Origin of the sequence: Haloferula luteola (assembly GCF_014201715.1) — a bacterium.
GTDB classification, from domain to species: domain Bacteria; phylum Verrucomicrobiota; class Verrucomicrobiia; order Verrucomicrobiales; family Akkermansiaceae; genus Haloferula; species Haloferula luteola.
Genome location: NZ_JACHFD010000008.1, coordinates 57672 through 115342, shown reverse-complemented (window position 1 = coordinate 115342; position 57671 = coordinate 57672). Strand labels below are relative to the sequence as shown.

Annotated in this window: 47 protein-coding genes (2 of these 47 cut by a window edge); 28 read left to right on the top strand and 19 right to left on the bottom strand. The window is 59.6% G+C overall.

The features are described 5' to 3' along the window. The 3 genes from trpE to HNR46_RS09500 form a co-directional block, all read right to left on the bottom strand. On the bottom strand, positions 1-740 hold the 5' end (the start) of the coding sequence (trpE, locus tag HNR46_RS09510; RefSeq protein WP_184018146.1) for an anthranilate synthase component I. It extends 757 nt beyond the left edge of the window; the window shows 740 of its 1497 coding nt (coding positions 1-740); it begins with the start codon at positions 738-740; its stop codon lies beyond the left edge, outside the window. A 58-nt stretch (positions 741-798) separates the two neighbouring features. After that, positions 799-1959, bottom strand: coding sequence for an N-acetylglucosamine-6-phosphate deacetylase (gene nagA, locus HNR46_RS09505; RefSeq protein ID WP_184018144.1), 1161 nt, complete (start codon positions 1957-1959; stop codon positions 799-801). A 136-nt stretch (positions 1960-2095) separates the two neighbouring features. Then, a complete protein-coding gene (locus HNR46_RS09500; RefSeq protein WP_184018142.1) occupies positions 2096-2566 on the bottom strand; it encodes a PEP-CTERM sorting domain-containing protein in 471 nt (156 codons plus the stop codon). A 295-nt stretch (positions 2567-2861) separates the two neighbouring features. Between HNR46_RS09500 and HNR46_RS09495 the strand changes: the two genes are divergently transcribed. From HNR46_RS09495 to HNR46_RS09485, 3 genes are all read left to right on the top strand, one after another. Next, entirely contained in the window at positions 2862-3524 is a 663-nt protein-coding gene (locus HNR46_RS09495) for a TPM domain-containing protein (protein WP_221285099.1), read from the top strand. 68 nt (positions 3525-3592) lie between these two features. Next, positions 3593-4402, top strand: coding sequence for a TPM domain-containing protein (locus HNR46_RS09490; RefSeq protein WP_184018139.1), 810 nt, complete (start codon positions 3593-3595; stop codon positions 4400-4402). Further along, positions 4399-5184, top strand: coding sequence for a hypothetical protein (locus HNR46_RS09485; RefSeq protein WP_184018137.1), 786 nt, complete (start codon positions 4399-4401; stop codon positions 5182-5184). The genes HNR46_RS09490 and HNR46_RS09485 overlap by 4 nt, the downstream gene beginning before the upstream one ends. An 11-nt stretch (positions 5185-5195) precedes the next feature. Here the strand turns inward: HNR46_RS09485 and pgsA are convergent, their stop codons facing one another. Then, a complete protein-coding gene (gene pgsA / locus HNR46_RS09480) occupies positions 5196-5783 on the bottom strand; it encodes a CDP-diacylglycerol--glycerol-3-phosphate 3-phosphatidyltransferase (protein ID WP_184018135.1) in 588 nt (195 codons plus the stop codon). Between the two features lie 102 nt (positions 5784-5885). Here pgsA and gnd point away from each other — a divergent pair, with 102 nt between their 5' ends. Further along, positions 5886-7319 (top strand): decarboxylating NADP(+)-dependent phosphogluconate dehydrogenase, encoded by a 1434-nt coding sequence (gene gnd / locus HNR46_RS09475; protein WP_184018133.1) that lies wholly within the window; start codon positions 5886-5888, stop codon positions 7317-7319. Positions 7320-7387: 68 nt separating this feature from the next. Here gnd and HNR46_RS09470 read toward each other — a convergent pair whose 3' ends face one another. Further along, complete coding sequence (locus HNR46_RS09470; RefSeq protein WP_184018132.1) at positions 7388-7777, bottom strand: NINE protein; 390 nt, start codon at positions 7775-7777, stop codon at positions 7388-7390. Positions 7778-7877: 100 nt separating this feature from the next. Here HNR46_RS09470 and HNR46_RS09465 point away from each other — a divergent pair, with 100 nt between their 5' ends. Both HNR46_RS09465 and HNR46_RS09460 read left to right on the top strand, forming a co-directional pair. Continuing rightward, positions 7878-8234 (top strand): Dabb family protein, encoded by a 357-nt coding sequence (locus HNR46_RS09465; protein ID WP_184018130.1) that lies wholly within the window; start codon positions 7878-7880, stop codon positions 8232-8234. A 2-nt stretch (positions 8235-8236) separates the two neighbouring features. After that, complete coding sequence (locus HNR46_RS09460; RefSeq protein WP_184018128.1) at positions 8237-9226, top strand: MBL fold metallo-hydrolase; 990 nt, start codon at positions 8237-8239, stop codon at positions 9224-9226. Between the two features lie 57 nt (positions 9227-9283). Here HNR46_RS09460 and typA read toward each other — a convergent pair whose 3' ends face one another. Further along, positions 9284-11107: a translational GTPase TypA gene (gene typA / locus HNR46_RS09455; protein ID WP_184018126.1), complete on the bottom strand. Its 1824-nt coding sequence runs from the start codon at positions 11105-11107 to the stop codon at positions 9284-9286. Between the two features lie 97 nt (positions 11108-11204). Then, complete coding sequence (locus tag HNR46_RS09450) at positions 11205-12173, bottom strand: NAD(P)/FAD-dependent oxidoreductase (protein WP_184018124.1); 969 nt, start codon at positions 12171-12173, stop codon at positions 11205-11207. Between the two features lie 227 nt (positions 12174-12400). On the opposite strand from HNR46_RS09450, the gene HNR46_RS09445 reads away from it, so the two are divergent. From HNR46_RS09445 to HNR46_RS09420, 6 genes are all read left to right on the top strand, one after another. Then, the gene (locus HNR46_RS09445; RefSeq protein ID WP_184018122.1) at positions 12401-19120 is read left to right on the top strand and encodes a hypothetical protein; all 6720 of its coding nucleotides are present in this window, start codon (positions 12401-12403) and stop codon (positions 19118-19120) included. Positions 19121-19214: 94 nt separating this feature from the next. Then, the gene (locus HNR46_RS09440; RefSeq protein ID WP_184018121.1) at positions 19215-19760 is read left to right on the top strand and encodes a helix-turn-helix domain-containing protein; all 546 of its coding nucleotides are present in this window, start codon (positions 19215-19217) and stop codon (positions 19758-19760) included. Between the two features lie 36 nt (positions 19761-19796). Next, entirely contained in the window at positions 19797-21164 is a 1368-nt protein-coding gene (locus HNR46_RS09435; protein WP_184018119.1) for a glycoside hydrolase family 88 protein, read from the top strand. A 14-nt stretch (positions 21165-21178) separates the two neighbouring features. Beyond that, positions 21179-21985, top strand: coding sequence for a sugar phosphate isomerase/epimerase family protein (locus tag HNR46_RS09430; protein ID WP_184018117.1), 807 nt, complete (start codon positions 21179-21181; stop codon positions 21983-21985). Between the two features lie 35 nt (positions 21986-22020). Beyond that, complete coding sequence (locus HNR46_RS09425; protein ID WP_184018115.1) at positions 22021-23172, top strand: Gfo/Idh/MocA family protein; 1152 nt, start codon at positions 22021-22023, stop codon at positions 23170-23172. Positions 23173-23192: 20 nt separating this feature from the next. After that, positions 23193-23960 carry a 3-ketoacyl-ACP reductase gene (locus HNR46_RS09420; RefSeq protein WP_184018110.1) on the top strand — a complete coding sequence of 256 codons (768 nt, stop codon included), beginning with the start codon at positions 23193-23195 and terminating at the stop codon, positions 23958-23960. 6 nt (positions 23961-23966) lie between these two features. On the opposite strand, the gene HNR46_RS09415 is transcribed toward HNR46_RS09420, so the two are convergent. The 3 genes from HNR46_RS09415 to HNR46_RS09405 form a co-directional block, all read right to left on the bottom strand. After that, complete coding sequence (locus tag HNR46_RS09415) at positions 23967-25022, bottom strand: type IV pilus twitching motility protein PilT (RefSeq protein WP_184018108.1); 1056 nt, start codon at positions 25020-25022, stop codon at positions 23967-23969. 12 nt (positions 25023-25034) lie between these two features. Then, positions 25035-26096: a type IV pilus twitching motility protein PilT gene (locus HNR46_RS09410; protein WP_184018106.1), complete on the bottom strand. Its 1062-nt coding sequence runs from the start codon at positions 26094-26096 to the stop codon at positions 25035-25037. A 145-nt stretch (positions 26097-26241) separates the two neighbouring features. Continuing rightward, on the bottom strand, positions 26242-26952 hold the full coding sequence (locus HNR46_RS09405; RefSeq protein ID WP_184018104.1) for a superoxide dismutase family protein: 711 nt from the start codon (positions 26950-26952) through the stop codon (positions 26242-26244). 317 nt (positions 26953-27269) lie between these two features. Between HNR46_RS09405 and HNR46_RS09400 the strand changes: the two genes are divergently transcribed. The 5 genes from HNR46_RS09400 to HNR46_RS09380 all read left to right on the top strand — a co-directional run bounded on the left by HNR46_RS09400 (position 27270) and on the right by HNR46_RS09380 (position 33316). Beyond that, entirely contained in the window at positions 27270-27467 is a 198-nt protein-coding gene (locus HNR46_RS09400) for a glycine zipper domain-containing protein (protein ID WP_221285098.1), read from the top strand. 179 nt (positions 27468-27646) lie between these two features. Continuing rightward, a complete protein-coding gene (locus HNR46_RS09395; RefSeq protein WP_184018100.1) occupies positions 27647-30205 on the top strand; it encodes a glycoside hydrolase family 2 protein in 2559 nt (852 codons plus the stop codon). Between the two features lie 144 nt (positions 30206-30349). Continuing rightward, on the top strand, positions 30350-31282 hold the full coding sequence (locus tag HNR46_RS09390) for a PEP-CTERM sorting domain-containing protein (RefSeq protein WP_184018099.1): 933 nt from the start codon (positions 30350-30352) through the stop codon (positions 31280-31282). A 241-nt stretch (positions 31283-31523) separates the two neighbouring features. Next, positions 31524-32453 carry a PEP-CTERM sorting domain-containing protein gene (locus HNR46_RS09385; protein ID WP_184018097.1) on the top strand — a complete coding sequence of 310 codons (930 nt, stop codon included), beginning with the start codon at positions 31524-31526 and terminating at the stop codon, positions 32451-32453. A gap of 182 nt (positions 32454-32635) precedes the next feature. Beyond that, complete coding sequence (locus HNR46_RS09380) at positions 32636-33316, top strand: PEP-CTERM sorting domain-containing protein (protein WP_184018095.1); 681 nt, start codon at positions 32636-32638, stop codon at positions 33314-33316. 63 nt (positions 33317-33379) lie between these two features. Here HNR46_RS09380 and HNR46_RS09375 read toward each other — a convergent pair whose 3' ends face one another. After that, a complete protein-coding gene (locus tag HNR46_RS09375) occupies positions 33380-34762 on the bottom strand; it encodes a class II aldolase/adducin family protein (protein ID WP_221285097.1) in 1383 nt (460 codons plus the stop codon). Between the two features lie 40 nt (positions 34763-34802). On the opposite strand from HNR46_RS09375, the gene HNR46_RS09370 reads away from it, so the two are divergent. Then, positions 34803-36314 (top strand): tryptophan 7-halogenase, encoded by a 1512-nt coding sequence (locus HNR46_RS09370; RefSeq protein WP_184018093.1) that lies wholly within the window; start codon positions 34803-34805, stop codon positions 36312-36314. 7 nt (positions 36315-36321) lie between these two features. Here the strand turns inward: HNR46_RS09370 and HNR46_RS09365 are convergent, their stop codons facing one another. From HNR46_RS09365 to HNR46_RS09355, 3 genes are read right to left on the bottom strand one after another with little or no spacing between them, the layout of a single operon-like run. Further along, entirely contained in the window at positions 36322-37632 is a 1311-nt protein-coding gene (locus HNR46_RS09365) for a TRAP transporter large permease (protein ID WP_184018091.1), read from the bottom strand. Then, a complete protein-coding gene (locus HNR46_RS09360; protein WP_221285096.1) occupies positions 37629-38132 on the bottom strand; it encodes a TRAP transporter small permease in 504 nt (167 codons plus the stop codon). Before HNR46_RS09360 ends, HNR46_RS09365 begins: the two co-directional genes overlap by 4 nt. After that, entirely contained in the window at positions 38129-39157 is a 1029-nt protein-coding gene (locus HNR46_RS09355; protein ID WP_184018088.1) for a TRAP transporter substrate-binding protein, read from the bottom strand. Before HNR46_RS09355 ends, HNR46_RS09360 begins: the two co-directional genes overlap by 4 nt. Positions 39158-39329: 172 nt before the next feature. On the opposite strand from HNR46_RS09355, the gene HNR46_RS09350 reads away from it, so the two are divergent. Then, positions 39330-41303, top strand: coding sequence for a glycoside hydrolase family 88 protein (locus HNR46_RS09350; protein WP_184018086.1), 1974 nt, complete (start codon positions 39330-39332; stop codon positions 41301-41303). Positions 41304-41371: 68 nt separating this feature from the next. Here the strand turns inward: HNR46_RS09350 and HNR46_RS09345 are convergent, their stop codons facing one another. Then, positions 41372-42253: a rhamnogalacturonan acetylesterase gene (locus HNR46_RS09345; protein ID WP_221285095.1), complete on the bottom strand. Its 882-nt coding sequence runs from the start codon at positions 42251-42253 to the stop codon at positions 41372-41374. A 79-nt stretch (positions 42254-42332) separates the two neighbouring features. After that, the gene (locus HNR46_RS09340) at positions 42333-43091 is read right to left on the bottom strand and encodes a DeoR/GlpR family DNA-binding transcription regulator (RefSeq protein WP_184018084.1); all 759 of its coding nucleotides are present in this window, start codon (positions 43089-43091) and stop codon (positions 42333-42335) included. 58 nt (positions 43092-43149) lie between these two features. On the opposite strand from HNR46_RS09340, the gene HNR46_RS09335 reads away from it, so the two are divergent. Beyond that, the gene (locus HNR46_RS09335; RefSeq protein ID WP_184018082.1) at positions 43150-43965 is read left to right on the top strand and encodes a Cof-type HAD-IIB family hydrolase; all 816 of its coding nucleotides are present in this window, start codon (positions 43150-43152) and stop codon (positions 43963-43965) included. A gap of 16 nt (positions 43966-43981) precedes the next feature. On the opposite strand, the gene HNR46_RS09330 is transcribed toward HNR46_RS09335, so the two are convergent. Beyond that, entirely contained in the window at positions 43982-45271 is a 1290-nt protein-coding gene (locus tag HNR46_RS09330; RefSeq protein ID WP_184018079.1) for a DEAD/DEAH box helicase, read from the bottom strand. A gap of 279 nt (positions 45272-45550) precedes the next feature. Here HNR46_RS09330 and HNR46_RS09325 point away from each other — a divergent pair, with 279 nt between their 5' ends. From HNR46_RS09325 to HNR46_RS09310, 4 genes are all read left to right on the top strand, one after another. Continuing rightward, positions 45551-47095: a CotH kinase family protein gene (locus HNR46_RS09325; RefSeq protein WP_184018077.1), complete on the top strand. Its 1545-nt coding sequence runs from the start codon at positions 45551-45553 to the stop codon at positions 47093-47095. Between the two features lie 57 nt (positions 47096-47152). After that, entirely contained in the window at positions 47153-48085 is a 933-nt protein-coding gene (locus tag HNR46_RS09320; protein WP_184018075.1) for a diacylglycerol/lipid kinase family protein, read from the top strand. A 104-nt stretch (positions 48086-48189) separates the two neighbouring features. Then, positions 48190-50508, top strand: coding sequence for a beta-galactosidase (locus tag HNR46_RS09315; protein ID WP_184018073.1), 2319 nt, complete (start codon positions 48190-48192; stop codon positions 50506-50508). A gap of 142 nt (positions 50509-50650) precedes the next feature. Beyond that, positions 50651-51505 carry a DUF4394 domain-containing protein gene (locus tag HNR46_RS09310; protein WP_184018071.1) on the top strand — a complete coding sequence of 285 codons (855 nt, stop codon included), beginning with the start codon at positions 50651-50653 and terminating at the stop codon, positions 51503-51505. Between the two features lie 70 nt (positions 51506-51575). Here HNR46_RS09310 and HNR46_RS09305 read toward each other — a convergent pair whose 3' ends face one another. After that, positions 51576-52778, bottom strand: a complete 1203-nt coding sequence (locus tag HNR46_RS09305; protein ID WP_184018069.1) for an MFS transporter — start codon at positions 52776-52778, stop codon at positions 51576-51578. Positions 52779-52942: 164 nt separating this feature from the next. Between HNR46_RS09305 and HNR46_RS09300 the strand changes: the two genes are divergently transcribed. From HNR46_RS09300 to HNR46_RS09290, 3 genes are read left to right on the top strand one after another with little or no spacing between them, the layout of a single operon-like run. Further along, positions 52943-53875: a hypothetical protein gene (locus tag HNR46_RS09300; RefSeq protein ID WP_184018067.1), complete on the top strand. Its 933-nt coding sequence runs from the start codon at positions 52943-52945 to the stop codon at positions 53873-53875. A gap of 27 nt (positions 53876-53902) precedes the next feature. Further along, positions 53903-54337 carry a hypothetical protein gene (locus HNR46_RS09295; RefSeq protein WP_184018065.1) on the top strand — a complete coding sequence of 145 codons (435 nt, stop codon included), beginning with the start codon at positions 53903-53905 and terminating at the stop codon, positions 54335-54337. Between the two features lie 60 nt (positions 54338-54397). Next, positions 54398-57103 (top strand): glycoside hydrolase family 78 protein, encoded by a 2706-nt coding sequence (locus HNR46_RS09290; RefSeq protein WP_184018063.1) that lies wholly within the window; start codon positions 54398-54400, stop codon positions 57101-57103. Between the two features lie 125 nt (positions 57104-57228). On the opposite strand, the gene HNR46_RS09285 is transcribed toward HNR46_RS09290, so the two are convergent. Beyond that, complete coding sequence (locus HNR46_RS09285; protein ID WP_184018342.1) at positions 57229-57402, bottom strand: hypothetical protein; 174 nt, start codon at positions 57400-57402, stop codon at positions 57229-57231. Between the two features lie 230 nt (positions 57403-57632). On the opposite strand from HNR46_RS09285, the gene ald reads away from it, so the two are divergent. Then, a protein-coding gene (ald, locus tag HNR46_RS09280; protein WP_184018061.1) for an alanine dehydrogenase crosses the window boundary here: on the top strand, positions 57633-57671 show its 5' portion. 1086 nt of this gene lie beyond the right edge of the window; only the first 39 of its 1125 coding nucleotides appear in the window; its start codon is at positions 57633-57635; its stop codon lies beyond the right edge, outside the window.

Below are 57671 nucleotides of genomic sequence, written 5' to 3'. Positions count from 1 at the left end.
CCTGCCGCGACATACTCCTTCCCACGCCGCACCATGTCTTCATATTCCGCTTGGGTCGTGTTGCTTTCGGCATCGACCGGTGCCACTTGAGCGAGGCCATTCAAAGCGGGGACATGAAGCGGCCGGGCGAGCATCTCGACCATCGCAGCAATCTTCTCCCGTGCTGCCACATAGGCGGCTTCGGGGTCTTCGTGCTCATCCAAAAGGGCATTCGCGATCACCAAGATGCGATGCAGCTTTTGGTCAAAAACAATCAACGTGTCCGCGAGCACAAACACGGCATCGGGAATCCCGAGAGCATCAGGAGGCGTGTGGCACACCGTCGGCTCAAACTGGCGCACCGCATCGTAGGCGAGATACCCGACCAACCCTCCGCAGAACGGGGGCAGGCTTCCATGCAGAACGGGGCGATAGGGTTCCATATGCCGCTGCAAAGCGGCCAGAACATCGTCCTCCACAGTTTCCGTGGATTGCCGATCCCCTTCTCGAATCGTGATCTCCTTGCCCCGCGCCTCAATGACCCGACGGGGGCCGCTGCCCAAGATCGACCATCGCCCACTTTTATCCGTGCTTTCAGCACTTTCCAAAAGGAACGAATGCCGTCCATCGCGCACCTTGAGATACGCGGACAGCGGCGTTTCGAAATCCGCAGCCAACTGGGTAAAAACGGGGACAACATTGCCCCGGCCGGCCAGTTGGGCGAATTCCTCGAACGACGGCTCGATCGGAATACGATTCACTTCGCGGCGGAGTGTGGCCGGGAAGCGGCCGGGTGCAAGCCTCCGACGATAAAGAACTTCACCTCACTTCGCCGCCCACCAGCGACTTCCAGACAGAAAAATCGTCGTTGAGAATCGCCAAATCCGCATGGAATCCCGGCTCCAGCTTCCCCAAGCCCTCCCAACCCAGCGAACGGGCTTGGTTCCATGACGTCATCGCCACCCATGTGTGCCATGGCTTCTGCAGCAAAGCATGAAGGAACCGAACACCTTCGTGGTATTTCAAGATCGAGCCCGCCAAGGCGCCATTTTCTTTCAACCTCGCGACACGCCCGTCCAGCACGACCTCAAGCCCGCCGAGCATCGCCTCCCCCCGATCCAACCACGATCCCGCCATCGAATCGGTCACCAACATCAACCGCTCCACTCCCACCAAATGGATCACCAACTTGAGCATCTCCGGACTCAAGTGGATGCCGTCAGCAATCAATTCGAGGTTCAACTGATCATCCATCAGTCCCGCCCCCACGACTCCAATCTCTCGATGATGAAGAGGCGTCATGGCATTGCCAAAATGGGTGAGATGCCGAAGACCCACCTCTCGAGCCGCTGTCGTTTCCGCAAAACTCGCTGCCGTATGCGCTGCGGAGCAAACGATCCCCTGAGCAGACGCCCAACGAATCAATTCCAAAGCACCCGGCAGTTCCGGAGCGAGGGAAAGGATGCTCACTGGGCAAATTTTCCGCAGAGCTTCCAACTCGTCCCGGTCGGGGTCCCGAACCCATTGGGGATTCTGAGCCCCCACTTTCTCCCGTGATAGAAAGGGTCCTTCGACGTGAAGACCCGGACAGCGAGTGAAATCGGGTTGATCGCGGTAGGCCGCCACGGCCGCAGCGATACGACACAGTTGCTCCCGTGGCAGCGTCAGAGTGGTGGGCAACCAAGTGGTCACGCCCTCCTCCAGCTTGCGGCGGGCGATGTGGCGAATCGCCTCGACGTCCGCATCGGCCACATCCGATCCATCAGCACCGTGGGCATGAAGGTCGATGAACCCCGGCACCACGGTTCTCCCATCAAGGTCCCACTCACGGCCGGAAAAGCCCGTGGGTCGATTTTCTCCGCACGCGACGATCCGCCCGTCCTTGATCAGGAGGCCCCCCGCTTCGCATTCGAATCCCGGCGAAACCAATCGGGCATTGTGGATCCAAAGTTCGATGCCGGACGCTAAGCCTGTGAACATCCCCTTCGCAACCCCGGCCCGATCTCGATTTCCGAGAACCTTCAAACGGCGCCCCTTCTCAAAAAAACACCCGAAGCTTCGGCGATAACTCCAAAGCTCCGGGTGAGGACGCGTTCAACCAATGATGCGACGTGGATTAACGTCGACGACGGACCAAGAGACCCAATCCACCCAGCATCCCAAGCAAAGCGGAACTCGGCTCGGGAACGGTGGCGTTGAAAGTCATGGAAGCGATTCCCGCACCGTTTGTTCCCGTCTGAGAACTCACGAGATAGGTGTTCGCTCCGGTTTGCAGAATGGTCGGGTAGGCCTCACCTGGGCTCAAACCCGCGAGATTGAACGAGACATCGGTCGCGGTGGAGCCAAGAAAGCTCACCGTGACAAATTCGCCGGCGTCCAGCTGCAGCGCGGAAGTACCCAAGGTCGTGCCAACCTCCAGGACGGTGCCATAACCGGCAACGAACTGAACATCGCCATAACCCGGAACCGAGACGGTGAGGTCCGGCGGGAGGGTATCTCCAACGTTGCTGGCGAAATCCAGCGAGAACGCGCCGGCAGGAAGCACCAGCGCACCAACTAGGCCCAAGAGGGCTGCTTTCGTTTTCATGGGGGTGGGGGAGAATGCTTGGTGGAATCGATCCCGCGAATCCCAAGTGCTCGCGAAGACCTCACCAAACAGACGGACGCCATATGAATCCCCTGACTCTCAACGGTCAATGAAAATTCTTTAGAGAACTGAAACGCTTGCTATTCGGTAGCATTTGATAGAAGTCTTTTCCCACTCCCCCCTTTTTCTCCCCGATCGCCTCCATGAAGGCACCCACCCCAGGAGGTCGGTGGTGGCTATTTCCCCCCACGAAATGCTATGGAGGAGGGGTCTTCCGAACGATCCTTCCTTAGCCGTGGCCCTCCGACACCCCCATCCCGAAAGAGAGCGTTTCTTCAAAGCACGACGGATTCGCGTGTCAGCCTGCTTCTGCCCCGCCTGTGGCCACCGCCTCGATGGTTTTGAAGACTTCCAGTGCCCCTCCTGCCAGTTCACAGGTTCGGACTCCCTTCGTTGGTTCCCCTTTCAAGCGCCCGCATTGGAGAGGATTTCTGACCACACGCATCGCCTGACGCGTTCCGAGTATCAAAAAATCGATTCCGCCATCACCGCCTTCGAGCGCAAATTCCCGCAATTCGCCCTCGCATTCGTCTCAGTTGATCTTCCTCCAAACACCTCCCTGCGGGTATTTGCGTTCTGGCTGCTCAACGCATCACCCTGCGCCGACTCCCACGCCGAGGCGAGGCGTTCTTGGACGATCCTTCTGGTCGCCTCCACTTCTGGTGAATGGGCGCTGGCTCCCGGCTACTCTGCTGAGGCTTGGCTGGATGCCCGCGATTGGCAGACCCTCCTCACTCGCGTCGAGAACCTTTCGAATCAAAAATCGCTGGCCCACGCCGTCGTCGGCTTCACTCGCGACTGCCGAACGTGCCTTCAGGAAGCCTGGCTCAAAACGCAAAAACGCCTGAGTTCCAGATCGGCACGCCGCTCAAAAAACACCGCCGGCCCTCCCCCTTGAGTGGGCACCTTCACCGCCCATCTGAATCCATCCACCGCTCCCTCCTCGCAGCTCGAAATCTCCAACAAGTGCTCCCCCCTTTGGTTTCATCGATTGCCCTCCGGTTCTGCGCCCTCAGCCTAGCCCTCTTCATCGGAATGGTGACAGCAGGGGAGGCAGCCGACGCGTCCCCACCGAATTTCCCTGACCAACGCCCCGCTGAAAGCATCTATGATCCCGCGGGGCTGCTAGGGGCACCAGCTCGGACCCGGCTCGCGGAAAACCTCCGCAAACTCCGCGATACCGGCGTGCTCGATATGGTGGTCGTTCTCCTCCCTGCCAGCTTGCAAAACGATCCGGTGGAGGTCGCCACTGAACTCGCCAATCGCTGGGGAGATTCCGATGGCCGTGCCGTGATTCTCTACCTCCATGGGCAGCCACAATCTCCATGGATCGCGATCACTGGAAGAATCCGCAACACCATCCCTTCGGACTTCCTCGACGCCATCGCCCTCAAAGCACGCCAACAGGGCAGCCGCGCCATCGATCCGGAAATGGCCGTGGTCGACGCCGTCGATACCCTGGCCAATGAAATCCGCCTCCTCCAGGGGCAGTCGCGCGGAGGAAAGATTGTCGAAGTCGAGAAGCGCGTCCCTTTTTCGGCCAAGGAAAACCTCTTATTCCTCGCTAAGAAACTTCCTCTATTCGCCGCCTTTGCCCTGGCTCTGATCGCCTTACTGGCGGCGATCTGCGCGGCCCTCTGGCGAGCGATCCGATGGCTCAAACTCAGCGGCCCGCTGCGCTTTCCGGGGCTCATCTGCGAATCCCGCCTCGGCGCACCCCACGGCGCTTCAGCTTTCTCCGCCAAGCCCAAAGCCTCTCGAACCTCTCCCCCATGAAAAACGCCATCCTCATTCCCGTTGCCGCCGCCTTTTCGATCAGTCTTTGCCAATGCAAAAAGGCGACCGAAATCGCCGCGGATTCGCCCCCATCCGATACCGCGGACCTTCGTCAGGATCCGCTCTACCAAGCCGACCTGCCGTTACTGGCACCTCAAATCGGCGATGTTTGGAAATACCACGTCACGGTTCTCAACCCCAAGGACGCTCGCACAGGCCAACCCGTGCGAGCCGAATTCGAGCGCACCCGCACCTATATCGGCGAAATCAGTGTTGGAGATGATTCCTTCCAGGCTTTCGAAGTTCAATCGGGCACCTCTCCCATCGTCCGAGAACTGGTCCACATCACCGACGACCGAATCCTCATTGCCGGGCAGGGCCGTCGCGGCCCGAACGGGGAAACCCTTCAGCCCGTGCTACTGGAAAAGCCCGTTCCTTTCTTCAACGCCGGACTCCATGGCGGGGAAGGCAGCCCCGTCACGGTCTTCGCCGACGACGAGAGCCTGTGGCGCTCCACTCGCGCCATTGGCCGCGAAACGCTGACGGTGCCCGCCGGGACCTTCACCCAGGCCGTGCGCCTCCAAATGCTGGGGCAGGATCAAGAGATCTCCCTACAGCGCACCTATTGGTTCGCACCGGGCTGTGGCATCCTCAAGGAAGACACGCTGCGGGAGTCCAAGGGAGTGACCCTTTTCCGCGAAACCCAAGAACTCACCGAACTCCCAGCATCCCTCCGCAATCGCATGGATCCCGCTCCCGCCATGCCGGCCACCAGCCCGTAACCCCCTCCCCTTCAGGCTTTGCCTTTCAACAAACCTCGCGCATTCCAAACGTAGTTCGCGCCGGAAATGACCGTCAGCGCCAAAGAAATCCACAGCGCTACGGGCATCAGCCATCCCCGAGGATCGGCCAACTTCCAAAGGCCCTCCGCCACCATGCCGCGAACTTCCATCTGCGAAAACGACTCCCACACCAATGCCGTGATCACAAAAGTCAGTTGGAAAGTCGTCTTCCATTTCCCCAATCGGTCCGCCGCCAGCACCTGCCCGGCTTCCACCGCGATTTGCCGGAGCCCCGTCACCAGAAACTCCCGGCCGATGATCACCGCCGTCACCCATACGGGTGCGTGGCCGAGCTTCGACATGAACACAAATGCCGAACACACCAGAATCTTGTCCGCCAGCGGATCCAGCAACTTCCCGAGCGGAGTGACCAAATTCAGCTTCCGCGCCAAATAGCCATCCAGCCAATCCGTCGCCGCGGCCACCGAAAATGCGATCAGTGCCGTCAAATACCCCGGAAAGCCCGGAAAGCTCATCGCGGCAACAAAAACCGCGGTCAGGACCAAGCGTGAAGAGGTGATCGCATTAGGGAGATTCACAGCCCGACTGTGGGGAATGCATACCTGTATGGCAACTAGGGGTTGCGTGAACCTTTCGCCTTCCTTACAGGGTCCCTGCTCCTCACCTGAGCCTCCACCAACATGAGCAACAGTGACTTCGGCCTCATCGGCCTGGCCGTCATGGGCCAGAACCTCGTCCTGAACGTGGAATCCCGTGGATTCCAGGTCTCCGTTTACAACCGCACGACCTCCGTCACCGACGCATTCGTCGCCGAGCATCCCGACAAGAAAATCGTTGGGACGCAGACCCTTGAGGAGTTCGTACAATCCCTGGCAACACCCCGCAAGATCATGATCATGGTCAAGGCGGGTGGCCCTGTGGACGCGGTGATCGAGTCCCTGATCCCACTTCTCGACAAGGACGACATCATCATCGACGGCGGCAATTCTCTCTACACCGATACCGAGCGCCGCGACGAATGGTGCACCAAGGAAGGCCTTCGTTTCATCGGCGCCGGCGTTTCTGGTGGCGAAGAAGGCGCTCGCAAGGGCCCATCCATCATGCCCGGCGGACCTGCCAGCACCTGGGAAGTGATGAAGCCCATCTTCGAAAGCATCGCCGCTAAAGTCGACGGCGTGCCTTGCGTGACCCACATCGGCCCCGGTGGCGCAGGCCACTTCGTCAAGATGGTCCACAACGGCATCGAGTACGGCGACATGCAGCTGATCTGCGAAGCCTACAACATTTTCAAAGCGGCTGGCTTCTCCAATGAAGAGCTCGCCGACATCTTCGCCGACTGGAATGCCGGCGATTTGGAGTCCTTCCTGATCGAAATCACGGCGAACATCTTCAAGCAGAAGGATCCCGAAACCGGAAAAGCCATCGTCGACCTGATCGTCGACAAGGCCGGCCAAAAAGGCACTGGCCGCTGGACCGTGATGGGTGCCGTCGAACAATCCGTTCCGCTTTCGACCATCGCCTCCTCGGTGGAAGCCCGCATTCTTTCCTCGATGCGCGACCAACGCCTCGCCGCTTCCCAGATCCTCAGCGGCCCCTCCAACACCGAGTTCTCGCTCGGCGATTTGACCAAGGAAGAGCTCGTTGGCATGGTGCGGGACGCACTCTACGCTTCGAAGATCGTGTCCTATGCCCAGGGCCTCGACCTCATCACTGCGGTTGGCAAAGACAAAGGCTGGGATCTGGACCTCGGTGCGATCGCCCGCATCTGGCGCGGCGGCTGCATCATCCGTGCAAAGTTCCTCAACCGCATCACCGAAGCCTACGAAGGCGACGAGAAGCCCACCAACCTGATGTTGGCACCGTTCTTCACCCAAGTCCTCACCGACGCCCAACAGAACTGGCGCAAAGTCGTCGCTCTGGCCTGCCTCAATGGCATTCCGGTGCCGTCGTTCGCCGGCTCCCTGGCCTACTACGACAGCTACCGTGCCGAGCGCCTGCCAGCAAACCTGCTGCAAGCCCAGCGCGACTTCTTTGGTGCTCACACCTACGAGCGCCTCGACAAGCCGGAAGGTGAGTTCTTCCACACGGAAGACTGGCCGGAGCTCATCAGCTGAACCAGATCCCCATTTCAAAAAGGCGGGCCCCCTCAGGGAGCCCGCCTTTTTTGCGTTCTGAAGTTCGGTTACCGTCGACGGTTCACCTCGTCGACCTGTTCGTTCAGAGTCAGATAGTCATAAACGTATCCCACCCCACAAAGTCCGGCCGTCAACAACCAGAGCAATCCGGTCCCAATCTTGCCCATGTAGAAGCGATGGATCCCAAAGGGCCCGAGGAAGGTCTGAAGAATCCAGGCGAGCGAGTAGTCGATGTGACCTGCCTGGTATTTGACCGCCGCTTGCCGATCCATCGATGGGATCAGGAACAGGTCGACGATCCATCCGATCAGGAACAGCCCACCGGTAAACAACCAGATCGTGCCTGTGATCTTACGCCCATAGTAGAATCGATGGGCACCTATGAACCCGAAGATCCACAAGAGGTAACCGATGGTCTTACTGTGCGTCTTTTGCATGACGCCATGCTCTCCGGATTCCAGAATTTCGCCATGGGAATTCCGGGTGACGTTTGGAACCTGAAATGACCCCGCCCTCCGCTCCGTAGTGGGCAAATCCATGAAAACCATCATCCTCGCACTACTCATGACCACCCTCAGCTCCTTCGCCAATGGCGAGCTTCGCCATCTCGTCTTCTTCAAGTTCAACGACGCCGCTACCCCTGAGAAAATTGCGATCGTCGAGAAGGCCTTTGCCGAACTCCCCTCCAAAATTGATACCGTGACCGGTTTCGAGTGGGGCACCAATGTCAGCCAGGAACAAAAGGACAAGGGCTTCACCCACGCCTTTCAGCTCAGCTTCAAGGATCAAGCAGGCCTCGATGCCTACCTCCCCCATCCCGCTCACAAGGCCTTCGTCACCAAACTCGATGGGATCATCGACGACGTCTTTGTGTTCGACTACATCGCCCAATAATCATGCCTGCTCTGGACCGCCGCACTTTTCTCGGCAGCTCGCTGGCCGCAGTCGCCGCGGGCTTCGGAAGCTCCGCTCGCGCGGTGGCAGCCGAGGTCCCGGGCTCCGGGGTTCGTCCTTTCGTCTACCCCTTCCGCATCGGAGACGCCCAAGCTTGGTCGATATCCGATGCCAACTTGATGCTGGGTGAAGGTCTCGACTTGATGTGGCCGCAGGAAGACCACGATCGCATGCGAGAGCTTTTGGCCACCTACGGCGAACCTGCCGGCCCCTTGCCACTCTACGTCAATGTGCTGGTCGTTCGCCACGGGAAGGAAACCATCCTCTTCGACGCCGGATTCGGCGCGGGCGGCAATCCTCAGCTCGGCTGGCTGATGGCGGGTCTCCAGGAAATCGGCGTGGCTCCCGAGGACATCACCGCCGGATTCTTGAGCCACGCCCATGCCGATCACCTCAATGGTTTCGTTGCCGACGGCAAGCCGGCTTTCCCCCGTGCAACCTTTCACCTTCTACCCGAAGAATTGGCCTTTTGGCAGGGGGAGCACCCGGACTTTTCCAAGTCGAAGCGCGATCCCCGCCCCCTCCCAGGAATGGTGGAAGAAGTCCGCCGCAACTTCGCCATCCTGGCGCCTCACACCCGGACCGTGAAGGATGGAGAAACCCTCCTCGATGGCTTGGTGACCGTTCACGCCGCGCCCGGGCATACCGACGGCCACGCTTGCTATCGCATCCGATCCGGAAACGACGAGCTTCTCCACCTCATGGACCTCGCCCATCATCACTTGCTGATGTTTGCCGATCCGGAATGGACGATCGCGTTCGATCACGATCCCCAGACGGCTGTCGTCACTCGCAAACGCTTCTGGGCGGAAGCCGCCAAAAACCGCACCCGTTGCTACGGCTTTCACCTGCCTTGGCCCGGCCTGGGCCACATCGTTCAGGAGAAACCCGGCTACCATTGGCAGGCCGAGCCGTGGCGCTGGCTGACCTAAGGTTCCGCTTACCCCACAAAAAAGGGCGGCTCACGAGAGCCGCCCTTTGAAAAAACCTTAAGCCTTCGCCGCTTTGGCCATCCGCTTGCGCTCGTTGGGATCGAGGATCCGCTTGCGCAGGCGCAGGTGATTCGGAGTCGCTTCCACCAGTTCGTCCTGCTCGATGTATTCGATGGCTCGCTCGAGAGAGAAGTCCTTCGGTGGGCTCAACTTGCCACTCTTGTCCTTGCCGGAGGAACGCATGTTATCGAGGTGCTTTTCCTTCACCGGATTGACGATGAGATCCTCGGCCCGGGGGTTTTCGCCCACCAGCATGCCCGTGTAAACTTCCTCGCCGGGACCGACAAAGAGCACACCACGATCTTCCAATGCTTGCAGCGAGTAGGTCGTCGTCAGGCCCTTTTCCATCGAAACCAAGGTGCCGGTGATGCGGGTGACGATGTCGCCAGCATGCGGTCCGTATTCCTTGAAAAGGTGGCTCATGATGCCGTGACCCGAGGTCAGGTTCACCAACTCGGTTTCGAAACCAATCAATCCCCGAGTCGGGATGTTGGCCTGAATCAGGGTCCGGCCACTGGCTTCCGTTTCCATGTGCTCCAGCAATCCCTTGCGGTTTGCCAGACCCTTGAGAATGCCCTGAGTGTATTCATCCGGGGCTTCAACGTAGAGCGTTTCGAACGGCTCCTGAAGTTGTCCGCCTTCATCGCGGCGCATGATCACCGTAGGGCGTGAAACCAGCAGCTCGTATCCCTCGCGACGCATGGTTTCCACCAACACCGCGATCTGCATCGCGCCCCGGGCGGAAACATTGAACACGCCCGAAAGATCCGTGTCTTCCACGGCAATCGAGATGTTGGTCTTCAACTCACGCATCAAGCGGTCGCGAATGGCACGCGAAGTCACGTGTTTGCCATCTTTGCCAGCGAGCGGGCCATCGTTGATCGAAAACTGCATTTGCACGGTCGGCGGATCGATCGCCACGAACGGCAGCGCCTCAATCTCCGCGTAACCTCCGAGGGTGTCGCCAATGTCGATGTCCTCAATGCCCGCGGCGATGCCGACGATGGTGCCAGCGGTGCCCCCTTCGGAGTCGTGAGTCGCCAGACCCGAGTAGGAAAAGGTCTTCATCACCTTCGACTGCTTTTTGGTGCCGTCCTTGCGCACCAGCCAGACGTTGTCGCCCTTCTTGACCGAGCCGCCGAGCACTTTGCCGATGGCCACACGACCCACGTAGTCATCCCAGTCGATGTTCGAAACGAGCATCGAGAACGGGGCTTCGGGATCCGCATCCGGCTCGGGGATATACTCGACGATTTTCTTGAGGAGAGGGGTGCAGTCGACGCGGTCGCCTTCCGGCGAATCCATGAAGTAACCATCACGAGCCGAGCCGTAGAGGAACGGAGCTTCGAATTGGTCTTCGGTGGCGTCGAGATCCAGGAACAGCTCCAGCACCAAGTCGTGAACCTTCTCAGGAGTGGAAAGAGGGCGGTCGATCTTGTTGACCACCACGATCGGCTTCAGTCCCTGCTGGAGGGCTTTGCGCAGCACAAAGCGAGTTTGGGCTTGGGGACCACCCGTGGCATCGACCACCAACAGCACACCATCCACCATCTTCATCACCCGTTCCACTTCGGCGCCGAAGTCGGCGTGGCCAGGAGTATCGACGATGTTGATCGTGTAACCTTCCCAGTGAATGGCCGTGTTCTTGGCCTTGATGGTGATGCCTTTTTCCCGCTCAAGGTCCATCGAGTCCATCGCCCGTTCTTGCTTCTCCTGGTTTTCGCGGTAGGTGCCGCCGGCCTGCAAGAGTTGGTCGACCAGGGTGGTCTTCCCGTGGTCAACGTGGGCGATAATGGCGAGATTTCGGATCTTCAAAGACATGGCGGCGGCGCAATTGCGGCGGCCCTATGGACGGAATCTCCGGCCATGGCAAGCCCGGAGGCGCGCCGGGGTGTTTCACAGCCCCAACCCTCCCTCCTTATCCTGCCCGCTCCAGCCACTTCCCCACATCCAACTCCGCGTCCAACTCAGTGCCATCCACGAGGGCTTCGACCAACCGCCTCGCCACCCCAGGAGCATACAGAGAACCCTTCGAGCCAAGCCCATTGAACACCCAGACATCCCCCATCCGACCAATCAACGGCATGCTGCGACGCACAATCGGACGGATCCCCGCTTCGTGGGCGACCACCTCAAAATCTCTCACTCCCAAATGCCGCAAGATTTCCTCCACACGCGCACGACCCGCTGCGGTCGGTCGACCATCGAGCTGATCCCATTCGTAGGTGGCGCCCGCCTTGAAGAAATCGTCACCGAGAGGCACCAGCCACCCGCCTCCGCCGATCCGAATGCCTTTTTCCTGCCGATCCGGAATCCTTACGGTCAGGATTTCGCCCTTCGCGCAGCGATGTTCCCCGAATCGACCCTGCAGCAAATCAAAGGCCCCACCACAATGCACCTGCCATGACGCAGGCCCGGCATCGGCCCCCTCTGCAAAGACCCGTTCCGTGGCCTCACAAAATGCGCGGGTATCGACTCTTCCCCCACCCTTGAGGGTCACCCGAGCCCTCCATCCCTCCACATGCTCTTCGACCGTCTCCACCCACCTCGCCACTTCAGGGAGCTCAAGCTTGGCGGCCGCTTTCGGCCATTCCTTTTCGGACACCCATCGAACCACCGGCTGCGGGAACCAATACCTCTCTCCGGTTTCCTCCCCGATCTTTTCAAAGAATGCCACCGCCTCCGGCAAAAACTCAGCAATCCGCCAGCTCGGCTCATAGTTTTTGCCCGTCACCGGATTCACCAGTCCCGCCGCGACCCTTGATGCCGCGCCTGATCGATGATCGTCCGTCCATCGGACAGCGACACCCCGCGCCCTCATCTGCCAGGCCAAGCAGCAACCGGCCAGGCCCATCCCCGTGATCTCCACCCCATTCGTCATGGGCATGGATGTAGTTCGCTGAAACGCCTCCGGCAGCACGAAACACCAAAATCCCATCCCCGAGCCCCTTTTTTCCGCACTCCGTTCCGTCATGCCAATACCGATTCGCCGCCGTCGCCCCACCCAGCTCAGCATCGCTCCCGGAAACAGATCCAAGAAAACGCTTCTGCCTTCCTTTTTACAGTCTTCAATTCTCCTTTCCCTATCTTCACACCTTATCTACCAACCATACTATGAAATGGGAATGGTTGGGGATTGGGATCATGGCGGGTGGATTAGCGATGGCCTCGGACTTCGATTTCGACGAAGAATTCGCCGATCCAGCAACGCGGGAATCGGCACTGGAACGATTGGTGCCGGGAACTCGGAATGACTATTTCTATCATGCTCTTCACCAGCAATTGACGGGCGACCTCCAGGCTTTTCAGAAGACTCTCACGGCCTGGCGCGAAGCCGCAACTCGCTCCAAAGACCCCATCTCGGAAGAAGGTCTCCGCTCGCTGGAAACCCGACAGCACCTCCTGAGCTTCGAAGACGATCCCGAAGCCTCCCTCGCCGGCCTCATGGAAAAGTGGGACCTGCACTTTGACGATGAAAAGCCCGACGCCAGCGAACTTGAAAAGCTGCCCACCACCCTCGATCCCACACTCATCTCCGAGGAGGCTTTCGAACAAGCCGCCCACCAGAGCAAGCCCGACGAACCTTGGCGAGCCTATCGCCAAGAGCGCCTTGCCGCTTCCTTGGACGACGTCACCAAGCTTTCCGCTGCGCAAGTGCGATTCACTTTGGAAACCCTCACCCGCGCCGACCTCCCCGGCGTCGTCGAACTCGTCCTACGCGGGCTCCAACAGGATCCACCGGTTCCTTTCAACTCCGTCCCCCTCCATCGCCAGCTCACCCTCGAGCAAATCAAAGAGCTCACCCACCGGATGCCTTCTCTTCGCATCGATCCAGAGGTCGTCTCCCTAAGCCTGAAAAAACTCCGTTCCGATCCTGACGAGACTTTCGCGCGCTCGCCACAACTCCACCTCGCTCACCTGCGCAAGCTGCGCCAGGCCACGGCCGAACTCCCGTCCGCCTTCGCCCCTCTCAAAGCCCACATCCTGTTCCACCTCCTTCAGCTTGAGTTCGCTCACGGTGAGCCTTCGCTCGACGAATTCCTCGCCTACCTGGCGTTTCCTCGCCGGTCCCACGAACTCATTCTGCGCAGTACCCAGGCGATCGTCCCGAATCTCCCTCTCGATTCCGATTTCCGCGAAATCTCCGGATGCCCGCCCATCCAGAACGACTCCAAATTCGTCCGCCAACTGCTCATCGATTTCCTGAAAGACCCCGCATTGTTGGACCGCTTCGCCCCTCTCATCGAACGCGGGCCCCTTCTAGAAATTCGCGCGGAAGCACAACTTCTCGCAGGAGCTGACCCCTCCCTTTGGGGCCCCCAACTCTCCGCTTCACGATTTGCGCAACTGCGCAGTGAAACCCGCATTCAGTTCGGACCCAAGCGCCCCCTTCTCCTTGCGGCGGACGCACCCGTGGCCATTGCCCTCGACCTCAAAAATACGCCCGAACTGACGGTGCATATCCACGACCTTGACCTCCCCTCCCTTCTGCGCCGCGAGGGTCACGAACCGGAAGCCGATCTCGACCTTGCCGGCCTCGTCCCCCATCACACCCGCACCCTTCGCTTCTCCCAGCCGCCTCTCGTCCTTCACCGCGAAACCCTCGACTTGCCCGAACTCACCGGACCCGGGGCTTGGATCGTCGAACTCGTCTCTCAAGGCCAAGCCTCCCGCATCTTGGTTCGCAAGGGCCAGCTCATCCCCGACCTCACCCGCTCTGCCCTGGGACAGCAACTCCGGGCATTCGACGAAAACGGCTCCCCCCTCAAGAACCTCACCCTCAACTTTCAAGCCTCCACCTTCACTTCCGATGAAGGAGGGAAGATCGAAATTCCTGGTCACGCCACCACCACGGGTGGCCGGGCCCTCCTCGTCCACGGCCCCCTTGCCACTTGGGTCACCCTCGAGGACTTCACCGACGACTTCGATCTGCGGGCCCGAGTCCACCTCGATCGTGAGCAGCTCCGCGCCGATGCCCTCGCCACCGCTCGCATCGAACTCACTCTCACCCATCTCGACCAGAGCCTCCCGCTCGAATCCCTGCAAAACCCTCGCCTGACCCTCAGTGCCGAGTTGGTGTCAGGAATGACCACCGAGCATGTCATCGCCGATGACCTCCACGTCGCTCCGGTCATGATGGTGCCCTTCCAAGTTCCCGCCGACGCTGTCCGCCTCACTCTCCGTTTGGATGCCACCGTCTCCCCTCGCGCAACCAGCGACCCCGTTCCTGTTTCCTGCTCGGAGACCATTTCCTTCAACTCGCTGCTCTCCGGTGACTTCGCTCACGCCCACTTCTCCCTCACTTCGAGAGGAACCATTTTCGAACTCCTCGGCCGCAATGGCGAACCCCTCGCGGGCCGCTCGGTTCAATTTCACCTCTTCCACGAAGGCTTCGAAAACAGCCTCACTGTCCGCCTGAGAACCGATGCCCAAGGCAAAATCCTTCTCGGTGAGCTCGATTCAATCCGCGACCTCAACGCCTTCTTCGGCATCCCCTCACTCACTTCGATGGAGGCGAAGGATATCCACCCCCGGGCCAACCTTCCAGCGATGGTACGCATCACCCCAGCCGAAACTCTGCGCTTACCCCTCACCGGCCCTCTCGACCGTCTCCACTACGGCCTCACCCGCAGCAACCTTTTCGGCGATCCCGTCCATGATCACTTCGAGCAACTTCAGGAAAACGATCACCAACTCACCCTCACCGGACTCCCTGTCGGCAACTACCGCCTCACCACCCCTCACGCCACTGTCGAGATTGAAATCATCGACGCACCTCTCACTGAAGGTCGCTTTGTCGCACCCAACCGTATCGCCTCTCACCTCCCCGCCGAGGCCACCGCATGGGTGGCCCACACGATCGAGAACGACACCTTGAAGCTTCAGTTTCGGTCGCCCCACCCAGACACCCTGGTCCACCTCATTGGCACCCGCTTCATCGACACCTTGGGAGATGACCATGCCCTCTCGCCCTTCGCCTCTCCCCCTGGACCCACCGTGACTCCCTCCTTCACGGGTTGCGGCTATCTGACCAACAGAACTCTCGATGAGGAAACTCGCTATATTCTCGATCGCCGGAGTTCGCCCGCCCTCCCCGGCACCCTGCTACCCCGGCCCGGTTGGCTGGCCCATCGCTGGGGGGAAGAGGATAGCTCTGGGGCCATCCTCCCTCCGCTCCCTGAAACCGAAGGCTCTCTGGAACAACCCAGCTCGCCCCGCTCATCATCCCCCGAAACCTCCCATCCCTTTTCTGATCACTCACGAAAAGGCGGACACGACGCCACGCCCGATGCCGTCGACTACCTGGCCCACTCCTCTATCTTACTCTATGACCTCACCCCGGATGAAAACGGACTCCTTTCCGTTCCGCTCTCCGCACTGGGCAACAGCCAGTCGATACGCGTCGTCGTGAGTTCCCCAGGCGTCCTCGAACGCCGCATCCTGCCTCTCACCGAGACTCCTGCCGAACTTCGCGATCGCCGTCTGTCTCAACCGCTCGATGCCACGCGTCACCACGTCACCATTCGCCGTGCCGTCGCCCTTTCTCCCGGTGCCGAGGCCACCATCGACACCACCATCGATGCCGACTGGCGGTCCTTCAATACTCTCGCCGATGCCCACAATTATCTCTACGGCGCCACCTACAGCGACTCCCTCCGCGAACTCGCCGGCATGCTCGATTGGCCATCCTTCGATGAGCCCGCCAAGCTCAACTTTTGGGCCCATCACGCCTGCCACGAACTCCACCTCTTTCTCTCACGACGGGATCCCGAATTCTTCGAAAAGTACATCAAGCCAACCCTCGCCCAGAAACTTGAGCCAACCTTCATCGATGACTACCTGCTCGGTCGCGACCTCACCGCGTATCTCAGGCCTTTTGCCTGGAGACGCCTCAACGCGGCCGAAAAGGCACTCCTTGTCCACGCGCTGCCCGCAGCTCGTGATCGCATCCTCGATCAACTCGAAGACTGCTGGGAACTGGAAGCACCCAACCCTGAACAGGAAAACCAACGATTTGCCCAAATCCTCCGCGGCACCGACCTCGCCTCCATCGATTCGCTCGGAATCGCCCGCAACGAGGCCGAGGAGGCCAAAAGCGCCTTCACGGTGAAATCGTCAGGAGCCAGCTTCATCCAAATGAAGATGCGCAAGATCATCATCCCGACCATCGATTTTGAAGATATCTCGGTGTCCGATGCCATTGAATTCCTGCGCATGCGTTCGATCGAGTTCGATACCGTCGAATTGGACCCCCAAAAAAAGGGCATCAAAATCGTGGTCCGCGGCCCCTTTCAATCTCAACGAATCCAAGAACTTCGTTTGCGCAACGTTCCGCTTGCCGAGGCCCTCAACTACATCTGCGAGGCGACCCGCCTTCGCTGGTCCATCGATGACTTCGCGGTGACGATCAAGCCGGCGACCGAAGTCGGCGAGGACCTCTTCACCCGCTCCTACAAAGTCCCGCCCAATTTCATCTCCGTTTTGAACGCTGCGAACGATCGCTTCGCTGCTGACGGAGATTCGGATCCATTCGCTTCCAACGAAATGCTCCCGGCCCCCCGTCGCCAATCCTTGGTCGAACTCCTGAAATCCCAAGGAATCAAATTTAGGGCAGGTGCGTCGGCCCAGTTCTTCGCCGAAGCCGGGACCCTCCTCATTCGCAACACCCCAACCAATCTTGAGTTCATGGATTCATTGATCCGATCCCTGTCAGATGAGGGAGACGATTTTCAGCACAATGTCGGCGATCTCGGGCTCACACCAGAAGTCGCCCTCCGCCCACCCCTCCGTCGCGGGTCCGCTGCCCGCCCTCTCACCCGCATCTGGATGGAATCGAACTACGACCATCATCCGAGCAAGGACACCAGCGAAACGATGATCCCACTCAATGCCTTCTGGCTCGACTTTGCGCGCTGGGACGGCAGCGGCCCATTCCTCTCCCCACACTTTCATGCCTGCACCGCTTCCCCCAATGCGGCACTCATGGCCTTGGCGGTACTCGACCTCCCTTTCAAAGCGCAAGCACCCGAAATCATTCGCGATGACACCACCCTTCACGTCGCAGCGGTCACCTCCATGCTGCTTTTTTTCAAGGACACCCGGGAGACCGACCAGTTCGCCGATGACTCCCCCGTATTGGTTCGTGAGACGTTTCACCGGCTCAACGAGCACTTCGTAAATGAGGATAGCAGCGAAGTCGAAAAATCGGTCAAAGGCCCCTTCCTTACCGGCGTCCCCTACGGAGCTTCACTCGTCGTCACCAACCCAACGGGAGACGCCCGCCGCATCGAAGTCCTCGCCCAAATCCCTGCAGGATCGATCGCCCTCCGCGGCAAGGATGCCACCCTCTCCACCGTCCACAAACTGAAGCCCTACGAAGTGCTGAAGTTCGACCTTGCCTTTTACTTCCCCTCACCTGGCGAGTTCACCGCGTACCCCCTCCACATCTCTTCTGGAGAAACCATCCTCGCCAGCGCTGCGACGAAAACTTTCCAAGTCGTCGATACACTTCCCACAGAAAATGGGGACTCATGGCCAGTGCTGGCCCGCGATGGCAGTTCTGCCCAGGTCCTCGAGCGCCTACGCACAGTCAACCTTCAGAAAGTCAATCTCGACTTGCTCGCCTGGCGCTGTCGAGACCGCGACTTCTACGAGCCCGCCCTTTCCATCCTCCGCGAACGCCTCGTCCTGCCTTCCTCCCTTGCTCGCTATGCCTTCCTTCACCAAGACCGCGAGACCCTCCACGACTGGTTGGAAACGTCCCCCGAACTCCACCAGCTCGGTGAATTCCTCGATTCCCCCCTCCTCCGCATCGAACCCTTCATCCACGGCGATTGGGCCAATCTCGAATTCGATCCCCTCATCCATTCACGCAGCCACCGCCTCTCAAACCGTCCATGGTTCTCGCAGGAAGCCCTCCAGAAGCACTATCAGGACTTCCTCCGGCAGCTCGCGTGGAAACCGATCCTCTCGGCCGATGACCAGCTCCACTTAACCGGCTTCCTGTTCCTCCAAGACCGCGTGACCGACGCACTTGAACGGCTCGAAAAGGTCGATCGCGACCAGGTTTCCTCCACAATCGCATATGACTATCTAAAATCCCTTGCGCTCTTCCATCAGGGCAAACCCGAAGATGCAGCAACCCTCGCGCGGTCGCATGCCGACGCACCGCCGGGCCCATGGTCGGATCGCTTTCAATCCGTCATCTCCCAAGCGGAAGAAATCGCGGAACTCACCCGTGCACCCCTGACTTCCGGGCCCGACCCATCCCAAGTTCCTGCCACCCATCTCGACCTTGCCCTCGCCAAACATGGGCAGCTCCAAATCACCCAGAGAGGCCTCAAACAGGTCGACCTCTCGCTCTATCAGGTCGATCTTGAGATGCTCTTCTCGCGAAATCCCTTCCTCCAAGACTCTGGGAAACTCCCCGGCACTCAGCCCAACCTCGTCGAAAACGTCCCGCTCGCAGAGGAACAGACTCTCGTCGACCTGCCGGCACCTTACCAACAGGGCAACGTCCTCGTGGTCGCCGATGCGGGTGCCATCAAAACCCTCCGTGTCCTCAATAGTCATGCCCTCCAAGTCACCTGCACACGCAACCATCCGATCCTGCAGGTTCGCCAGGCCGAAACCGGCTCACCGATATCCGCCGCGTATGTGAAGGTGTACACCGAACGCGACGGCCAACCGGCGTTTCTCAAAGACGGCTACACCGACCTCCGTGGGATGTTCGACTACCGCACCCTCACCGACGACGCTCCCATCCCTTCCGGCCGCATCGCCATCTTAGTCACCCATCCCGATCACGGCAGCCTCACCCTCGTTCTCGAATAGCACGAATCCCGATAATGGACGCGATGCTCCATGCCCCCTTTCGATTTCCACTTTTTTCTTCCAGAGTAAATTTAGGCATGCTTTTTATTCTTCCATGCCTGATTTGGATTCAGAGAATCTCTCTCTCGACTTCGCCGTCATCCGTAACCTGCGCAAGCAGGCAGGGCTGACCCTGCAGCAGGTTTCTGATCAATCCGGCCTCTCCGTCGCCAGCCTTTCCAAACTCGAGCGGAATCAGAACCTCATCGAACTCCCGACTCTCCATCGTCTGGCCCGCGTCTTCGGGCTTTCAGCATCCGATCTCCTCTCCCTCGCCGAGTCCGCCACGGCCCACCGAAAAAAAGTCACCCGCTACCAATCCGGGCCCTTCAACTTCGAGAAACTCGCCTTTCAGGGCGTCGAACTTTTCCACGCCACCGCCCGAGCTGGCGACTCGCTCCAACATCCCGAAGCCCACGGCGACGAACACGAAATCTGTTGGGTTCGCAAAGGACGCGTGCACATCGCCTTTAGCCACGAGCAGCACACCCTTGCGGCCGGAGACGCTCTCAAATTCGACGCCGTCCTCCCTCACACCTACGAAATTCAGGCCGATGCCGAGCTGATCATCGCCCACCTTACCAAAACCCACCGCTTCTGACCCACGGCACAACGGCTCGACCTCCACTCCACCACCATGATCGATTTCTCCTCCGCTCCCTCGCTGGAAAGCCTCGCCCCCCAGCTCGACCGCTTTTTCTCCCTCGCTCCCTCCAAGATCGCCTCGCTCGATGGAACTTACGACGACAGCAAAGGCTCTCCTGTCTTCACTGTCGGCGGAAAATACACCACTCGCGGGTGGACTGAGTGGACCGAAGGATTTCGATATGGCATCGCCATCCTCCATTTCGACGCCACTGGCGACCCTGTCTCCCTTCAATCGGGCCGCGAACACACGGTCACAAAAATGGCCAGCCATGTCAGTCACATGGGCGTTCACGATCACGGATTCAACAACCTCTCCACCTACGGCAACCTCCGTCGCTTGATGCTCGAAGGTCGCCTACCGGAAGATCCCTGGGAGCAAAACTTCTACGAACTTGCCATCAAAGTCAGCGGTGCCGTGCAGGCGGCTCGCTGGACCGAACGTCAAGGAGGGGGGTTCATCCATTCCTTCAACGGTCCTCATTCCCTGTTCGTCGACACCATCCGCTCGTGCCGGATTCTCATGCAGGCCCACCGTCTCGGCCATGTCCTCATGGGCGAGGGCGACCGACCGATTTCGCTGCTCGATCGTGCCCTCCAACATATCGAATCCACCGCCCTCTTCTCCGTTTTCTACGGAGAAGGTCGCGACATTTGGGACGTCCCTGGTCGCACCACCCACGAAGCCATCTTCAACACCAAAGACGGAGCTTACCGCTGCCCCAACTCCCAACAAGGCTATACCGGATTCTCCACCTGGACCCGTGGACAAGCATGGGCCTGCCTCGGATTCGCCGAGGAACTTGAATGCCTGGCCTCACTCCCTGACGCCGACCTTGAACCCTTCGGAGGTCGCGAAAAATGGCAAACACTCATGCTTCGAGCAGCCACCGCCATCGCCGACAATTTTATCGAGAACACCGCCGCCGACGGCATTTCTTACTGGGATCAGGCCGGCCCGAATTCCCACCGCATCGATCTCTCGGTCCCCGCCGATCCCTACAATCCGTGGGAGCCAGTCGATTCCACGGCCAGTGCCATCACCGCCCAAGGCCTCTTCCGCCTCGCCCGCCTCATGCATGCGCAGGGAGACACCGAACGAGCCGACCGCTACCATGCCGCCGCCCGCGTCACCGCTGCCAGCTTGTTCAGCGAGCCCTACCTCTCGATCGATCCTGAACACCAAGGCCTGCTCCTCCACAGCATCTACCACCATCCCAATGGCTGGGACCACCGACCCGATCCCTCCAAGGCCCCCTACGGAGAGTCAAGTATGTGGGGAGACTACCACGCCATGGAACTGGCAGTCTACCTCCAGCGCCTCATCCAAGGCGGCCCCTACCTCACCTTCTTTCATTGACCCTTCGGCTCGCCATGCAACGCCTCGCCATTCACACGATCACCACCAAATCCTGGGATCTGCCAACCGCCGCTGCCAAATACCAAGCGGCTGGGGTCGGTGGCGCAGGCATCTGGAGACCTTGGCTCGAAGGACGCCCGCTCACCGAATCGCGCCGCATCCTTGACGACCACGGCATTCAAGCGGTCTCCCTCGTCCGCGGCGGATTCTTTCCCTACCTAACATCAACCGAGAAACAGTCGGCACTCGATGACAACCGACGCGCCCTTGATGAGGCGGCCGCCATCGGTGCACCTCAACTCGTTCTCGTTGCTGGGGCCATGCCTGAGCTGCCTCTTTCTGAGTCCCGTCGGCACATCGAAGAAGGCCTCGCCGCCTGCCTCGATCACGCCCGCATAACCGGCGTGAAACTCGCGCTCGAACCGCTCCATCCCATGTACGCCGATTGCCGGAGCGCCGTGAACACCTTGGGCCAGGCCAATGACCTCCTCGACCGCCTTGGCTCACCTCCTGAAATGGGCTTGGCAGCCGACGTCTATCATCTGTGGTGGGATCCCGCCCTTGAGCAGGAAATTCTTCGCGCCGGCGATCGCATCTGTGGCTTCCATGTTTGCGACTGGCTCACACCGACCCGCGACTTTCTCAATGACCGCGGATTGATGGGTGAAGGCTGCATCGACATCCAAGGAATCCGCCGCCAGGTCGAAGCCACCGGCTTCGAGGGGTGGATCGAGGTCGAGATTTTCTCTGATCGATGGTGGTCACATGATCCAGACGACTACCTCCAACAAATCCTCAACGCCTACCAAAAGCACGTCTGAGACCCTCTGCATCCGGACACCTCACTCCATTTCCCATGAAAACGCATCGCATCGGCATCATCCTCAACGGCGTCACCGGACGCATGGGCACCCATCAGCACTTGCTGCGATCGATCGACGCCATCCTCAAGCAAGGGGGCATCCGCATCGGCCCAGAGGAAACACTCCTCCCCGATCCCATCCTCGTCGGCCGCAACGAATCCAAACTCCAATCACTGATCGCTCGAACCTCCGTCGAAAAATACACCACCGATCTCGACTCGGTGATGAACGACCCAAGCTACGAAGTCTACTTCGACGCCCAGACCACCCTGCGACGCTTCGAAGCCGTCAAGCAGGCCGCGGCCGCAGGCAAACATGTCTATTGCGAAAAGCCCACCGCGATTCGCACCGAAGATGCCTATGCGCTTTATCAGATCTGCCGAGACGCCGGGGTGAAGCACGGTGTCGTGCAGGACAAACTCTGGCTTCCTGGGCTGGTGAAATTCATGCGCCTCAAGGAGAATGGCTTCTTCGGCGACATCCTCTCAGTCCGTGGAGAATTCGGCTACTGGGTCTTCGAGGGACACACGGTCCCACCTCAGCGCCCATCCTGGAACTATCGCAAGGAAGACGGTGGCGGCATGGTCGTCGACATGCTTTGCCACTGGCGCTATGTGATCGATCACCTCTTTGGCCCCGTGAAGCGCGTCTCCACCCTTGCCGCCACGCACATCCCCGAACGCATCGATGAATCGGGCCACCCCTACCCCTGCACTGCCGACGACAGTGCCTATAGTACTTTCGAGTTGGAGAACGGCATCATCTGCCATTTCAACTCCTCTTGGAATGTTCGAGTCCGCCGCGATGACCTCCTCACCATGCAGGTGGACGGAACCCGGGGATCGGCGGTGATCGGGCTACGCGATTGCTGGATCCAGCACTATGGGAACACCCCCCGTCCGGTGTGGAACCCCGATATCCCGCAGCCTATCGATTTCTTCGAAGGCTGGAGCAAAGTCCCCGACCAAGAGACTTACGACAACGCCTTCAAAGTCCAGTGGGAGATGTTCTTGCGCCACGTGGCCTTCGATGAGCCGTGGAAATTTGACCTATTGGAGGGAGCCAAAGGGGTGCAACTCGCCGAACTCGGGCTTCAATCGAGCGCGGAACGTCGTTGGCTCGACATCCCCGAACTGAAACCCTGAATCCAGCTCCACCCACGTTCATGATCACCTTCATCACGGGTGGCAGCCGGGGCATTGGCCTTGGAATCGCCCTCGCCCTCGCCAAGGAAGGGCACCGCATCGCCATCAACGGCGTGCGTGCGGAGTCCGAAATCGGTCCCGTCCTCGAACAGATCCGCGAAGCGGGCGCCCCCGAAGCCATTTACTGCCAAGGCAATGTCGGCTGTCCCGAGGATCGCCAGCGGATGCTCGAACACCTTCGTTCTCACTTTGGCGCTCTGCATTTCCTCGTCAACAACGCCGGGGTAGCACCCGCCGAACGCCGCGACGTTCTTGAGACCTCCCGGGAAAGCTTCCAACGTCTCATCGCCATCAACCTTGAAGGGCCCTATTTCCTGACCCAAGCGGTGGCCCAATGGTTGATCGAACAAAAGCAAGCCGACTCGTCGTTCCAAGGGGGAATCATCAACGTCAACTCCATCAGCGCCACCGTAGCTTCCACCAATCGCGGTGAATATTGCGTCAGCAAGGCTGGTTTGGCCATGGTCACCCAACTTTTCGCCGCCCGTCTCGGCGAATACGATTTGCCCGTCTTCGAAGTCCGGCCTGGAATCATTCGGACCGACATGACTGCCGGCGTGACTGAAAAATATGACCGACTCCTTGAAGACGGCCTCTGCGTCACCCCACGCTGGGGGCTTCCCGACGATGTCGGAAAAGCCGTCGCTTCTCTGGCTCGCTTCGACTTTCCCTATTCCACCGGGCAGACAATCCACATCGATGGCGGACTCACGCTGCCCCGCCTGTAAGAGCGCTCATCCCATGAAATTCCGCGGCTCGCGGGCATGATGAATCGCCTCCTCAAGAGAAATGTATCCCTGTTGAAGGCGAACTTTGATCGACTGATCGATGGTCCGATTGCCCTCGCGGGAAGAAATTTCCATCAAGCCGACGAGTTGCTCGATCTTGCGTTCACGGATGCACGCACGGATGCCGTGGGTGGAGCGCAGGACTTCGGAAGCCAGCACCCGGCCCTGTCCATCGGACCGCGGCATCAATCGTTGCGAGACGATCCCTTCCAGCACCCCGGCGAGTTGCGTCACGATCTGTTGCTGCTGCTCCGGCGGAAACACATCAACCAAACGATCGATCGTCTGAGGAGCATCGATCGTGTGCAAGGTCGCCAAGACCAAGTGCCCCGTTTCCGCCGCTGTCAGAGCGATGCGAATCGTCTCCAGATCGCGCAGTTCAGAAACCACAATCACATCAGGGTCCTGGCGCAACGCCTGGCGCAGGGCGATGGAGAACCCCTTGGTATCGCGACCGATCTCACGTTGCTTGATGAGGCAGGATAGGTGCGAAAACTGATACTCGATCGGATCTTCAATGGTGATGATGACGCCAGAGCGGGTCTCCGCAATCCGTTTGATCATCGCCGCCAAGGTCGTCGTCTTCCCGGATCCCGTCACCCCCGTCACCAACACCAGCCCCCGCCGTAGTTGGCAAAGATCCGCCACTGTTGAATGGTGTCCGAGGTGATCCAGTTCAGGAATTTCCTCAGGAATGAAACGGAACGCGGCCTCGTGAGTGCCGCGGACAACGTGGATGTTGCCACGAAAGCGACCCACATTCTCCAGATGCAGCGCATAGTCGAGTTCCAGATTGGCATCGAGATCGGCCCTTTGCTTCTCGCTCAAGCTCTGGTCGATCAGGGATTCCACGGATTCTGGAGTTAACAAAAAGTCCTCGAGCGGGACCATGTTTCCCGAAACCCGAGCCGCGGGGGGAGCCCAGGCGGAGAGATGCAGGTCAGATCCCCCCAGCTCGACGGTCTGGCGGAGGTAGTCGGTGATTTCCTTGGATTCGCTCATGGGAGGATAAGATCAGGAGGTGATGCCGCGCATGGCGCGATCAAAATCCTGCGGGCGATCACAGGCGGCGCGCGCGATATCGACGGAAATGATATTCTGTCGCGTGGCGGCCACCAAGTAACGCAGGAAGGGGCAGGCGGCATCCGATTCGCTCCGGTCCAGATGATCCCGCAGCTCGGAAGCCGATTGATCCCCAATCAGCTTTCGCGTGATCCCCGAATTCTCGAAATACTCCAACATCGCGACCACGCCGCCATCGATCCGCGGCAAGAGCTGCTGTGCCATCACGCCAATCAGCTGGGTCGACAACAAATAAGAAGTTCCCGCCATCGCACTACCCAGCATCCGCGTCAGCCTCTCGATGGCCACCGGCACTCCCGAAACACCAGCCGCGTGCAAAGTGGAGATCACAAGGTGCCCCGTTTCCGCAGCTCGCAGCGCTGCCAGTGCGGACTCCGAATCGCGAATCTCGCCAAAGAAAATGACATCGGGATTCTGGCGCAAAGCTTGGCGTAAGGCATGACTGAACTCCGAGGTATCTCGCCCCATCTCCCGCTGGGAAAAGTAGGACCTTTGATTGACGAAGAGATACTCAATCGGATCTTCCAAGGTCACGATGTGGCAAGCTCGGTGCTGATTGATCCATTCCAGGCAGGCCGCCACGGTGGTCGATTTGCCAGCCCCTGTCGGCCCGCAAATCAAAATCAGTCCGGAACGACGCACCAGCCATTGCTGCAGAAGATATCCCGGCAATCCGAGATCCCCAAACCCTGGAATCTGGCTTTTGATCGGTCGCATCACCACCCCGATCCGCCCCAATGAGCGGTAGGCGTTCACCCGGAGGCGCCCAACGCCCTCAACGACGAAGCTCGCATCCGCATCCTCGCCCGTCTGCGGATCAACCCCACATTCCCGCCAAATCGCAGCGATCGTCTCTTTCTCCAAAGGCTCCCCATGAGCCTTGATGACCTCCCCATCCTGCCGCACTCGTGGACATTCTCCTTCAAGAAGAAAGACATCACTGGCACCCCCATTGAAGGAGACTTGGAGGAGTTCGTGCAGGGAGGGATCCATCGCATCCATTGACTAACAGGCAATTCGTTGGAGAGAAGAACATTTCAACCGGTCAGGGGTTTCGGAGATTTCTCTGATGACACAAAAAGAGCGGACTCCCCACTCAGGAAAGTCCGCCCTATCACGGCAAATTCATCCGACGTCCTTATCGGCTCATCGCGGTATCAGAGTCCTCAGCGGGAGCACTCACTCCAATCACGCCTGCGCCAATTCGAGCGCCGGCATTCCCGGTCGGCTGACCTCCGTCGTCCACTTTCTCGTGGATGATCACCGCACGCCCCACGATCGGATGATCGCCACGCGTCAGGGAAAGATTTTCGACGGTGAGACTCAAGGTGGCATTGCCATCTTCGTCTGCGACCAGGTTTCCGAGATCGCCGGCGTGCCGCTCGGCGGTTTCGGGCAGGGCATGATCATGGTGCTCAGGATTGAAATGCCCCCCAGCACTGGTCGCATCGGTGGCCGTGATGTCCCCGAATTCATGGATATGGATCCCGTGTTTCGAATTCGGCTCCAGTCCGCCAATCCGTGCGGTGATCTCCACCCCGCCCGATACTTTCTTGAAGAGAACGGACCCTTTGACGTTGCTTCCGCTGGCAGGCTGAATCGCGGCGATCAACTCCTTGGCATCCTCGAAACGAGGCATCTCCTTGGCATCCTTCGCCATCTCAGCATCTTGATGGTTATCAGCCATGGCCTTTTCCTGCATCGCCGTTGGGGCTGAGCCATCGGGATTGGCGGCTGCGGTCGAGGACGTTGCTTTGACCTGCTCTTGGGCACCGGAAAGGGGAAACACCGCCATTCCAAGCAGCGCAACCGTCGTCATCAGTGAGTTTCGTGTCGTGGAAGTTTTCATGATTCTTGATGGGTTTGATGTGGCTTCTCCTCCCTCGCATTCCGCGTTCCTATCGATTTCCAAGGGGTTGCGACCCAAAGTGGGGTTTCCCACGAGAATCATCGTGCTTGTTGCATGATGCCCTCCGGGATTTGCAATGCCCAGACCGCCCTTTCTCCCGTAACCGCCAGCCCACCAATCTCCGAAAGTTCCTGAACTACGAGGAATTCCCGAGCTCCGGCCCGCGCTGGCACGTCACCCGCGAAAGACAGCGCGTTATGAAGAAACACACCCCATCCCTTCGTCTTCTGGCTGCATGCGCTCTCCCCCTCACCGGCTTGAGCTTGAGTTCTTGCGGACCTGGCTACTCGAACGCCCAACGCGATGCCGCTACCGGTGCCGCCATTGGCGCGGTCGCCGGCGGCATCATCGGCAACCAATCCGGCCGCACAGCGGAAGGCGCTGCCATCGGTGCTGCGGTCGGCGGTGGCACGGGCTACGCCGTTGGCAACGAGAAGGACAAGCGCGGCTACTAAAGACTCCTTCCCCATCCCCCCACCGGCTGGCAGCCGCTTCGTGCGGCCGTCGGCCTTTTTTGTGTCTTCCGCTTTCGTTGCCACCCGAAAGGGGGGGTGACTTGCCATGCCTCGACACTAGCATTGGTCAGAAAGGTCTCCCCAGAGGGAGCCGCTTTTCCCTCAAACCCATTTGACTCATGAAGCTTCGTGCCATCGCAGCCTTCCTGCTGCGCCTCTCACTGGTCACTCCTTTGATGGCCGCCGAACCACGCGAGGTCCTCCGCCTCGACACCTGGGAGTTTCTCCCCGCTGCCCCCCTCCCCGCCGCCGACCAACTTCCTACCGAGGATGCCGCTGAACACCTCAGCGACGAGGCTGCCTGGCAGGAAGTCAAACTTCCCCATGCTTTCCGCCAACAGGCCCTCGCCGACGATCAGGCCGCATGGTACCGGCGCTCGATCGAGGTCGACGATCTCCATCGCCGTCATTTGCTGCACGTGGAAGGCGCAGGATCGGTCAGCGACATTTATGTGAACGGCCAGCGGGTGGGTCGCCATCGTGGTGCCTTCACTGCTGCCGTCTACGACCTTTCCCCGAGCTTGAAACCAGGCACCAACCACGTTGCCATTCGAGTGAGCAACGGCGACGCCGAAGCCAACAACTGCCTCTCCCATTCCACACTCTTCGTTACCAGTGGAGGACTGTTTCGTCCCGTGTGGTGGATCGAAACCGGCCCGGTCTCCTTCGAGCCTTTTATGGGATCCAGTGGCCTCTTCCTGACCGGGAAAAATATCGAAGCCGACTCGGCCGACCTCGAAATCAAAGCCCACGTTCGCAATACGCTCGACCATCCCGTCGAGTTGCTCGCACGCAGCATCGTCACCGGGCCCGATGGCGACCTCGTGGCTGAACTCAATGTCACCAGCTCACTCCCAGCAGGAGCCACCCAGCCCCTCGTCGGGAAAGTCGCCATCGCTCACCCTCAACGATGGGCTCCCGGACATCCCAGACTCTATCAAGTGACCACCACCCTGCTCGTGGATGGTCAGGAAATGGACCGCGTCTCCGAATCCACTGGGCTCCGTACGGTGGCCATCGACGACGGACGTTTTCTCATCAATGGCGAAGAGTTGCTCGTGCGAGGCGTCAACAAGCACCAACAAACCGAACTCGAATGGAATGCCATCCCCGAACAGGAGCTCGTCCACGAATGGGATCTTCTTGAGGACATGGGCGTCAACACCGTCCGCCTCGCCCACTACCCCCACCGTCGATTTGAATACCATGAAGCCGATCGTCGCGGCATCGCCATTTGGGCAGAGAACGGTCTCGCCGGACAACTTTGGCAACATGAAGTCACCCGGGACAGTGGCGAGCGGGAACCCTCCGCAGACGGAGACCGCATCACCCGCGAGATGGTTTTCCAGAATTGGAATCACCCCTCCATCATCTTCTGGAGCAGTGGCAATGAGACCTACGAAAGGGTCGCCGCCCACTATGCGGACATCATTCGCGAGAACGACACCTCCCGTCTCGTCACATACGCCTCCGCCCATACGGATCGACCCGACACCGTCGATTTCATCGCTGGAAATACTTATCAGGGTTGGTACTCGGACCACTTCACCGGCTTCCGCGAACTTCCCCGAAATCGCTACGTCTCGGAGACCGGCGCAGGCACCTGGCCGAGCCAACACATTCCCCAGAACGAAGCCCGCTGGAAAGTGAACGAATTCGAGCCCATGGAATATGGCAACCTGTTCACCGAATACCGGCTTGAAACCGTGTTCCGCTCCCAGAAGGAGGAACACAAAATGTACCTCTGGTGGAACTTCCGAGAGTTTTACGACCGCAAGTTCAAAAACAACCGCAACACCAAGGGAATGATCACCCTCGCCGGCACCCCCAAGGACGTCTACTACCTCCACAAGGCCTTCTTCCGCCCGGATTTGCCCATTCTTCACATCGCCAGCCGAGACCACTTCTATCGCTGGTTCGCCCCCAACAACGGCACCAAGGTTTTCTCCAACGCCGACTGGGTTGAACTCCGCATCAACGGCAAACTCGCCGGACGCCAACAGAACGGTGACTATCGCCAACCCGCAGAGGTCTACCCGAAGGACTGGCAAGGCGACCCGGCCACCATCCACAACGTGTTCTTCTGGAATACTCCTCTCGATCCGGGAAAAAACATCCTCGAAGTCACCGACAGCCGAGGTGAGACCGACCGCACCGTCGTGTATCAGTGGACCGCTACCGAAGCGGAAAACCCCTGGATCTCCGATCTCCGCAGTAGCAACCCCGACAACAAAGCGCACTTCATCGATCGGCCCATCGCCGCACAGGCTCCATTCTACTACATGGTGGATGGCAGTGCTGACAACACCTTCGACGACCTCCCCACATCCCTCGAAGGTGCCTCGTGGATCGCCACCAAACGGCTCTCCGATCCTACCATGAAAACCGACCTTTCGTTCACCCTGAAAAAGGATGCTACGGTGATGATCATGCACTCCACCGGAACCTTTCCCGCCATGGTCCTTCGCCAGCCAGATCCCGCGACCGTTGCCGAAGCGGACGCCCTTTCAGGGGAACTATCCCACCTCGGATTCACCCGCTCACCCGCTCCCGCCCGCTGGCGCGGTCACGATCTCTGGTTGGCGGACGCCACCGTATGGTCCCGCCCTTCGAAAGCAGGAGATACGATCAAGATCCCCGGACATACTTTGGACAGCGTCATCCTTCTGAAGGAGTAGCACCCTCCAATCGAGTGGTTCCATGCAATCCCGTTGACCCACGACAGGCGACGGATCAAATCGGAGCAAGGTGCCGATCGATCGGCCTTTTTCGGTCCATCGGCCCCAACCCCAACCTGGGCACCACGCCCAAAACCACCCGCTATGAACCGTACACTTGTCCTGCTATCCCTGCTCGCTGCTCCAGCGTTCGGAGCGTCCGTCACTCTCACCGCCAGCGATGGCTTCGGGAGCTCATCCTTCAATTCCGCCGGTCTCTGGAGTAATGCTGCCGCGCCCAGCGCCGGCAACGACTACTCCAATGCCGGTTTCCTCCTGCGCACCCCCGCTACGACCAGCGCCAGCTACACTTTCGGCGGGGACTCGTTGACCATCACCGGCACCGGCAATTTCGCGGCGGCCGCGAATGACGCCCTGATGTTCAAGGGCCTTGGCACCGGCAACGTCATCACCGTCAGCAACCTGATCGTCAACGGTGGCCAGCTCCGCCACGGATCGGGCGAAGTCGATTCCTTCGCGCTCAACGGCAACATCACCGTCGGCGTCAATGGCATGGGCATCGCTTCACAAGGCGGCTTCACCATCAACTCCGCCATCTCTGGTAGCAGCGCCATCACCGTGATGGGCAACGGCAGTGGATCCGCGGGCCGCATGGTCACCTTCACCAGCACCAGCAGCACCTTCAACGGCAATCTCATCCTCAACAACGCGCAGAGCTTCGCCACCTTGGCCGACAATGCTGTCTTCAACTTTGCCATCGGTGCTGCCGGCGTGAACAACTCCATTTCGGGAATTGGTAACATGACCCTGAACGGAGATTTCATTCTCAACCTCACCGGGGCGAGCACCACCCTTGGGGATTCCTGGCAATTGGTGAACAACAGTAGCCTGACCGAAACCTACGGTTCGACCTTCAGCGTCGCGGGCTTCATCGACAACGGAGACAACACCTGGTCCTCCGGCGTCTACCTGTTCGACGAGGCCACCGGTGCTCTCACCGTCGCGGTTCCCGAACCTTCGATCGCCCTGCTCGGCGGTCTCGGCCTCTTCGGCATGCTGCGCCGTCGCCGCGCCTGAGATCCGAGTCGTCGCCTTCTACGGCGGTATCGTTCTTAAAAGCTACCTCTTGGTCGCTTCATCCTTGGATCCCAGATCACCGATCTGGGATCCCCCCTATTCGGGTAGGAGCACGCAATCGTATTGAAAGTCATAAAGATTCTCATCTGATGGCATAGCTAAGTTCGGAGAATGAATCCATCACTCTGAATTTCAGCAAGTGGTATCAACACCACTGAAACCCCAGAAAAACCCATCAGAAATGAACCTCAACCTTATGCTTGTCGCCTTGCTTGCGACTCCGAGCTTTGGAGCTTCGATCACTCTCACCGCCAGCGATGGCTTCGGGAGCTCGTCCTTCAACTCTGCCGGACTTTGGAATAATGCTGCCGCGCCCAGCGCCGGCAACGATTACTCCAATGCCGGTTTCCTCCTGCGCACTCCTGCCGTGGCAAATTCCAACTACGCCTTTGGCGGAGACTCACTGTCGATCACCGGCACCGGAAACTTCGCAGCCGCTGCCAACGATGCCTTGATGTGGAAAGGCACGGGCACTGGAACGATCACCATTAGCAACTTGATCGTCAATGGCGGCCAACTCCGTCACGGATCGGGAGACGGAGATTCATTGACCCTCGCTGGCAACATCACCGTCGGCGTCAATGGCATGGGCATCGCCTCACAAGGCGGCTTCACCATCAACTCCGCCATCTCTGGTAGCAGCGCCATCACCGTGATGGGCAACGGCAGTGGATCCGCGGGCCGCATGGTCACCTTCACCAGCACCAGCAGCACCTTCAACGGCAATCTCATCCTCAACAACGCGCAGAGCTTCGCCACCTTGGCCGACAATGCTGTCTTCAACTTTGCCATCGGTGCTGCCGGCGTGAACAACTCCATTTCGGGAATTGGCAACATGACCCTGAACGGAGATTTCATTCTCAACCTCACCGGGGCGAGCACCACCCTTGGGGATTCCTGGCAATTGGTGAACAACAGTAGCCTGACCGAAACCTACGGTTCGACCTTCAGCGTCGCGGGCTTCATCGACAACGGAGACAACACCTGGTCCTCCGGCGTCTACCTGTTCGACGAGGCCACCGGTGCTCTCACCGTCGCGGTTCCCGAACCTTCGGTCGCCCTGCTCGGCGGTCTCGGCCTCTTCGGCATGCTGCGCCGTCGCCGCGCCTGAGATCCCCATCGATTCCATCCGTTTTCAATTCTCAGCGGCATCCCCATTTCCGGGGGATGCCGCTTTTTTGGGGGAGCTCCCACGAAATGGGGGGAAGAGGAATCTGTTCACGCACGGGCTGGATTCCTAATTTGGCAATTGGTCTCCCCCATACTCGGAGGAGCCTATGCCAACCGAACCCTATGAAAAAAACGATCATCCTCGCCCTGCTAAGCTGCGGTGCACTCTCCGCTTCCGGAGCTGTCATCGAGACCCTCAGTGGAGATCTCTCCGACTATACCAGCACCGTCATTCTCGATGCCAATGGCGGTTCCCAAAACACCGCCAGCTGGAGCCTCACAGGCGACAGCCTCGCGCTTACCACGAGCACCTATGATGGCATCCAACAGTATGCCATGATCTATGACGGATTCTCGCTTTCCGTCGGCGACGAGGTCAAACTTGCGCTCACCCACACCGGAGCCTCTCAAGACATTGGCCTCTACGTGGGCGGCACCGCGCCGACCTTCAACGTCCGCCAAGACTACGTGGCAGTTTACGCCCGCGGAAACGGCGAGCTTTACAGCCGCGGCTTCGATGGCACCGGGGAACTTGGGCTCTCCGCAGCAGGGATCGTCACCTACGACAGCCTGTTCATCGCCCGTACCGGCAGCAACACCTACGAACTCGGCTACTATGATGGTGCCACTCGTACCGTGATCGTGACCCGCACGCCGACGACAGCCAACGACGGCGAATACGTCGGCATCTATGCCGATGTCCGTGCCGTTGGCACCTTGGGCTCATTGACGGTTGTGCCCGAGCCATCGATCGCCCTTCTGGGTGGTCTCGGCCTTCTCGGCCTTGCCCGCCGCCGCCGCTAAATCTTCTCAGGATTGGCACCCCCGGGCGGCCTCTTTCAGGAGGGGCCGCCCTTTTTTGAGCGTTCAATCTTCCATTCCAAACGCTCTTCGCAACTCATCAAGGGCATCCTCGGGCATCGGCACCAAGGGACCCACCGCTTGGCTCAACTGCAATGCCTCTGCCGTCGCCTCCAGCACCTCCAGCCGGTCGAATGCATCCAGCGGATCCTTGCCGACCACCAGCGCCCCTTCGTTCTGAATGAGCAACACCGGGCATCTCCGCAAACTCACCCATTCGGCCAACTCATCGGCATCGTTCACGATACAGCGAAAGGGCACCTTGGGGGATTCTTGAAGAACCAAATAGCTCTCCGGAATGGTTCGAGTCGATAGTTTCGCATCGCTCATGCAGAAACCACTCACAGCCGCTGGCTGAGCCAAAATCACCGCACCTACGTCCGGATGCTTTTCATAGATCCGGGCATGCAGACGAGCCGCCCGAGAAGGATGCGCGCCTTCCTCACAGGCATTGCCTGAAATCCTCACCATCCGGTCGGGCTCAATCTCCAGCCGGTCCCGACGATGAGGAGTCACCACAAATCGATCGTCATCCAAGCGGGCCGAAAAGGCTCCCGCGGTGCTGATCAACAATCGCTGCTCGTAGGACCGATGGAGAAACTCACAGAGTTCCGCCCGCAGTTCCTTTTCCCGATTCGACGCCTTGGACTTTGGCAGCGGCGCAAACTCTGGACGCGGGGGGTGGCGAAGAACCTCCACCGGCACCGAGCTGATTTTGCCGAGCCGATGGGCATTGATCAGCGAGCGCGCCACGTACTCCAGCGTCTCGAAACGCTGGAACGCATCTTGGAGATCTTTCCCCCCGACCACGACCCCATGGTTTTCCAACATCACGCAGTCGGCCCCACCCGCAAAGGCATCGGCAATATTGCCCGCCAACTCCGAACTGCCGGGACAGGCATAGTCCGCGTAGGCAATTTTGTGACACACCTCAAAGGCATGACTCTGAACCCGTAAATCCGGCAATTCACGACAGATGCTATAGGCCACCAGCGCACCCGGGTGGGCGTGGACGATCGCTTTGATGTCTGGACGGCGACGGTAGATCGCCTGGTGAAAGGGAAACTCTGAAGACGGAGGCACCGGACCGCTGCGCCGTCCATCCGGCATCACCTGCACCACATCCGCAGGTCGCAGCTTCGCTTTATCGAGGCGCGATGGGGTGATCCAAATGCTGCCATCGGGATCGAGAATCGAGAGATTGCCTCCCGAGGTCGTCGTCATCCGGTAGCGATAGATCCGGCTCATCGTTTGAACCAACTCTTGGCGGGGATGCAACCAGTTCGCTTCCATGCCCCCCACCCTGGCACTTCCCAGCGCTCTTGTCCCCGTGGCGACTGCCACGATTTCCGCAGATTCTGCCACTCTCTGCCATTGGCAAAGTCCCATCGGCTCCCCTAGGTTATTCATTCCCATTCGCTCCCCGGCCATGATTCAAAACGTCCTCATCGTCGGCGCAGGAAGCGCCGGGCTTCTCGCTGCACTCACCCTGAAAAAGCGGATCCCCAGCCTCACTGTGCGTATCCTTCGCGATCCCAAACTCGGCACCATCGGTGTCGGTGAAGGCACCACCCCCAATCTTTCATCCCTGCTCTTCGAGACGCTCGGAATCCCGCGAAAGACTTTCTATCAGCTCGCCCGACCCACCTGGAAGCTCGGTATCCGCTTTCTCTGGGGACCGCGCGGGCGCTTCGACTACACTTTCGCCCCCCAACTCGATTCCTGGTGGGGTGATCTGCCACGGCCCAATGGATACTACTGCACCGACGAGTTTCGCTCGACCGACCTTCCCTCGGCGCTGATGGAACAAGGCCACGTCTTCCCGCGCCAACCGAATGGCTGCCCTGAAGTCCAGGCCTGGCACTCCTTTCACATCGAAAACGAGCACTTCGTTTCCATGCTCGAATCCCTCGCCCGAGATGCCGGCATCGCCATCCTCGACGGTAACATGGTCGACGCCGAACGCTCCGACGATGGCATCCGCTCGATTCTTCTAAGCGATGGTCAACGTTTGGAAGCGGACCTCTTCATCGATTGCAGCGGCTTCCGGAGTGAACTGCTGGGCAAGGCCTTGGAAACGCCCTTTCTCTCCTTCGATCGCACCCTGTTCTGTGACCGGGCGGTCGTCGGAGGGTGGGACCGCGAAAGTGAACCCATCCTCCCTTACACCACGGCGGAGCAAATGAGCACCGGTTGGTGTTGGCGCATTGAGCACGAACATCGCATCCATCGCGGATACGTCTACTGCTCCGACATGATCTCCGACGAGGCGGCCGAGTCCGAGTTCCGCCGCTCCAACCCGAAAGTCGGACCCACTCGCATCGTCCGCTTTCGCAGTGGCTGCTATCGCAAAACCTGGGTCGGCAATGTGGTCGCCTTCGGCAATGCTGCCGGCTTCGTCGAACCTCTTGAAGCCACGGCCCTGATGGTCATCTCCCTCCACATTCAGTCCCTTGTCGATGTGCTCCATGCTTGCGGCCAAAACCCGACCCCTTCGGTCCGCGAGATTTACAACGAGCTCACCCACCCCACCTGGTTGGGCATTCGCGACTTCCTCGGCCTCCACTACCAACCGAACACCGCGCTCGACACGCCCTTCTGGCGTCGCTGCCGCGAGGAGACCGACCTATCGAATATCCACGAGCTGCTTGATTTCTACGCCGAAAATGGCCCGACCGGATTGTCTCGCTACCGACTTCCTGCCAGCCACACCCAGAACGATTTCGGCATCGAGGGCTACTTGGTCATGCTCGTCGGCATGCAAGTGGCCTACCAAAACCGCCACCAACCCACCTCGCAGGAATGGACCACCTGGCAACAGCATCGGGCCGCCCACATCTCTCAAGCCCGCCAGGGGCTCACCGTCAAAGAAGCCCTCGCCTACGTGCGGCACCCCGCATGGGAATGGAATGCCGATCGCAAGCACTCCACCCCTTCCTGACAAAAGCTCACTCCAGCTCTCCTAGCGCCCTCGGCAGCCACAACGATAGGTCCTCCCAGTAGGTGATCACCAACAAGGCTGCAAACATCGCAATGTAGAACGGGACCATCGCCTTCGAGACCCCCGCAATCTTCGCTTTTCCCACGCCGCAGCCTAGGAAAAGGCAAGTTCCCACCGGTGGTGTGCATAGACCGATGCACAAATTCGCCACCATGATGATCCCGAAATGCACCGGGTGCAGATCGATCGCCACCGCCACAGGCAGAAAGATCGGTGTGAATACAAGAATAGCAGGGGTCATGTCCATGAACACCCCCACCAGCAACAGCGCCAAATTGATCAGCAGAAGGATCACCAAGGGATTCTCCGAAACCCCCAGCAGCGCATTCGCCGCCACCTGAGGAACTTGTTCGATCGTCAACAACCGGCTCATCGCCGCACTCGTACCTACCAGCAGAAGTACGATTCCCGTCGTACGCGCGGATTGAATCAGAATCTGTGGCAGTTGCGACCACCGGATTTCCCGGTAAATCACCGCCACCAACAACAATGCCCACAGCACCGCCAAGGCCGAAGACTCGGTGGGCGTCATGATTCCCCCGAGAATCACGCCCAACACCAAAACCAGCATCAACAAGCTCGGAAACGCCCGCAGGAACGAACGGAGAAACGGCGGCACCTCCTCCACAACAGCAGCTCCCGCCGGTGTCTCCCGTCGGAAACCACGGCTCACCATCAGGGCCACGATCATCAATGCCAGTCCCGACACCACCCCTGGGAAGATGCCCGCCAGGAACAATGCTCCCACCGAAACATTTGAAGCCACCAGAGCATACACAATCATCACATTGCTTGGCGGAATCAACAATCCCGTCGTCGCCGCCGTCGCCGTCAGTGCCACACTGAAATCACGAGGATATCCCTTGCGCTCCATTTCAGGAATCAATGAGCCGCCAATCGACGATATCGCAGCAGTCGCCGAGCCTGAAACGGCGCCGAATAACATGCAGGTCAGCGTATTGATCAATGCCAAGCCACCCGGAACACGCCCCACGATCGCGGCTGCAAAGTCGATCATCCGCCTCGCGAGACCGCCAGCCGCCATCAACTCTCCCGCCAAAATGAAGAACGGAATCGCCAACAGCGGGAAGCTATCCAGGCCATTTGCCATATCACTGGCCAGGGACACTAGGGAACCATCCCGACCGAGCGCCAGCGCCCCCAATAGAGTCGCCAGCCCGATCACAAAAGCCACCGGCACCTCCAACAAAAGAAGCACCACAAAGGCCACCAAAAGCACGGCAAGACCGACACTCATCGCGCCTCCCCCCTTTCTCCGAAGCTCTTCAGACTCCTTATCACCTTGCCCCCCGCCATCAACGTGATCAGCGAGCCTGCCAGCGGCAGAACCAAGTAGAACCACGCCTTCCGGATATCGAGAGCCGACATCATCTGTCCCGCCTCCCACCGGCTCACGAATAGCTCCACCCCTCCGGCCACCAAAACCGCTAGCGAAAAACCGAAAACGCCGAGATGCGATACCAGCAATGCAATTCTTTGCGCGGCCGGATCCAGGCGGGAAACCAGCACATCCACCCCCAAATGGCGGTCGTCCGCATAGGCCAGTACTCCTCCCAATAAGGCCAGCCACACGAGCAAAAACCGTGCAAGCTCATCGGTCCATGCCGGCTGGTCATTCAACACCTGTCGGGTGAACACTCCCCACAGCACATCCAGCACCAAGGCGGCAAACAGCACGGCACAAAGCGCGCTGAGCACCTTCACCAAGGCGCGGTGAAATCTCCCGTGATGCATCATTCCACCTCCTGAATCCGTTTCACCATCGCCGCCCGCTCTCCGGTCGCGTAGGCCTCCGTCACCGACTCCGCCGCAGCGCGAAATGGAGCCGGATCTGCCTCAAGAATCTCGACCCCACTCTCTCTGAGCTGTTGGAGCGATTTCTCCGTTTCTTCCGCCCACAGGGCACGCTGAAACAGGCTCGATTTCTTCATCGCCTCCTGCATCCAGCCCCTCTCGACCTCGCTCAAGCCGCTCCACAGTTTCTCACTGCACACCAACACATCGGGGATGCTCGAATGCTCATCGAGAACGTAGTGTTTGCAGATCTCAAAGTGGCGGCTTGAAAGGAAGCTTGGTGGGTTGTTTTCCGCTCCATCCACCCCCCCTTGCTTCAATGAAGTATAGAGTTCCCCGAAGGACATCACCACCGCAGAGGCTCCCATGGATTTCACCGTATCCTCCGCCACTGGGTCCTGCATCACTCGGATTTTCAAGCCTTTGAGATCCTGAGGCCCCGTGACCTTGCGGGTCGTATAGAAACTCCGGCTGCCCGCATCGTAGTATCCCAAGCCCACCAGTCCACTGGTGGCGCCGGAACCATTCGTCTCCATCGCCTTGAGCAGATCCGCCCCGACCGGACCGTCGAGCGTGCTCCAGTAATGCTCACGATCCCGGAACAAATAGGGAAGGCTGAACAATTTGAACAACGGCACAAAATTGCCGATCGGCGCGGCACTCACTTTGGTCACATCGATCGCCCCCTGCTGCACCTTCTCCAGGCACTCCGTTTCATTCCCCAATTGCTCACTGGGATAGATCTCGACCTTCAACGCCCCGTTCGAAAGGCGCGCCAGCTCCTCGCCAAATTCCACAATACCTTGGTGCACCGGGTGATTCACCGGCAGTGCATGGGCCACGGTGAGCACACGGCCACCGCCGCCAGGAGCATCCGCCCGTTGCCCTAAGAGGGCAAAGGTCAGGCAGGCTCCCAACAGGCCGACCAATAGGCCGACCACAAAGAGAGAGGTTGAGGCTTTCATCATTCTGGGTTTCGAAACAAAAGGCTCGGAAGGCTCTCCCGACGATCTCAATCCTGGCAACCTCCCCGAATGGGGTGAAGCAAAGGGTCCTCAATCCACCTATGGGAACGGAAATCCGCGACATTTCCTCATCATGTGGTAGCGGATGAGCCGGAAAGCCTAAGAAACCTTTCAAATGAACCTCTTCCACGCCCTCACTCTCACCGCCTGCCTGATCGCGCCCGCCTGGTCCGCCCCCTCCGCTTCAGAGATTTCCACCACCCTGAAAAAGGCCGCCGACTGGCAACTCAAGCACCCTTCCCAGCATCCGGTCACCGACTGGACGCAGGCTCCCTACTTCCTCGGCTTGCTCCAGCTCCACCAAGTGACGGGCGACGATCGCTACCTGGAAGCCGTGCGCGCTTTTGGTCGCCAAGCCTCCTTCGGCCCCGGCCCGCTGGTCATCCACCCCGATGATCACGCCGTCATGCAGGCTTGGCTCGACCTCTACGAGCACGACCACGATCTCGCCAAACTCCGTCCCACGCTGGAGCGTTTCGATGCCCTCATGAAGGGACTGCAGGACCGACCTGCCGTTGCCGAATCCGGAGGCACCTTCACCTACTCCTGGTGCGACACGCTCTTCATGTCTCCCCCCGTCTGGACCCACCTCAGCCAGATCACCGGAAATCCGAAATTCTTGGATTGGGCAGACCGCGAGTGGTGGACCTGCGTCGATGTCCTCTACAATCCCCAAGAAGCACTCTTTTACCGCGATCGCCGCTTCTTCAATCAGCGCACCGAATCGGGTCGCCAAGTCTTCTGGTCGCGCGGCAATGGTTGGGTGATCGGAGGCCTCGTCAACGTCCTCAACCGACTTCCCTCCGACCACCCCTCACGGCCCAAATACCTCGGCCTCTACCACGACATGATGCACGCCTTGGTCAAACTCCAGGGCACTGACGGACTTTGGCGCACCAGCCTCCTCGATCCCGAAGGCCCCGTGGGAGAATCAAGTGGCAGTGCCTTTTTCACCTACGGCATGGCCTGGGGCCTGAACCGCGGATTGCTGCCCGAGGAGACTTTCCGACCTGCTCTCCATCGGGCCTGGGACGCGTTGCAACGATGCGTACAAGCCGACGGCATGTTCGGATTCGTCCAGCGCATCGGTGATCGCCCCGGCGCTGCCGGGCCCGAATCCACTGAAGTCTATGGCACTGGCGCCTTGCTCCTCGCCGGATCGGAAATGCTGCGTGGCCTCGATTCCTCCAAAGCCCAACCCGAACTTGAAGCCTGGGCCCACGTGACCCTTCCGAGTCGTTTCCTCCGCGAAGCCCCGGCCGTCCGACTCCGCTATGTTCCGGAGCGAGTCGACGACTTCGCCTTTGAAAACGACCTCGTCGCTTTCCGCGCCTACGGTCCTGCCCTTCGTTCCGGCGCCGAGGACGGCGGCATCGACGCTTGGCTCAAGCGCGTTCCCTATCCGGTCATGGACAAATGGTTCATCGAAGACGTCACCCAGCTCACCGAATACCAAACCGCCGAATCCACGAAGGCCCCCGAATGGGGTGCCAAATCGTATCACGAAGATCAGGGAGAAGGATACGATGCCTACAAAGTCGGCGACACCCGGGGCTGCGGTGGGATCTCCCTGTGGATTGATGGCAAGCCTGCCAACCTTGAAACCTATACCGCTTTCCAAATCCTCGAATCCACTCCCGAACGCGGTATCTTCGAGCTCAGTTATGAAAACCGCCTCGCCGATGGACGCACTGCTCGCGAAACCAAGCGCATCACGATCGAACTCGGCCAACGCCTCATCGATTGCGAATCCTCCTTCACGGTGGATGGCCAACCGGGCACCTTCGAAGTCGCCATCGGCCTGAAGCATCAGACAAGTGGCGCCCACCTCACCGCCCAGCCTCAGGCCGGAATCTTCAGTCTGTGGGAATCCATCGACGGCTTAGGCTTTGGCGCAGGGATCGTCCTGGATCCCGCATCGGTCATCACTTCCACTGAATCCGGCCAAGGGGATCAGGAGCAATCCCTCGTCATCGCCCGGACCGATGCTCAGGGCAAAATCTCCTGGTCGACCGGCTTTGCCTGGGAAGGCCAAGGGGACATCACTACCGAACAGGCTTGGCTGAAGTATCTCTACGAATCCCGCTGAGATTTCCATCGCTTGCGAGGTCCGTCGTCACCGGGACGACGGACCGAGCCCTCGCAAACGAGCCCAGCTCAACGCTCGAAAGCCGCGACGTCCTCCCCTTTCGTCGACAGAGCAAACGCCAAAGGGTTCGGGGTCAAAGCTTTCACCCCGGAGATCACCGCCCGCGCATTCAAAGCCGCCCCCTCGGGCGAAGTGTGAGTTCCGCGATCCGCAAACATCGGCTCCACCGCGGCTTTCCCCATCTCCTCATAGATCCGCGCAATGATCTCGTTGAGGTCGATGAAATCCGCGCCCGAAGCCTCGGCAGCCTGCTGAGCCCACAGCGACCACCCCTCGCGGGTTCGGTTCACCTTCCCGTCAACATTCCAGCTCTTCCGAGGAATCGGCGAACAGATGATCGCGCGTGCGCCCTTCGCCCGCGCACCTTCCGCAAACTGCCGCAGATACCAACCGTAGCTGTGAACCGTTTCTGGCTTGCCCGTTAGGATATTCACGATGTCTACCGTCTCCTCGCCATTGCTCCGAAGCGTTCCGCGGGCACGGGTCGACGCATTCACAGGCGGATCTTCATTGATCGGTGATGCATCGTTGTGACCAAATTGCATGATCACCACATCCCCCTCCCGCAACTGCTCGGCAACTTCGTGCCACCGGCCTTCCGTGTAGAAGGTTCGCGAAGAACGACCGCCAATCGCTCGATTCACCACATTGATCTTCTTCGGATCGAAAAGCGGGCCTAACTCCTCCCCCCATCCGCGCTGGCCAGGAGTGCCGACCTTCACCGTTGAGTCGCCGATCACCCATAAGGTCGGCAAACTTGGGGAAGCTTTGTTCTCCTTTCCTCCGTCCTTTTCGACCGGCTGATCGTCCAGCCCCTGCGCCGCACAAAGCCCCCCGCCCACCAGCATCGCCAGCACCCGGTATCCCATCGCCTGGAACCATCGTTTCATCGCTTCATCCTGCCGCCGGGTCGGAGGCCACCGCGATACCTTGAGCGGGGTACTCGGAAAGCCCGCAACCCGCCATCCCTCAGTGGACCCTCTCCACTGGCAAGCCCGCCTCCCGCAGAGCTTCCACTGCCGGAGCCGATGCCGACTCATCCGTCAGCAGATAGTCGAGTTCGGAAATCGGAGCGACCTCGTAGTTGGCCGTTCCTCCCAGCTTGTCGCCCGTCGCCAGGACCACCGTCCTCGATGCATTGCGAATCATCGCCCGCTTCACCAGGCATTCATCATGATCCAGATCGGTCACACCGAACTCCGCATGGATCGAACAAATCCCCAGAAAGCAGATATCCGCACGGATCTTCTGATAGGCTGCAATCGTTTCCGCACCCACCGCAGTGAGGCTCGACTTCAACAATCGTCCCCCAATCAACAAAATATCGACATTGGGAAACTCGGCGAGCGCGGTCGCCGTTGCCGTGCAGTGGGTCACGACCGTTCCCCGAAAATCCCGCGGCATCCGTCGCGCCAACTCCAACACGGTCGACCCCGCGTCCAGAAACAACAGCTGTCCCGGCTGAATCAATCGCGCCGCTGCCGCCGCGATCCGCTGCTTTTCCCCCGTACGCTCATGCGAGCGCACCCGGATATCCGGATCGGTCGTCGATAAAGGAACTGCTCCTCCATGAACTCGCCTCAATTGCCCGCGCGCAGCCAACTCCGCCAAATCCCGCCGCACAGTATCCTCCGATATTTCCAGCCACTTCGCCAGTTCCGCCGACAAAACCCGTCCGTCTTCTTGCAGCTTTTTGCGGATTTCCTCCAATCTTTCTTCCTGTAGCATCGCTTTGTTGCGTTTTTTACGTTGATTAACGGTTTTTCTGCGTCTTGTTAAGCCTGAAATGAGAGCACCCCTGAAACTCGCCGCCATCGACCTCGACGGTACTTTGCTGAGCCCCGACAAGACCATTTCCGCTGAAAATCTCGCCGCCCTTCAACAACTTCGCGAAGCCGGGCTCGAAATCGTCGTCGCCACGGGTCGCCACATCACCCGAATTGGCAGCATCATGCCTTTTGTGCCCGACGCTCGCTGGGTCGTCACTTGCCAAGGCGCGGCAGCCCATTCTCTGCAAAAAGGAGAATCCATCCACTCCGTCCATCTTACCCCGGAGGAGGCCAATCTCATCCTCAAAACCGGCGAACAACTCGGTTTCTCCTGCATCATCTATGCAGAGGATCAGGTCCGCACCCTCGGCAAAGGTCCGTTCATCGACTTCTACGGCGCCTACGCTGGTGGCATGCCCCAAGCCTCCTCCCCGGCCGAACTTGAGGGCCTCCGCATCCACAAGCTAATCTGGCTCGGGGAAGAAGGCCGCATCGACGGCCTACCTGAACTGCCCGAGGTGAAAGCCATTCCTCTCTATCAGATTCGCACCCACGAATGGATTTACGAATTCCTCCCACGGCAGGCATCGAAGGCCGTCGGAGTTGCCGCGGTCGCCGACCTGCTCGGAATCAAGGCCGAGGAAGTCGTGGCCTTCGGGGACGCCGACAACGACATCCCATTGTTCCAATGGGCGGGGCATTCCTTTGCCATGCCCCATGGCATGCCAACGGCGCGCGAAGCAGCCCACGAGATCGCTCCCGTCGGCCCCCCGGAAAGCGCTTTCGCGCGCGCCGTGGCCACTCTCCATTTGGTGCCCTGCACCCTTCCGTGATTCGCCGGGAGCGTGCTCACGCCTTGGCCGGGCGCCGACGGCGGCGGCGGCGTGAACGCGCAGGCTTCGCACCATCCCCGGGCGCTCCGCCACGGGAAGGACGACCCTGCTTGGCCGACTTTTTCGCGGCTGGCCGTCCAACGGGTAGCTTACTGAAGTCCTCAAGGTGCCACTCATGGCCCGCATCGACCGAGACCTCTTGGCGAATCAGTTTTTCGATATCGCGCAGATACTCCCGCTCGTCTTCGGAGCAGAAAGACACCGCCCGGCCCGTCGCACCAGCCCGACCTGTACGACCGATCCGGTGGACATATGCCTCCGGCTCATTCGGCAGATCGAAATTCACCACCAGCGTCACATCACGCACATCCACACCGCGGGCCGCGACATCCGTCGCCACCAAAACCGGCAGGCGTCCGGCACGGAACTTCTCCAAGGTGCGATCCCGCTGACTCTGGGTGCGATTCCCATGAATCGCTTCCGCAGCAAATCCTGCCTGAGTGATCTGGCGAGCCAACTTGCTTGCGCCATGCTTGGTGCGGGAGAACACGATGCTCAGCTCTCCTTTTCCTTGTCGGCTCAATTGATCCAAGAGAAGCGCACGCTTGTTTTCACGAGCCACGAAACACACCGACTGGTCGACACGATCGGAAGTTCTTACCTCCGGCTCAATCGTCACACTGGCGGGATTCTGCAGAATCTCATGCGCCAGCTTCACGATGGGCGGCGCCAAAGTGGCAGAGAAAAACAGCGATTGGCGCTTTGCAGGCAACAGCGAGACGATCTTCTGCACATCGCGCTGGAAGCCCATGTCGAGCATCCGATCCACCTCATCGAGCACAAAGAACTCCACTCGGGAAAGATCGATGAAACCCTGCTGAACCAGATCCAACAACCTCCCGGGGCAAGCGACCAGAATATCGACTCCCTTGCGCATCGCGTCGACCTGAGGTCGTTGACCCACGCCGCCATAGACCAATGCGTGGCGCGACTTCAGGTAGGTGCCGTAGTTCTCCAGGCTCTTGCCCACTTGGCTGGCAAGCTCGCGGGTGGGAGTCAAAACCAGCACCCGAGCCGACTTCGGTCGCAAGCCTTGGGGATCCCGATGGAGTGCATCGAGGATCGGCAAGGAAAATGCCGCCGTCTTGCCGGTGCCCGTTTGAGCGCAGCCCAACAAATCCCGACCCTGCAAGAGCAGCGGAATCGATTGGGCCTGGATCGGCGACGGAGTCGTATAACCGCGCTCAGCAAGCGCACGCTGGATAGGCGCTGCCAGGGGCAACGCCTCAAAGGAGGTCGGATTCATGTGGGTGAGAGGGCCCGGCGGCCAGAAAATGGCGCGGGCGGGGGTTCGATGAAATCGTTGTTGGAGAACCCAGAACCTTTCCTCTCATCGATGAAGACCGGAAACGGGAGGACGGCGCGAATTGCCGTCCGCAGTCCGGAAAAGTCGCCGGACAGCGGCCCGGTAATGCGGAAAAACGAACTTAGCAAGGAAGAACCCAACGCATTTCCGCAAAAATCAAGATACCTCCCCCTCCGATCGGGTGCGAAACCGTTGCAGACTGACGGGGTTCCCCGCTCCATGAAGCTCCGTCCCCTATGGTTTGCCTGGCCTTTTCTCGCCAGCCTCCCCACCTCCGCCCAACGCCCTGATGGCCCACCCCCCATGGGTGGCCCTGGGCCGATGATGGAGCCGCACCAGGAAATCCAAAAGCGCTTCGATGCCGACGCCAATGGCATTCTCGAAGGCGACGAAGTCCAATCCGCTCTCGCCTACCTCAAGGAACAAGGAGGAGATCGTCGCCGGGGATGGGGACCAGGCGCTCGCCCTGGCCCACCTCCGCAAGGCCGAGGGGGACCTGGGGGCCCAGAAGATTCTCAGGAGCGCCCCGCGCCTGGCACTGGTGAATCTTTGTCTCCCAGCGACACCCAATACCTGCTAGGTTCCGACCTCTATGACTCCGATCTCCTTAGTACTTTATTCCTGGAGTTTGAAAGCCCGACCTGGGAATCGGAAATGGTGGCCTTCAAGCCCACCGACGTCGAGACCCCGGCACTCCTCACCCGCGACGGACAAGTGATCGGCCGCGTGGGTGCCCGGTTCCGTGGTGCCTCTTCGTTCATGCGAACTCGCGACGGTGAAAAACGCTCACTCAACCTGTCCATTTCCGCCTTCGACGATTCCCTCCGGCTCGACGGTTACCGTACTTTGAACCTGCTCAACGCGGCGGGAGACCCGGGCTATCTCAGTGCACCCCTCTATTCCTTCATCGCCCGCCATTACCTGCCAGCGCCCAAGGTCAACTACCTTCGCGTGGCCATTCAGGGAGAAAATCGCGGCATCTACATCAATCAACAGCAGTTCAATAAAGACTTTACCCAGGACTTCTTCTCATCCTCCAAGGGCAGGCGTTGGCACGTCCCAGGAAGCCCCAATGGCCAGGGATCTCTGCGCTTCCTCGGGGAAGACAAATCCGCTTACGAAGGCATCTACGAAATCAAAACCAAGGACGAGCCCGAAGCTTGGCAGGCTCTGGTCAAGCTCACCCGCACCCTTGATCAAACCCCGCTCGAATCCTTGAAGACCGAGCTACCCAAGGTTCTCGACGTCGACGGGGCCCTGGCCTTCCTGGCCGTCGAAAACGTGCTGATGAATTCCGACGGATACTGGACCCGCGCCAGTGACTACAGCCTCTATCAGGACGAAAAGGGCATCTTCCACATCGTGCCGCACGACATGAATGAAGCCTTCCGCGCCGACCACGGACCGGGGGGGCCACGCGAAAGCACCTCTCAGGAGACCCCTTTCAATCTCGATCCATGGGTCGCTGCGGAGAACCCGGATCGCCCCCTTATTTCCCGCCTTCTGGCCGTTCCCGAATGGCGCGAACGCTATGGGCAACTGGTCCGCGAAATCGCCTCGAAATGGCTCGATTGGAAGAACCTCGAACCGATCGCTCGTCGCCACCAGGACCTGATCCGAGAGGAAGTCGCGAAAGACCCGCGGAAGCTCGACTCCACGGAAGCCTTCGACCAGAGCTTGGCCGAACTGAAAGCCTTCGCCGACGGCCGCCGCTCGTTCCTTCTCCACCATCCGACCCTCACCGCCTCGACGGCCGCCAAATGATTTCCCCTCGGGCGATTGGACAAGGTCCTTCGATGGAGTATCGATGATGCGATCGTCATGTCGACCCTCCCTCGCATCCTCGTCATCTTCAATCCCACCGCCGGCCAGGATCCGGCGGAAAAGGTTCGCCCTGCCCTGGTCCAAGCGCTCGACGACGGGGGATTCGAATACGAAATTCGAGAGACCCAAGGAGAAGGCGACGCCCGTCGCTGGGCTCGCGAAACCGAGTGCGATCGGGTTCTCGTCTCCGGCGGTGACGGCACCATCATGGAGGCCATGTCAGGGCTCATCGAAAACCCTCGCGACGTTCCCCTCGCCCAACTCCCCTCAGGCACCGCCAATCTGCTAGCCAGGGCACTCGCCATCCCCATAGACCGAGAAGACGCGCTCCAGCTCGCCCTCCACGACGGCGTCGCTGTTTCAATGGACGTTGGCCATCTCATCGACCATGACCGCTACTTCGCCCTCATGGCTGGCTCCGGATGGGATGCGGACCTGATCAAGGCCGCCGACCGGGAACTCAAAAATCGTCTCGGCTTTTTCGCCTACGTCATCTCTGGCCTGAAAAGCCTCTTCTCCCTCACTCGCTCGCGGATCCAGCTCACCGTCGATGACCAGACCTTTCGCTTCCGGGCCCATACCGTCATCGCCATCAACGTCGGTGAAATTCACGGCTCCGGAGTCGCTCTCGGGTCCAACCTCAGCCCTCACGATGGCAAACTGGACCTCGCCATCGTCTCCCCCAATAGCCTCGCCGGCATTCTCCGGGTCGTTTTCCGGCTGCTCACCCGCCGCTACGATGGCGCAACTGAGCTTCGCTACTTCAAGGCTGAGCGCATCCGCGTGGAAGCCCACCCCCCGCTGAACCTGGAAATTGACGGTGAGCCCATCGGCACCACGCCCTTCGAGGCCCACGTCGTCCCGGGTGGAACTCAACTCATCGTCCCACGCGACTACGCCCAAGCCAAAGGGCTGCTACCAAAGGCCTGAAGCCCCCTCCTATCTGGGGGGCACTCTCACCACACCCGCTTGCAAGAAACCCTTCTTTAAGCATGTAATGGGCGCGCTGCATTCACAAACGACTCGTTTCTTCCATGTTGAAGCTCTTCAAAAACCTGACTCTTGCCACGGCACTGCTTTCTGCCGTTCCCGCGCCGGCAGCCGATCACACCTTTGAGATCGGCAAAAAGGACTTCCTGCTCGATGGCGAGCGGTTCCAAATGCGTTGCGGAGAAATTCACTTCGCTCGTGTGCCCAAGGAATACTGGCGCCACCGTCTTCAACTTTGTAAGGCGATGGGACTCAATACCGTCTGTGCCTACCTTTTCTGGAATCTTCATGAATTCGAAGAGGGCACCTACAACTGGTCCGGCCAGGCCGACGCGGTGGAATTCTGCAAGCTCGCGCAGGAAGAAGGACTGTGGGTGGTGCTTCGTCCCGGTCCGTATGCCTGCGCCGAGTGGGATGGCGGCGGCCTACCTTGGTGGCTGCTCAAAAAAGAGGACATTGCCCTGCGCTCCCGCGATCCCGATTTCCTCGCCGCAACCCAGCGCTGGCTCGCCGAAGTCGGCCGCGTCCTCGGCCCCATGCAAGTCACTCACGGCGGCCCCATCCTCATGGCCCAAGTGGAAAACGAGTACGGATTCTACGGCAAAGATGCGGAGTACATGGGCGAGCTTCGCCAAGTGATGATCGACTCTGGCTTCGACATCCCTCTCTTCAATTGCAACCCGCGGTGGAACCTCCGCGATGGATACCGCGATGACCTTTTCTCCGTCGTCAACTTCGGCAGCGACCCCGCCGGTAGCTTCGAAGAACTTCGAAAAATTCAAAAAGACGGCCCTCTCGTCTGTGGCGAATTCTACCCGGGCTGGTTCGACACCTGGGGTGCCCCCCACCACCTCGGCAACCTCGATCAGAATCTTGCCGACCTCGACTACATGCTCAAGGAAGGGGCCTCGTTCAGCATCTACATGGCCCACGGTGGCACCTCCTTTGGAATGTGGGCCGGCGCCGATCGCCCATTCAAGCCGGACACCTCAAGCTACGACTACGACGCACCCATCAGCGAAGCCGGTTGGATTGGCGACAAGTTCGACAAGACCCGCGCATTGATGAAGCGCTACCTGCTGCCCGGAGAAACACTCCCCGACCCTCCTGCCGCCATGCCGGTGATTTCGGTCCCCGAGTTCACCTTCAGTGAAGTGGCTCCGATCTACGACAACCTGCCGAAACCTGTCATGAGCGACACCCCCAAGTTCATGGAAGCCTACGATCAAGGTCACGGTGCCATGCTCTACCGCACCAAGGTGCCCGCCGGACCCTCCGCCTCATTGGAGCTCGATCAGGTTCATGACTTCGCCTGGGTTCGACTCGATGGCAAGAACGTCGGCATCATGGATCGCCGCTCCCGGCGGTTCAAAGTGGTTTTGCCACCTCGTGATCAGGAAGCCGTGCTCGATATCCTCGTCCACACCATGGGCCATGTGAATTTCGGCAAGGAGATTCATGACCGGAAAGGCATCTCCGGCGATGTCCGCCTCGGCGGAGAATCCCTCAAGGGTCCGTGGGGAGCCTATTCGCTGCCACTCGATGACTCGATGCTTGCGTCCCTGAAATGGCAACCGGCCACGGGAGCTCCTGAGGGGCCCAAATTCTGGCGCAGCACCTTCTCCCTGGAAAAGGCAGCCGATACTTACCTCGACCTCCGCAGCTGGGGCAAGGGCGTCATCTGGATCAACGGCCACTGCCTCGCCCGCTACTGGAACATCGGCCCCACGCAAACCGCATACGTCCCTGGCCCATGGCTCCAAGAAGGTGACAACGAAATCATCATCCTCGATCTCGTCGGACCTGAAAAAGCCAGCTCAGCTGGACTCGAAACCCCCATCCTCAATGAGCTGCGCCCGGAACTCGACTTCGCACGCGGACTCTCTGCCAAAGCCGAATTGAAACTCGACGGCGTTCGCCCGATCATCGAAGGCTCCTTCGACTCCACCAAGGACGCCAAAACCATCGAGTTCAAAATCCCGGCCAAGGGTTCTCAATTCTGCCTCGAAGCCCTCAGCTCCCACGACGGCAAACCTTTCGCCGCCATCGCAGAACTCGACCTGCTCGACCGCCAAGGCCACTCGATCTCCCACGCCACTTGGAAGATTGCCTATGCCAGCAGCGAGGAAATGGTCGGCGAAGACGGCTCCGCCACAAATGCCATCAACGGCCAAATTTCGGACTTTTGGCATACCGAGTGGAAAAATGCTCAACCCGGCTACCCCCACCGCATCGTCATCGACCTCGGTCAGGAAGAAACCGTCGCCGGGTTCAAGCTCGTCCCCCGTGCTGGGAACAACCCGGGTGATATCGCCAAATACCGCGCCTACGTTGGCAACGGCTTGGCCGTCGAAAAGGAGTAATCTCCCGCTTCGGAGCTTTTTTCCCCGAAAACTCACTCGGTGAGCATCCGAGTTTCTACGAGGCACGTTGTTTGTCAGAGAAGCGCGATTCGCGCATCCCGCCGGATCCCTTCTCTGACGTCCAAATTGCCTATCCCAACGTATGAAAATCAAACTGCTCGGGGCCACTGGCCTCCTCATTCTCACGTCCTCGACCGCCCACGGGGCAAGCCTCGTCGGCCTTGTCGAACTCGGCGCAGGATCCCAGGCCCTCTCCATGTTCGATTCGAGCAGTCCGGGGATCGCTTCGGGAGCCCCTGTGACCATCTCAGGCCTCGGCAGTGGTGAGAGCCTGCTTGGCATCGACTTCCGTCCAGCGACCGGACAGCTGTTCGGCCTTGGATCCAGCGGATCTCTTTACACCCTGAACCTCTCATCGGGTGTTGCCAGCCAAGTCGGCTCGGGCTTTGGAAGCGCCCTTTCGGCCACTTCTTATGGATTCGATTTCAATCCCGTGATCGATCGCATCCGCATCGTGGGAGATGACGACTCGAATACGGTGGGCCATCCCGATCTCGGCACGGCGACCATTGTCACCTCCGTCTTCTATGACTCTGGAGATGTGAATTTTGGAGCCAACCCCAACGTGGTTCACCACGCCTACACCAACAGCTTCTCACCCGCCCCTTCATCCACGCAACTCTACGCCATCGATACGGCTCTCGATATCCTCGTCGCCCAGGCCAACAGCGCTGGCACACTCACGACCATCGGTTCATTGGGCATCGATGCGATGGACCTTGGAGGGTTCGACATTGCACCCGATGGCACAGCCTACGCGGCCTTTTCCAACGGCCTCGTTACCACCCTCTACACTCTCGACCTGACCACCGGATCCGCCACGATGATCGGCAACCCAACCGGATCGCTATCGGGTCTCGCGGTGGTTCCAGAGCCGACCACTGCCCTGCTGTGCAGCGCTGCCAGCTTGCTAGGGCTTCGGCGGCGGCGCGCCTGAAGCACGGCGTTTCTCCACGACCCACTCCCTGAAGCCCGGGCCTCAACGCCCGGGCTTTTTCGCACCCACCTCACTCGGCCATCCGGACCTGGCGGAATACCCACAGGCTGCAAAGGCTGATCGCAATCGCCATCCAGCCGAGTCGGTCGAAATGGTTCAACGCTCCCCCCGCACCCTTGCTTACCACCATCGCGCCGATCGCCGCGGTCGTTCCAGAGGCCAAATCCCTCGAACAAGAAACCAAACTCATGTATGCCCCCCGCCGCTCGGAAGGAACCGCCAGCGAAATCGTCGCCTGCGCTGGCACGAAACGCCCACTCGCAAACACGAAGAAGAAAGCCGCATTCACCAACACATGCCACAGCGGCAGCGGGCCGGAGTTCGCGATGTGAAACACAATCCCACAGGCAAACACCACCAACACGCAGAAGATCCGAAATCTCCCGTGACGGTCGGCCATCTTCCCGACGAAAGGACCGGTAAAAATCGTCACCACGCCGCCCACCAAGTAGACCAGGAACAGATGATCCTCTGAAACCCCCACATTCCCCACCAAATAAGGAGAAAGGTAGGGGATGATCATGAAGTGCCCCATCACACAGGCCATCATCAGTCCAATCCCCGTCCAGGCATTGCCGTCCTTCAACAGCACCAGAAAGTCCCGGCCAGGATTCGCGCCTGATCGATCCAAATGAGCTCGAACCGGTGGCAGCACCTTCGCCAACAGCACCCAGACACCCGCAGCCAGCACCGCGATCACCAAAAACGGCGCTTCCCATTTCCACCACTGCGCCAATTTCAAGCCCAATGGGACGCCCAATGCCGCCGCAGCGGAAAAGGCCGTCATGATGATCCCCATGCCCCGGGCCCGCCGCTCTGGAGGCACCACATCGGCCACAATCGTCAATAGAGTCGCGCTGCTCACCCCCCCGAAGGCGCCGCACAAGGCCCGCGCCACCATCAGCATCTCCGCCGTTTTCGACATCCCACAGGCCAGACTGCCCAACACAAAGCCCGCATAACACACCAACAGTAGCTTGCGCCGATCAAACCGATCGGCAAACGGCGCCATCGCCAGACCCACCACCCCAGAAGTCAGCGCAAACGCCGAAATGATATGACCGAAGGCCGCGGCGGAAATGTCCAATTCTCGCATCAATTGCGGACCCAGTGGCATCACCACCATGAAATCCATGATGTGGGTGAACTGCACCGCAGCGAGGAGCGGAAGCAACGAGCGTTCGGAAACGGGGGACGCAGACGAAAGTGCCATGATGCTAGCGCTCGTGCGAACGCGCGGACTCCCTCGCACCCGAGCCCCCCCCCATGCAAGCCCGGTAGCCCGAACCACCTGTCGGGGTTTTTACGCGTCAACCCTCCCTCCACCTACGAAGATGCGTCATTAACATCGCCACCCGGCTTTGTTATGCCTTCGCCATGAAGGTCAATGTGTGGGTTCTGGTCGGCGTGACCATTTTGGTCGTCGCCATCGAAGAGGCGCGAATGGAGGGTCTGAAAAAACACCTCGCTGAGCACAGTCAGGTCTCTAGCCCCGTCGCTTCCTCCCATTCCTCGTCCCTCCCTCCGGGAACCCCATCGGACGAAGAAGCGCCTCCCAAATCAGCCCTTCGGGATCCCAAGACCCCCGACGACGATCGCCCTCCCGTCGACCTCGCCCGCAGCGACATGGGAAAAACGCTCCGCAAAATGAGCGAAAACGAGATCGGCCGCTCAATGATGGCTCAAGGCGTCAAAGCCATGGCAGCCCAATGGTATGCCGATCTGATCAAAGACTTCGGACTCAACGCCGACGAAGCCGACTATTTCCTCAATCTCAAGGCCCAATCTGCCGCCGAACAACAGCAGATCGGCATGAAACTTATGGGAGCCAACGAGGAAGAACGCCAAGCTCTCATGGAAGAGATCGAGCAATCCCAAAAGGACAACGAAGAGGCCATCCAAAGCTTCCTCAATGACGATCAAGATTTCGCATCCTATCAGCACTACGAAAAGCGCCTCGCGGAGCACCAGCAACTCGACACCCTCCGCCAGTCCATGGCTGGAACGCAATCCCCTCTTCGTCCAGAACAGGAGGATGCCCTCGTCGAAGCCATGTATGAAGCCCGAACCCAACATCAGAGCGTCGATTGGAACGGCACCGAAGGCTTCGCCGCCCTCGAGGCCGCCGATGCGCGCGAACGTTTCGAAAAAGATTGGGATACCCAAAATGCAGCCGTTCTCCAACAGGCCTCCGAAGTCCTCGACGATCCCCAAATGAAAACCTTCCGCACCTACCGGGAACAGATGAAGGAAATGCAATTGATGGGAATTGAAATGGCTCAAAAGATGTTCCAGCGAACGGAAGATTGACCTCAAAATCCTTCGAACTTTCGACCCATGAAACCGCTCACATTGATCCTTCTCGGCAGCCTCGTCGGGCTGGTGTCGCCCCTCGGCGCGGAGCCCGTGGCGCCGACGGTCCGATCCCAACTGGAGATACCCGGCTGGATCCAATTCACGGGCAGTCGCTTCGCCTTTTCGGCGGGATGGGTGCCCTTCTCCTATGGGATTCGGCGCGATCTGGTAACCTCCGCGGTGATCGAAATCGATTGGGATGCCTTTCACCCCTCCGGTGAACCGGATCCAGCTCCCCTCACGGAAATCAGCTCCGAGAGAACCCAGAACACGCCAGCCTTGCTTAGGATCACAACCTCCGAGTTCGACTCCGACGGGCGTCATCGATGTTATGAGATCCCAGGTCTCACTTTTGCCACCGCTCCGGAATTCCTTCAAAAGGTCCTCATCGAGTTGGCCAAAGATCCGAAGGAATAGCGTCAGCCGGCCACCTTCCATGAAAGATACCAGCCGGAGGCGACGAAATCTCCGCGCCCGATGAAGTTTTTCCTTTCTCTCTGCCTCCTCGTAGGAGGTCTCTCGTCGATCCCCGTCAGCGCGTCGACCCTCACTGCCGAACACTTACGCTGCGAGTATCTGGATCGGCCCATCGGGATCGACACCCTCCACCCACGTCTCACCTGGTGGGTCACCTCCAATGCCCGCGCCCAGCGCCAGACCGCCTACCAAATCCTCGCCGCCAGCAGTCAGAACGACCTCGACGCCGGAAACGGAGACCTGTGGGACAGCGGAAAAGTGCCCTCCGACCGCACCACTCATGTCCCCTATCAGGGCAAACCGCTCACCTCCGGGCAGCAGGTCTTTTGGAAAGTTCGAGTCTGGGATGGAACCGGGGATCCTTCGTCTTTCAGCGAAACCTCTACTTTCGAAATGGGGCTGCTGTCGCCCGACGATTGGAAGAGTTCATGGATCGCTCGCACCACCGACACGGAGGATCGGCCTGCTCCCATGTTCCGCAAAGAATTCTCGCTCGACCGGCCCATCCGTCGCGCTCGGCTCTACATTTGCGGACTCGGTTACCAAGATATTCGCCTCAACGGCGGCAAAGTCGGCGATGCGTTTCTCGATCCAGGCTACACCCGGTATGACCGCCGTGATCTCTACGTCACTCACGACGTCACTTCGCAACTCCACCCGGGAGCCAACGCCCTCGGCGTCACCCTCGGAAATGGCTGGTTCAACGTCCAGACCCGTGCGGTTTGGAACTTCCACGAGGCCCCGTGGCGTGAAGCACCCAAATGGACCGCTCGCTTGGTCATCGACCACCCCGAAGGCCTGCCCACGATCATCACCACCGATGAAAGCTGGAAAACCTCAACCGGCCCCATCCTCTTCAACAGCATCTACGGCGGAGAAACCTATGATGCCCGCCTCGAGAAACATGGCTGGGACCAACCCGGTTACGACGATGCCGATTGGCAGCCCGTGAAAATCGTCTCGGCGCCGAAAGGCAAACTCGTCGCCCAGATGATGCCGCCCATTCGGGAAACTGAGAAAATTCGACCCGTAAAAATCACCGAGCCCAAGCCCGGGGTTTTCATTGTCGATATGGGGCAGAACTTCGCTGGCCACGTCCAACTCAAGGTCAAAGGACCTGCCGGCACCTCCGTCGCCATGCGACACGCCGAGCGCCTTTTCCCCGACGGCACCCTGGATGCCCGCGATAGTGAACAACACGTCAAACGGCTGGGAGCCGATCAGGCTTTCCAAACCGATACCTACATCCTCAACGGCAAAGGCGAAGAAACCTGGCACTCTCGCTTCTGCTACCACGGCTTCCAATACGTCGAGGTCACTGGCTTCCCTGGCACCCCCACTCTCGACAACTTCGAAGGCCGCTTCATGCACTCCGACGTCGAAGCCGTCGGACACTTTGAATCGTCCAACGAACTCTTTCGCTGGATCAACGACGCTGGCCGCTGGTCCTACCTCAGCAACCTCTACGGCATCCCGACCGATTGCCCTCACCGCGAAAAGAACGGCTGGACCGGTGATGCCCACCTCATGTCGGAGCTTGGCATGTTCACCTTCATGAGCGCTCCGATCTACACGAAGTGGCTCAACGACCTCGCCGACGAACAACGACCCACTGGCGAACTTCCCGGCATCGTTCCCAGCGCCGGCTGGGGCTATCAAGTCAATGGCCCCGCCTGGGACTCCGCCATCCTGCTGCTGCCACTCCACATGCTGGAGTTCTACGACGACTCTCAGCTGCTAACCACTCACTACGAGTCGATGAAGCGTTACGTCGACTACCTCGCCGGCCGCGCCAAAGACCACATTCTCGACTTTGGTCTCAACGACTGGATGCCGGCCGAAACCCAGACACCCACCGACATCACTTCCTCCGCCTACTTTTACCGCGATGCCCAGGTCGTCGCCCGCACCGCGGCCCTTCTCGGGAAGTCCGACGACCAACAGCACTACACCCAACTCGCCCACGACATCCGCCAAGCCTTCAACCAGAAGTTCTATCAACCCGACACCGGCATTTACGGCAATGGAGGGCAAACGTCCCTCAGCTGCGCCCTCTATCAGGGCCTCGTCGAGCCCGATCAACAACCCCGTGTCTTTGCCAACCTCGTCGCTGAAGTGGAAAAACGCGGGCATATCGATACCGGCATCCTCGGAGCCAAATACCTCATGCCCGTGCTCTCCAACGGTGGCCGCGCCGACCTCGTCTACCGCATCGCGACTTACCCCGATCGACCAGGCTACCAATGGTGGCGCGATCAAGGGGCGACAACCCTATGGGAAAAGTGGGACGGAACCGAATCCCGCAATCACATCATGTTCGGCGATGTCCTCTCCTGGTTCTATCGGTCCGTCGCGGGAATCAGCAACGATCTCGCAGCACCCGGCTTCAAAAACATCCTCATCCGCCCACAACCTGCAGGCGATCTCACCTTCGCCAACGGTCGTGTCGACACCATCCGCGGCCCCGTCACCACCGCTTGGAAAATCGACGATGGCACTTTCCAGCTCGACCTGACGATCCCCGCCAATGCAACCGCCACCGTTTTCATTCCAGGCGCGAGCGTCGACGAGGTGAAGGAAAGTCAAAAACCCGCCGCCATGGCTGAAGGCGTCCTTTCCTCTCGCCAAGAAAATGGCGACGCCCTCTTCCAAATCGGCTCAGGGACTTACCACTTTTCGGCACCCTCCCGGATTCCCGGAAAATAAAACTCCCGCCCCCCGGGTCCGCTCGGCGTCATGCCTGAAATGCGGATGGGGGCCGGGATGGGAATGGACGAACCCATTCAGGAATCGGGAGAACCCATGCTGCCCTCCCTTCTTCCTAACAAAGCTTATTCCTTATCGTCCATCTCGACGTCAATCGCGCCGGTATCCTTGTCTTTTTCGACCTTCATACCGCCGCCCGGAGTATCCACATCGAGCACGGTTTCTTTGCGATCACAAGCCACGGCACCCACAGCAAACAGAGCAGTGGCCAACATCAGGGTCAGTTTTTTCATTTTCATGATTCTCAGGGTTGGAAAACCCTAACGGGTAGGCCGCATCTCTGAACTCCGCAAGAGGGTTCGAAAAAGTGCGTAGTCCGGCTTGCAGCAACGCGGCTCATGCATTTCCTCCATGAAACTCATTTCACTCATGGATTCCCACCAAATCGGTGCGAGGATGGCAGGTGGCCTGCTCCCGCCCTCGGCTCGACTCGGAGCGGCCTTGCTGCTCCTGACTCGAGAACCACACCATGAACGAACCTTCATCGCCTTCAACCGTGGGCGTACCA

Coding starts and splice junctions, on each gene's coding strand:
- nagA (WP_184018144.1), bottom strand. CDS start 1,959: ATGTTCACAGGCTTAGCGTCCGGCATCGAACTTTGGATCCACAATGCC.
- HNR46_RS09500 (WP_184018142.1), bottom strand. CDS start 2,566: ATGAAAACGAAAGCAGCCCTCTTGGGCCTAGTTGGTGCGCTGGTGCTT.
- HNR46_RS09485 (WP_184018137.1), top strand. CDS start 4,399: ATGAAAAACGCCATCCTCATTCCCGTTGCCGCCGCCTTTTCGATCAGT.
- gnd (WP_184018133.1), top strand. CDS start 5,886: ATGAGCAACAGTGACTTCGGCCTCATCGGCCTGGCCGTCATGGGCCAG.
- HNR46_RS09470 (WP_184018132.1), bottom strand. CDS start 7,777: ATGCAAAAGACGCACAGTAAGACCATCGGTTACCTCTTGTGGATCTTC.
- HNR46_RS09465 (WP_184018130.1), top strand. CDS start 7,878: ATGAAAACCATCATCCTCGCACTACTCATGACCACCCTCAGCTCCTTC.
- HNR46_RS09460 (WP_184018128.1), top strand. CDS start 8,237: ATGCCTGCTCTGGACCGCCGCACTTTTCTCGGCAGCTCGCTGGCCGCA.
- typA (WP_184018126.1), bottom strand. CDS start 11,107: ATGTCTTTGAAGATCCGAAATCTCGCCATTATCGCCCACGTTGACCAC.
- HNR46_RS09450 (WP_184018124.1), bottom strand. CDS start 12,173: ATGCCCATGACGAATGGGGTGGAGATCACGGGGATGGGCCTGGCCGGT.
- HNR46_RS09445 (WP_184018122.1), top strand. CDS start 12,401: ATGAAATGGGAATGGTTGGGGATTGGGATCATGGCGGGTGGATTAGCG.
- HNR46_RS09440 (WP_184018121.1), top strand. CDS start 19,215: ATGCCTGATTTGGATTCAGAGAATCTCTCTCTCGACTTCGCCGTCATC.
- HNR46_RS09435 (WP_184018119.1), top strand. CDS start 19,797: ATGATCGATTTCTCCTCCGCTCCCTCGCTGGAAAGCCTCGCCCCCCAG.
- HNR46_RS09430 (WP_184018117.1), top strand. CDS start 21,179: ATGCAACGCCTCGCCATTCACACGATCACCACCAAATCCTGGGATCTG.
- HNR46_RS09425 (WP_184018115.1), top strand. CDS start 22,021: ATGAAAACGCATCGCATCGGCATCATCCTCAACGGCGTCACCGGACGC.
- HNR46_RS09420 (WP_184018110.1), top strand. CDS start 23,193: ATGATCACCTTCATCACGGGTGGCAGCCGGGGCATTGGCCTTGGAATC.
- HNR46_RS09415 (WP_184018108.1), bottom strand. CDS start 25,022: ATGAGCGAATCCAAGGAAATCACCGACTACCTCCGCCAGACCGTCGAG.
- HNR46_RS09410 (WP_184018106.1), bottom strand. CDS start 26,096: ATGGATCCCTCCCTGCACGAACTCCTCCAAGTCTCCTTCAATGGGGGT.
- HNR46_RS09405 (WP_184018104.1), bottom strand. CDS start 26,952: ATGAAAACTTCCACGACACGAAACTCACTGATGACGACGGTTGCGCTG.
- HNR46_RS09395 (WP_184018100.1), top strand. CDS start 27,647: ATGAAGCTTCGTGCCATCGCAGCCTTCCTGCTGCGCCTCTCACTGGTC.
- HNR46_RS09390 (WP_184018099.1), top strand. CDS start 30,350: ATGAACCGTACACTTGTCCTGCTATCCCTGCTCGCTGCTCCAGCGTTC.
- HNR46_RS09385 (WP_184018097.1), top strand. CDS start 31,524: ATGAACCTCAACCTTATGCTTGTCGCCTTGCTTGCGACTCCGAGCTTT.
- HNR46_RS09380 (WP_184018095.1), top strand. CDS start 32,636: ATGAAAAAAACGATCATCCTCGCCCTGCTAAGCTGCGGTGCACTCTCC.
- HNR46_RS09375 (WP_221285097.1), bottom strand. CDS start 34,762: ATGGGACTTTGCCAATGGCAGAGAGTGGCAGAATCTGCGGAAATCGTG.
- HNR46_RS09370 (WP_184018093.1), top strand. CDS start 34,803: ATGATTCAAAACGTCCTCATCGTCGGCGCAGGAAGCGCCGGGCTTCTC.
- HNR46_RS09365 (WP_184018091.1), bottom strand. CDS start 37,632: ATGAGTGTCGGTCTTGCCGTGCTTTTGGTGGCCTTTGTGGTGCTTCTT.
- HNR46_RS09360 (WP_221285096.1), bottom strand. CDS start 38,132: ATGATGCATCACGGGAGATTTCACCGCGCCTTGGTGAAGGTGCTCAGC.
- HNR46_RS09355 (WP_184018088.1), bottom strand. CDS start 39,157: ATGATGAAAGCCTCAACCTCTCTCTTTGTGGTCGGCCTATTGGTCGGC.
- HNR46_RS09350 (WP_184018086.1), top strand. CDS start 39,330: ATGAACCTCTTCCACGCCCTCACTCTCACCGCCTGCCTGATCGCGCCC.
- HNR46_RS09345 (WP_221285095.1), bottom strand. CDS start 42,253: ATGAAACGATGGTTCCAGGCGATGGGATACCGGGTGCTGGCGATGCTG.
- HNR46_RS09340 (WP_184018084.1), bottom strand. CDS start 43,091: ATGCTACAGGAAGAAAGATTGGAGGAAATCCGCAAAAAGCTGCAAGAA.
- HNR46_RS09335 (WP_184018082.1), top strand. CDS start 43,150: ATGAGAGCACCCCTGAAACTCGCCGCCATCGACCTCGACGGTACTTTG.
- HNR46_RS09330 (WP_184018079.1), bottom strand. CDS start 45,271: ATGAATCCGACCTCCTTTGAGGCGTTGCCCCTGGCAGCGCCTATCCAG.
- HNR46_RS09325 (WP_184018077.1), top strand. CDS start 45,551: ATGAAGCTCCGTCCCCTATGGTTTGCCTGGCCTTTTCTCGCCAGCCTC.
- HNR46_RS09320 (WP_184018075.1), top strand. CDS start 47,153: ATGTCGACCCTCCCTCGCATCCTCGTCATCTTCAATCCCACCGCCGGC.
- HNR46_RS09315 (WP_184018073.1), top strand. CDS start 48,190: ATGTTGAAGCTCTTCAAAAACCTGACTCTTGCCACGGCACTGCTTTCT.
- HNR46_RS09310 (WP_184018071.1), top strand. CDS start 50,651: ATGAAAATCAAACTGCTCGGGGCCACTGGCCTCCTCATTCTCACGTCC.
- HNR46_RS09305 (WP_184018069.1), bottom strand. CDS start 52,778: ATGGCACTTTCGTCTGCGTCCCCCGTTTCCGAACGCTCGTTGCTTCCG.
- HNR46_RS09300 (WP_184018067.1), top strand. CDS start 52,943: ATGAAGGTCAATGTGTGGGTTCTGGTCGGCGTGACCATTTTGGTCGTC.
- HNR46_RS09295 (WP_184018065.1), top strand. CDS start 53,903: ATGAAACCGCTCACATTGATCCTTCTCGGCAGCCTCGTCGGGCTGGTG.
- HNR46_RS09290 (WP_184018063.1), top strand. CDS start 54,398: ATGAAGTTTTTCCTTTCTCTCTGCCTCCTCGTAGGAGGTCTCTCGTCG.
- HNR46_RS09285 (WP_184018342.1), bottom strand. CDS start 57,402: ATGAAAATGAAAAAACTGACCCTGATGTTGGCCACTGCTCTGTTTGCT.